At 41.6% G+C, this 57671-nt stretch carries 51 protein-coding genes (2 of these 51 running past the window's edge); 45 read left to right on the top strand and 6 right to left on the bottom strand.

Annotated elements, in window-relative coordinates; all coding sequences use genetic code 11:
• Nucleotides 1–32: the 5' portion of an SPFH domain-containing protein gene (locus ACFQ1M_RS13260; RefSeq protein WP_386408985.1), read on the bottom strand. The gene continues 895 nt to the left of window position 1, outside the view; only the first 32 of its 927 coding nucleotides appear in the window; it begins with the start codon at nt 30–32; its stop codon lies beyond the left edge, outside the window.
• A gap of 90 nt (nt 33–122) precedes the next feature.
• Between ACFQ1M_RS13260 and ACFQ1M_RS13255 the strand changes: the two genes are divergently transcribed.
• Nucleotides 123–797 carry an outer membrane beta-barrel protein gene (locus ACFQ1M_RS13255; RefSeq protein WP_386408983.1) on the top strand — a complete coding sequence of 225 codons (675 nt, stop codon included), beginning with the start codon at nt 123–125 and terminating at the stop codon, nt 795–797.
• A 54-nt stretch (nt 798–851) separates the two neighbouring features.
• Here ACFQ1M_RS13255 and gltX read toward each other — a convergent pair whose 3' ends face one another.
• Entirely contained in the window at nt 852–2363 is a 1512-nt protein-coding gene (gene gltX / locus ACFQ1M_RS13250; protein ID WP_386408981.1) for a glutamate--tRNA ligase, read from the bottom strand.
• A 55-nt stretch (nt 2364–2418) separates the two neighbouring features.
• Nucleotides 2419–3462 (bottom strand): alkane 1-monooxygenase, encoded by a 1044-nt coding sequence (locus ACFQ1M_RS13245; protein WP_386408979.1) that lies wholly within the window; start codon nt 3460–3462, stop codon nt 2419–2421.
• 92 nt (nt 3463–3554) lie between these two features.
• On the opposite strand from ACFQ1M_RS13245, the gene ACFQ1M_RS13240 reads away from it, so the two are divergent.
• The 6 genes from ACFQ1M_RS13240 to ACFQ1M_RS13215 all read left to right on the top strand — a co-directional run bounded on the left by ACFQ1M_RS13240 (nt 3555) and on the right by ACFQ1M_RS13215 (nt 11549).
• Nucleotides 3555–7001 (top strand): hypothetical protein, encoded by a 3447-nt coding sequence (locus tag ACFQ1M_RS13240; protein ID WP_386408977.1) that lies wholly within the window; start codon nt 3555–3557, stop codon nt 6999–7001.
• Nucleotides 6994–7413, top strand: a complete 420-nt coding sequence (gene ybeY / locus ACFQ1M_RS13235) for an rRNA maturation RNase YbeY (RefSeq protein WP_386408975.1) — start codon at nt 6994–6996, stop codon at nt 7411–7413. Before ACFQ1M_RS13240 ends, ybeY begins: the two co-directional genes overlap by 8 nt.
• 44 nt (nt 7414–7457) lie before the next feature.
• Nucleotides 7458–9329, top strand: coding sequence for a tRNA uridine-5-carboxymethylaminomethyl(34) synthesis enzyme MnmG (gene mnmG / locus ACFQ1M_RS13230; protein WP_386408973.1), 1872 nt, complete (start codon nt 7458–7460; stop codon nt 9327–9329).
• Between the two features lie 90 nt (nt 9330–9419).
• Nucleotides 9420–9944, top strand: coding sequence for a hypothetical protein (locus ACFQ1M_RS13225; RefSeq protein WP_386408971.1), 525 nt, complete (start codon nt 9420–9422; stop codon nt 9942–9944).
• Nucleotides 9938–10801: a class I SAM-dependent methyltransferase gene (locus ACFQ1M_RS13220; RefSeq protein ID WP_386408969.1), complete on the top strand. Its 864-nt coding sequence runs from the start codon at nt 9938–9940 to the stop codon at nt 10799–10801. Before ACFQ1M_RS13225 ends, ACFQ1M_RS13220 begins: the two co-directional genes overlap by 7 nt.
• 229 nt (nt 10802–11030) lie before the next feature.
• The gene (locus tag ACFQ1M_RS13215) at nt 11031–11549 is read left to right on the top strand and encodes an OmpH family outer membrane protein (protein WP_386408967.1); all 519 of its coding nucleotides are present in this window, start codon (nt 11031–11033) and stop codon (nt 11547–11549) included.
• A gap of 58 nt (nt 11550–11607) precedes the next feature.
• Here the strand turns inward: ACFQ1M_RS13215 and ACFQ1M_RS13210 are convergent, their stop codons facing one another.
• Nucleotides 11608–12006: a DoxX family protein gene (locus ACFQ1M_RS13210; RefSeq protein ID WP_386408965.1), complete on the bottom strand. Its 399-nt coding sequence runs from the start codon at nt 12004–12006 to the stop codon at nt 11608–11610.
• 153 nt (nt 12007–12159) lie between these two features.
• Nucleotides 12160–13296 (bottom strand): DNA polymerase III subunit, encoded by a 1137-nt coding sequence (locus tag ACFQ1M_RS13205; protein WP_386408963.1) that lies wholly within the window; start codon nt 13294–13296, stop codon nt 12160–12162.
• 200 nt (nt 13297–13496) lie between these two features.
• On the opposite strand from ACFQ1M_RS13205, the gene ACFQ1M_RS13200 reads away from it, so the two are divergent.
• From ACFQ1M_RS13200 to ACFQ1M_RS13185, 4 genes are all read left to right on the top strand, one after another.
• Nucleotides 13497–14687: a phosphoglycerate kinase gene (locus tag ACFQ1M_RS13200; protein WP_386408961.1), complete on the top strand. Its 1191-nt coding sequence runs from the start codon at nt 13497–13499 to the stop codon at nt 14685–14687.
• A 168-nt stretch (nt 14688–14855) separates the two neighbouring features.
• Complete coding sequence (locus ACFQ1M_RS13195; protein WP_386408959.1) at nt 14856–16457, top strand: lytic transglycosylase domain-containing protein; 1602 nt, start codon at nt 14856–14858, stop codon at nt 16455–16457.
• A gap of 24 nt (nt 16458–16481) precedes the next feature.
• Nucleotides 16482–17456 (top strand): DUF4837 family protein, encoded by a 975-nt coding sequence (locus tag ACFQ1M_RS13190; RefSeq protein WP_386408957.1) that lies wholly within the window; start codon nt 16482–16484, stop codon nt 17454–17456.
• A gap of 184 nt (nt 17457–17640) precedes the next feature.
• Nucleotides 17641–19767 (top strand): Tex family protein, encoded by a 2127-nt coding sequence (locus ACFQ1M_RS13185; RefSeq protein WP_386408955.1) that lies wholly within the window; start codon nt 17641–17643, stop codon nt 19765–19767.
• 57 nt (nt 19768–19824) lie between these two features.
• Here ACFQ1M_RS13185 and tatA read toward each other — a convergent pair whose 3' ends face one another.
• On the bottom strand, nt 19825–20016 hold the full coding sequence (gene tatA, locus ACFQ1M_RS13180) for a twin-arginine translocase TatA/TatE family subunit (RefSeq protein WP_386408953.1): 192 nt from the start codon (nt 20014–20016) through the stop codon (nt 19825–19827).
• Between the two features lie 316 nt (nt 20017–20332).
• Here tatA and ACFQ1M_RS13175 point away from each other — a divergent pair, with 316 nt between their 5' ends.
• The 34 genes from ACFQ1M_RS13175 to ACFQ1M_RS13010 form a co-directional block, all read left to right on the top strand.
• Entirely contained in the window at nt 20333–21202 is an 870-nt protein-coding gene (locus ACFQ1M_RS13175) for a M23 family metallopeptidase (RefSeq protein ID WP_386408951.1), read from the top strand.
• Between the two features lie 6 nt (nt 21203–21208).
• Nucleotides 21209–22699, top strand: a complete 1491-nt coding sequence (locus ACFQ1M_RS13170) for a GH3 auxin-responsive promoter family protein (RefSeq protein WP_386408949.1) — start codon at nt 21209–21211, stop codon at nt 22697–22699.
• A 47-nt stretch (nt 22700–22746) separates the two neighbouring features.
• Nucleotides 22747–24438: a DUF6909 family protein gene (locus ACFQ1M_RS13165; protein WP_386408947.1), complete on the top strand. Its 1692-nt coding sequence runs from the start codon at nt 22747–22749 to the stop codon at nt 24436–24438.
• A gap of 5 nt (nt 24439–24443) precedes the next feature.
• Nucleotides 24444–25535, top strand: coding sequence for a hypothetical protein (locus ACFQ1M_RS13160; RefSeq protein WP_386408945.1), 1092 nt, complete (start codon nt 24444–24446; stop codon nt 25533–25535).
• 14 nt (nt 25536–25549) lie between these two features.
• Nucleotides 25550–26818, top strand: coding sequence for a nucleotide sugar dehydrogenase (locus tag ACFQ1M_RS13155; RefSeq protein ID WP_386408943.1), 1269 nt, complete (start codon nt 25550–25552; stop codon nt 26816–26818).
• Complete coding sequence (locus ACFQ1M_RS13150; RefSeq protein ID WP_386408941.1) at nt 26815–27825, top strand: SDR family oxidoreductase; 1011 nt, start codon at nt 26815–26817, stop codon at nt 27823–27825. Before ACFQ1M_RS13155 ends, ACFQ1M_RS13150 begins: the two co-directional genes overlap by 4 nt.
• Nucleotides 27815–28828: a dTDP-glucose 4,6-dehydratase gene (gene rfbB / locus ACFQ1M_RS13145; RefSeq protein WP_386408939.1), complete on the top strand. Its 1014-nt coding sequence runs from the start codon at nt 27815–27817 to the stop codon at nt 28826–28828. The genes ACFQ1M_RS13150 and rfbB overlap by 11 nt, the downstream gene beginning before the upstream one ends.
• A gap of 26 nt (nt 28829–28854) precedes the next feature.
• Nucleotides 28855–29715 carry a glucose-1-phosphate thymidylyltransferase RfbA gene (gene rfbA, locus ACFQ1M_RS13140; protein ID WP_386408937.1) on the top strand — a complete coding sequence of 287 codons (861 nt, stop codon included), beginning with the start codon at nt 28855–28857 and terminating at the stop codon, nt 29713–29715.
• Nucleotides 29715–30260, top strand: a complete 546-nt coding sequence (rfbC, locus tag ACFQ1M_RS13135; protein WP_386408935.1) for a dTDP-4-dehydrorhamnose 3,5-epimerase — start codon at nt 29715–29717, stop codon at nt 30258–30260. Before rfbA ends, rfbC begins: the two co-directional genes overlap by 1 nt.
• Nucleotides 30257–31111: a dTDP-4-dehydrorhamnose reductase gene (gene rfbD, locus ACFQ1M_RS13130; RefSeq protein ID WP_386408933.1), complete on the top strand. Its 855-nt coding sequence runs from the start codon at nt 30257–30259 to the stop codon at nt 31109–31111. The genes rfbC and rfbD overlap by 4 nt, the downstream gene beginning before the upstream one ends.
• Before the next feature lie 226 nt (nt 31112–31337).
• Nucleotides 31338–32243 carry a sulfate adenylyltransferase subunit CysD gene (gene cysD / locus ACFQ1M_RS13125; protein ID WP_386408931.1) on the top strand — a complete coding sequence of 302 codons (906 nt, stop codon included), beginning with the start codon at nt 31338–31340 and terminating at the stop codon, nt 32241–32243.
• Between the two features lie 143 nt (nt 32244–32386).
• Nucleotides 32387–33643 (top strand): sulfate adenylyltransferase subunit CysN, encoded by a 1257-nt coding sequence (gene cysN / locus ACFQ1M_RS13120; protein ID WP_386408929.1) that lies wholly within the window; start codon nt 32387–32389, stop codon nt 33641–33643.
• A gap of 278 nt (nt 33644–33921) precedes the next feature.
• A complete protein-coding gene (gene pseB / locus ACFQ1M_RS13115; RefSeq protein ID WP_386408927.1) occupies nt 33922–34944 on the top strand; it encodes a UDP-N-acetylglucosamine 4,6-dehydratase (inverting) in 1023 nt (340 codons plus the stop codon).
• On the top strand, nt 34941–36113 hold the full coding sequence (gene pseC / locus ACFQ1M_RS13110) for a UDP-4-amino-4,6-dideoxy-N-acetyl-beta-L-altrosamine transaminase (RefSeq protein WP_386408925.1): 1173 nt from the start codon (nt 34941–34943) through the stop codon (nt 36111–36113). The genes pseB and pseC overlap by 4 nt, the downstream gene beginning before the upstream one ends.
• A complete protein-coding gene (gene pseF / locus ACFQ1M_RS13105) occupies nt 36106–36798 on the top strand; it encodes a pseudaminic acid cytidylyltransferase (protein WP_386408923.1) in 693 nt (230 codons plus the stop codon). Before pseC ends, pseF begins: the two co-directional genes overlap by 8 nt.
• Nucleotides 36795–37814, top strand: coding sequence for a UDP-2,4-diacetamido-2,4,6-trideoxy-beta-L-altropyranose hydrolase (pseG, locus tag ACFQ1M_RS13100; RefSeq protein ID WP_386408921.1), 1020 nt, complete (start codon nt 36795–36797; stop codon nt 37812–37814). Before pseF ends, pseG begins: the two co-directional genes overlap by 4 nt.
• On the top strand, nt 37802–38680 hold the full coding sequence (locus ACFQ1M_RS13095) for a methionyl-tRNA formyltransferase (RefSeq protein ID WP_386408919.1): 879 nt from the start codon (nt 37802–37804) through the stop codon (nt 38678–38680). The genes pseG and ACFQ1M_RS13095 overlap by 13 nt, the downstream gene beginning before the upstream one ends.
• A complete protein-coding gene (gene pseI / locus ACFQ1M_RS13090) occupies nt 38664–39704 on the top strand; it encodes a pseudaminic acid synthase (RefSeq protein WP_386408917.1) in 1041 nt (346 codons plus the stop codon). Before ACFQ1M_RS13095 ends, pseI begins: the two co-directional genes overlap by 17 nt.
• A 110-nt stretch (nt 39705–39814) precedes the next feature.
• The gene (locus ACFQ1M_RS13085; protein ID WP_386408915.1) at nt 39815–40396 is read left to right on the top strand and encodes an acyltransferase; all 582 of its coding nucleotides are present in this window, start codon (nt 39815–39817) and stop codon (nt 40394–40396) included.
• A 22-nt stretch (nt 40397–40418) separates the two neighbouring features.
• Nucleotides 40419–41393, top strand: a complete 975-nt coding sequence (locus ACFQ1M_RS13080; RefSeq protein WP_386408913.1) for a Gfo/Idh/MocA family protein — start codon at nt 40419–40421, stop codon at nt 41391–41393.
• 207 nt (nt 41394–41600) lie between these two features.
• Complete coding sequence (gene cysQ, locus ACFQ1M_RS13075; RefSeq protein WP_386408911.1) at nt 41601–42392, top strand: 3'(2'),5'-bisphosphate nucleotidase CysQ; 792 nt, start codon at nt 41601–41603, stop codon at nt 42390–42392.
• Nucleotides 42389–42640 (top strand): DUF2061 domain-containing protein, encoded by a 252-nt coding sequence (locus tag ACFQ1M_RS13070; protein WP_386408909.1) that lies wholly within the window; start codon nt 42389–42391, stop codon nt 42638–42640. The genes cysQ and ACFQ1M_RS13070 overlap by 4 nt, the downstream gene beginning before the upstream one ends.
• Complete coding sequence (gene cysC, locus ACFQ1M_RS13065; RefSeq protein WP_386408907.1) at nt 42637–43236, top strand: adenylyl-sulfate kinase; 600 nt, start codon at nt 42637–42639, stop codon at nt 43234–43236. Before ACFQ1M_RS13070 ends, cysC begins: the two co-directional genes overlap by 4 nt.
• A complete protein-coding gene (gene cysD / locus ACFQ1M_RS13060; protein ID WP_386408905.1) occupies nt 43233–44138 on the top strand; it encodes a sulfate adenylyltransferase subunit CysD in 906 nt (301 codons plus the stop codon). The genes cysC and cysD (ACFQ1M_RS13060) overlap by 4 nt, the downstream gene beginning before the upstream one ends.
• A 9-nt stretch (nt 44139–44147) precedes the next feature.
• Nucleotides 44148–45404, top strand: a complete 1257-nt coding sequence (locus ACFQ1M_RS13055) for a sulfate adenylyltransferase subunit 1 (protein ID WP_386408903.1) — start codon at nt 44148–44150, stop codon at nt 45402–45404.
• A gap of 299 nt (nt 45405–45703) precedes the next feature.
• Entirely contained in the window at nt 45704–46831 is a 1128-nt protein-coding gene (wecB, locus tag ACFQ1M_RS13050; RefSeq protein WP_386408901.1) for a non-hydrolyzing UDP-N-acetylglucosamine 2-epimerase, read from the top strand.
• A 2-nt stretch (nt 46832–46833) separates the two neighbouring features.
• A complete protein-coding gene (wecC, locus tag ACFQ1M_RS13045) occupies nt 46834–48042 on the top strand; it encodes a UDP-N-acetyl-D-mannosamine dehydrogenase (protein ID WP_386408899.1) in 1209 nt (402 codons plus the stop codon).
• A 7-nt stretch (nt 48043–48049) separates the two neighbouring features.
• Nucleotides 48050–48577 (top strand): hypothetical protein, encoded by a 528-nt coding sequence (locus ACFQ1M_RS13040; protein WP_386408897.1) that lies wholly within the window; start codon nt 48050–48052, stop codon nt 48575–48577.
• Nucleotides 48578–48590: 13 nt separating this feature from the next.
• Nucleotides 48591–50048, top strand: coding sequence for an MBOAT family O-acyltransferase (locus ACFQ1M_RS13035; RefSeq protein ID WP_386408895.1), 1458 nt, complete (start codon nt 48591–48593; stop codon nt 50046–50048).
• A 5-nt stretch (nt 50049–50053) separates the two neighbouring features.
• A complete protein-coding gene (locus ACFQ1M_RS13030; protein ID WP_386408893.1) occupies nt 50054–51709 on the top strand; it encodes a hypothetical protein in 1656 nt (551 codons plus the stop codon).
• Nucleotides 51709–53826 carry a bi-domain-containing oxidoreductase gene (locus ACFQ1M_RS13025; RefSeq protein WP_386408891.1) on the top strand — a complete coding sequence of 706 codons (2118 nt, stop codon included), beginning with the start codon at nt 51709–51711 and terminating at the stop codon, nt 53824–53826. Before ACFQ1M_RS13030 ends, ACFQ1M_RS13025 begins: the two co-directional genes overlap by 1 nt.
• A 17-nt stretch (nt 53827–53843) precedes the next feature.
• A complete protein-coding gene (locus tag ACFQ1M_RS13020; RefSeq protein ID WP_386408889.1) occupies nt 53844–55781 on the top strand; it encodes an alginate lyase family protein in 1938 nt (645 codons plus the stop codon).
• Complete coding sequence (locus ACFQ1M_RS13015; RefSeq protein ID WP_386408887.1) at nt 55778–57235, top strand: hypothetical protein; 1458 nt, start codon at nt 55778–55780, stop codon at nt 57233–57235. Before ACFQ1M_RS13020 ends, ACFQ1M_RS13015 begins: the two co-directional genes overlap by 4 nt.
• 18 nt (nt 57236–57253) lie before the next feature.
• Nucleotides 57254–57671, top strand: the 5' portion of a protein-coding gene (locus ACFQ1M_RS13010; RefSeq protein ID WP_386408885.1) for a glycosyltransferase. The gene runs 701 nt beyond the window's last position; 418 of the gene's 1119 nt are visible here — the first part of the coding sequence; the start codon lies at nt 57254–57256; its stop codon lies beyond the right edge, outside the window.

Here is a 57671-nt window from a genome sequence, read left to right as displayed (position 1 = left end):
AAAAAGATCAAGACATAAATAAAATAGCCCATAGTTGGTGTAATTTTTTAAGTGTTAGTGAATTAAATTGGAAGTTACAATAAAAAAGCTATTTTTGCCCATCTATTAGAACCCCAAGTAACATGAATTTTAAGCAATCTCTCCTATTAGTAGCACTCTCATGGTGTTTTGTTACAAATGTTTTTGCACAACGTCCCAGTTATCGTATCGAAAGCGGATATGGTATCACTGTTGGTGCGGCTAGTTACAACATTAATACCGATGCCTTCGAAACCACAACGGGTATTGGTGTCACAGGTGGCCTGCATGTAAAGGGGGGCATTGAACACCGATGGTATGATGTTAGTTTCGGTATTCAGTTTTATGATAACAATTTTAAGGTTACCGGAACAGATATTAGCGATAATAGCGAAACTGATATCGAGTACAAACTACAAGCTGTTCAATTCTTTTTCTTAGGGCATTATAAAATTGCAAGAGATCATCTTTATATAGATTTTGGGCCATCCATCCAGATCAACGATAAGTTAAAGCTTAAGAATAAAAGTCAGGAAGAAATTTTGGTCAATGGCCTTACCGATGTCACGGCCAATGAAATAAGGGAAGTTTCTGGATTCAATGTGAATTTATTACTTGGCTTCACTGCGGGCTCTAGGTCACTAAAATTTAGAGGCCAGTATCAATTCGGGGTGAACAACATTCTCGACAAGCTCAACGGAAAAGGGTTGGACCCAGATGAAGATAAATTCAAAGGAAGGCAAGGCATCCTTTCGGGATCGGTGATCTTCTACTTTTAGAACAACAAAACATTATTAAAAAAACCGAATCAGTAAGGATTCGGTTTTTCTATTTTATAGGGTGTCAATAGCCTTTTCAATTCGAAAGATCGTCTCCTGTTTACCCAACATCGAAGCGATCTCAAAGACATCGGGTCCAGATAGCGATCCGACCAAACTCAATCGAAGCGGCATCATCACTTTCCCAAATCCGATTTCCTTTGCACCGATCCAACTTTTCACAATTTCTTGTAGATTGGCAGTCGTAAAATCATCGATAGACTCTAAAAGACCTAAAAGTTCTTGCATCAAATGAGGGGTATCCTCTTTCCAGGCCTTTTTAGCAGCTTTGGCGTCATATTCCCGGGGAGCCACAAAGAAAAATTGGCCAAAGTCCCAAAGGTCGCTTACAAAGGTGGCTCTTTCCTTTATCATCGAAACAACCGATGTAACATCAAGTATCGTTGAGATATTCTTGGTGGTTAAGAGTTGAGAGAATAAGATGGCAATCTCTTTATCACTTTTCTGCTGAAGATATTGTTGGTTGTACCACTTGGTCTTGTCCGGATCAAATCTTGCACCTGCTTTATGTACTCTCGACAGATCAAAGGCGCTTACCAATTCGTTCAAACTGAATAGTTCTTGGTCGGTACCGGGATGCCATCCTAGGAATGCCAAGAAGTTAACAACAGCCTCTGGGAAATAGCCATCTTCCCGATAACCACGTGAAACATCACTAGTATGAGGATCTTTCCACGCCAGTGGAAATACCGGGAACCCTAGCTTGTCACCATCGCGTTTGCTCAACTTTCCTTTGCCAGTTGGCTTTAGAATCAATGGCAAATGTGCAAATTCTGGAGCGTTCCATCCAAAGGCACGATACAGCAATACATGCAATGCCAAAGAGGGCAGCCATTCCTCACCTCTGATCACATGTGTGATCTCCATCAAATGGTCGTCGACGATATTGGCCAAATGGTAAGTAGGCATGCCATCACTTTTAAAGAGAACCTTGTCGTCTAGGATATTGGTATCGATGGTAATTTCACCACGAATGATATCTTGTAATTTTAAAGTTTCGTTCTCTGGAGATTTGAAGCGAATGACATGATCGTCGCCGGCATCTAATTTTGCCTGAACCTCTTCGTTGGAAAGTGATAAAGAATTTTTCAACTTCAAGCGATTGTGCCAGTTATAGATAAAGGTCTTTCCTTTTTGTTCGTGTTCGCTACGATGATCGTTCAATTCTTCGGCAGTATCAAAGGCATAGTAGGCATGGCCATTTGAAATGAGTTGGTCGGCGTATTTTTTATACAAATTTTTTCGCTCACTTTGGCGATAGGGACCAAAATCACCATCTTTACCAGGTCCTTCGTCAAACGGAATTCCACACCAGTTCAAGGCATCGATAATATATTTCTCTGCACCATCGACAAATCTGTTTTGGTCGGTATCCTCTATTCTTAGAACAAATGTCCCTTGATGCTTTTTAGCAAATAGATAATTGAAGAGCGCAGTGCGCACACCTCCAATATGAAGGGGCCCTGTGGGGCTTGGCGCAAATCTTACACGGACGGTCTTTGACATTTTTCTCCTTTTATATGAGAGTGCAAAGATAGGAGTTATGTAAAGAAAAAAGAGGCTAAGCAGCCTCTTTCATTTCTTGCGGAACACGTTTGTTCATTACCCCAAACCATAAGGGAGGTATCAGCGACATCACCATGGATGTCGGATAACCGAAAGGCATTTGTGGGCTAATATCGTGATAATCCAAGATTTGATACTTTTTAGCGGCGCGATAATGATGATCGCTATGCCGGGTCAATTCGTATAGGACAACTCGGCCAATGACGTGATTGCTGTTCCAGGAGTGAATTTCTCTTACCCGCTCGTAACGGCCAGAGTTCATTTTTTTTCTAACCAAGCCATAATGTTCGATATAGTTGATGGTTTCTAACAATAGAAAACCGACGATACCAATGGCCAATGCAAAAAGGAGTCCTTTAAGATCAAAGAATTGATAAATGACAAAAAGATAGCTTAGTTGGAAAATGCTGTACCAAAGCATATCGTTCTTTATCGAAAAGAAAGATCGTTGATCGCGTTTAAGAAGTTGCTTTTGAATTTTCCAAGCGCTAAGATATTGTCTAAAGACCGAAGTGATCCAAAATGAATAGACCGTTTGATTATATTTTGCAGTAGCAGGGTCTTCTTTTGTGGCGGCCATTTGGTGATGACCAAAGTTATGTTCGATATAAAAATGCATATAGTGAGATGGAAGCAATAAAAGCTTACCTAGAAAACGCTCGAAGGCTTTTTTTCTATGCCCCAGTTCGTGGGCCACATTAATGGCATATCCGAGCACGATGCCAACGGAGAACACCATACCAACAATCTCATAAATGACCAAAGGAGAGGTAGTAAGGATGAACAAAGAGTAGATGATAATGCCAAACACCAATGGAACGTTCAAGTACAAGAGCCAGTCGAACAAAGGGTTGGAGAGTTTCTCTGTGCGTTCTTCTTCTGATAGGTTATCGGTATCCAAAGGGAGCAGTAATTCTAAAATTGGGATGATGCCAAACGCATAGATCGGTGTGGCAAAGCTCCAATATCCTTGGAGTGTTATTCCTAATAATCCAACAACAGGAATGGTATAGGCGCTGAGATATTTTAAGTCGTTCATAGATGTTTTGTTTTAACACAAGCTTATCAAAGTTAATGAAAGCGCGCTAAAAATAAAATTGTAAGTTTATAAGTTAATAGAAGGATAGTGTTGTGAATAGTTTTGAACATGTAGAGAATAAACTTGAAAGGTTTATAAAGAAGTACTATGCCAACCAACTGATAAGGGGAGCAATTTTATTTTTTGCGATAGGGTTGCTGTATTTCATAATCACGTTGTTCATAGAGTATTTTCTATGGCTAGAACCACTAGCACGTACGGTACTTTTCTGGTGTTTTGTATTGATAGAGCTGACGTTATTCGTTAGGTTCGTCGCTATTCCACTGGCGCATTTGTTCAAGCTCAAAAAGGGAATTGATAAAAAAATGGCCTCATCGATGATTGGTGCACACTTCCCCGAGGTCAATGACAAATTGCTCAATGTATTACAACTGTCCGACAGTAGGAAGCAGTCCGAGCTTTTGGTTGCAAGTATCGATCAGAAGTCTGCTGAGCTCACGCCCATACCGTTCAACATAGCTATTAACTTTAAGAAAAATCTTACCTATCTTAAATACGCTTTCTTGCCGTTGTTGATTATACTATTGGTCTATTTTTCTGGAAATATTAACTGGTTTACGGATAGCTATGAGCGGATTGTAAATCATACGACTGCGTACGAACCACCGGCTCCGTTTCGTTTCTTTGTGGTGAGCGATGAGTTGAGGGCCATTGAGAATACACCATTCTATGTTGAAGTGAAGGTCGTAGGCGAAGCACTACCTCAAAATGCTCAAATCATTGTAGATGGACAGCGACATTTTCTGAAGAATAGCGGATCAGGGAGTTTCTCCTACGTTTTCGAAAGGCCTAAAGAGGATATGGTATTTTCGCTATTTGCGAACGGTGTAAATTCTAAGGACTATACCATCGAGGTCGTAAAGATTCCATCCCTTGTATCGTTTGAGATGTTACTTGACTATCCGAGTTATACTGGAAAAAAGGATGAGGTGTATAATAGTACCGGCAATGCCCTTATACCGGAAGGAACAAGGGTCACCTGGAACTTGATAGGTCAAGAAACCACGGGCATAGATATGTTTATGGGGGATTCGATCTATTCGTTTAAAGCTGAGGAAAATGGGTTTAGTTATAGCCAAAGGATTTTCAATAGCAGTGAGTATGAATTAGCAACAAGTAATAATGAGTTGAAACATTACGAACGCTTAGGATTTAGTTTGGACGTGGTAAAGGATCAATATCCTCAAATCGAGGTAAAGGAGGCAAAGGATTCTATGCTGGTGGAAGAAAAGATGTTCTACGGTCAAGTTAGTGACGACTATGCCGTGGACAAACTAGTACTTGTCTATTATCCGACGATGAATGAGGAAAAGAAGGTGAGCATAGCCCTTGATATTGAAAAGCAGGCGATCGATCAATTTGTTTATGCTTTTCCTAATGGTTTGGAAATTGATGAGGGAATGAGTTATAGCTTATATTTTGAAGTAATTGATAACGATGTTTTCAGAAAGGGAAAAAAAACGAAGTCTCAAACATTCACGTATAGGAAACTCACGACAGAAGAAAAGGAGAATGAGTTGTTAGAGCAACAAAAGGAAACCATTGATTCTTTTGATGATACACTGAAGAAGCTTAAGGACCAGAAAACACAATTAAAGGAGATTTCCAAAACGCAGAAAGAACGCAACAATCTAAACTTTAATGATAGGAAGCAATTGGAGAATTTTTTGAAAAGGCAAGGAGAACAGGAAAGCATGATGAAGAAGTTCACCGAAGAATTGAAGGAAAATTTAGAGCAATTTCAGAAGGAAGAGACAAAGGAAGATGAATACAAAAAGCTGCTTAAAGAAAGATTAGAACGTCAGCAAAAGGAGCTGGAAAAGAATGAGGAGCTGATGAAAGAGCTTGAGAAATTGGCAGATAAGATGAACAAGGACGAGCTCTCTCAGAAATTAGAAGAACTGGCGAAGCAGCAACAGAATAATGAGCGAAGCCTAGAGCAGGTGTTGGAGCTTACAAAGAGATATTATGTAGCGCAAAAGGCGGAGAAGATGCAGCAGGAATTGGCCAAGCTAGCAGAAAAGCAAGATGAGCTTTCCAAAAAGGAGGGAAAGGAAAACACCAAGGAAAAACAAGATGCGCTCAACCAAGAGTTCAAAGACTTGCAAAAGCAGATGGAAGAGTTGAAGAAGGATAATGAAGACTTGAAGCGGCCAATGAAAATAGACATAGATAAAAAGAGCGAGCAAGAAGTAGAGAAAAATCAGCGTGAGGCCAGTGAGGAACTCGAAAAGATAGAGAAGGAAGAAAAGAATGAAAATACAAGCGAACAAGAAAAGCAGGAGTCTTTAGAGCAGCAGCAGAATGCTCAGAAACAGGCAAGGACCAATCAGAAGAGAGCTGCGCAAAAATTGAAAAAGATGAGCCAACAGATGAAACAGGGTTTGCCAAGTGGAGGTGGAGGTGATTCTCCTCAAGAAGATGCAGAGGCACTACGTCAGATATTGGACAATTTGGTGCTTTTTTCCTTTGATCAAGAGGCTTTGTTAGAGCAATTTCGACAAATGGATAATAGCAGCTCGGGTTTTGCGAGTAAGTTGAAAAAGCAATTTGAGCTAAGGGACTTATTCGAACATGTAGATGATAGTTTATTTTCATTATCATTACGTCAACCAAAGATCTCTGAGCAGGTGAATGAGAATATTACCAATGTCTATTTTAACATCGATAAATCGTTGGAACGATTGGCGGAGAATCAGATCTTTCAGGGTGTGGGTAATCAGCAATATGCCTTGACCTCGGCAAATGAGTTGGCTAGTTTTTTGAGTGATGTGTTGGATAATATGGAAGCGAGTATGGGTAGTGGTCAGGGTAGCGGAAGCAAGTCTAGGGGTTTTCAATTGCCAGACATCATACAGAGTCAAGATCAGCTTAACGAGCAAATGAAAAAAGGTATGAAACAAGGTAAAGATGGGAAGCCTCAGTCCTCTGGTCAAGGAAAGGAAGGTAAGAAAGACGGAGGTGAAAAGGAAGGCAAAAACGGTCAAAAGGGCGAAGGTGATAGTAAGGGCGGTCAAGAAGGAAAGAACCGAAATGATGGCCAGGGCAATGCGGAATCTGACTCTGAGATGTTATTCGAAATTTATAAGCAGCAGCAACAATTAAGACAGGCCTTGGAAAAGCAATTAGAAGACAGGGATGGGGAGAAAGTTTTGGGTAAGGATGGCCAGCGTTTAGTAAAGGAAATGGAGCAAATTGAGAATAAACTCTTAGAACAAGGGTTGACGAATCAGGTATTGCAGCAAATGATACAACTGAAACATCAGCTACTTAAGTTGGAAAATGCTGCTTTTGAGCAAGGACAGAAAGAGGAGCGCGAAAGCGAAACCAACACTAAAAGTTTCACACTACCACAAGTTCCACAGTCTCCATCGGAACTACAATATTTCAATCAAATAGAGATATTAAATAGACAAGTATTACCTTTGCGCCAAATTTATAAGCGTAAGGTACAGAGCTATTTTAAGGACAATGATTGAATTCCATTCAGAGGTAGATTTCAATATAGAGGACGAAGAGCGATACAGGGATTGGATGATGCGGGTAGCATCGACCGAAGGATATGAGATAGGAGATATCAATTATATCTTTTGTGATGATGAGTATCTTCACGAGTTAAACCTTAAGTATCTAGAACACGACACTTTTACTGACATTATTAGTTTTGATTATACGGTGGGAGATCTTTTACAAGGGGATATTTTTATTTCAGTTGAGCGGGTAAGGGATAACGCTAGTCGTTATGATGTAGAATTTGATGAGGAACTCAAACGCGTGATGGTCCATGGTATTTTACACTATTGCGGGTATAAAGACAAGTCGGAGAAAGAGGCTGGTATAATGAGGGCGAAAGAGGAGGAAAAACTTTTATTGTTCCACGTGGAACAATAATCATAATAGAATAAATTGTTTCACGTGGAACAATACTAAAAGTTATGTTTGATAAGGAATACGATGTAATAGTTGTTGGTGCTGGACACGCTGGGTCGGAAGCCGCAGCTGCCGCAGCCAATATGGGATGTAGCACACTATTGATCACCATGAATCTTCAGAACATTGCTCAAATGTCGTGCAACCCAGCAATGGGCGGCATTGCCAAAGGGCAGATCGTTAGAGAGATCGATGCACTTGGTGGATATAGCGGTATTGTCACCGACAAGAGTGCGATACAGTTTAAGATGCTCAATAAATCCAAAGGTCCTGCAATGTGGTCACCAAGGGCGCAAAGCGATAGGATGCGATTTGCAGAGCAGTGGCGGATAATGCTGGAGCAGACACCAAATTTGGACTTCTACCAAGAGATGGTTTCTGGACTGCTTGTCGAGAATGGAGAGATTAGAGGCGTACACACATCTTTAGGAATAACCGTCTACGCCAAGAGTGTTGTATTAACGAATGGAACATTTTTAAACGGGCTCATCCATATCGGTGAGAAACAATTCGGTGGTGGTAGAGCTGGAGAAAGAGCAGCAACCGGAATTACAGAAGAGCTCGTTGCGCTGGGTTTTGAATCTGGTCGAATGAAGACAGGGACGCCTCCAAGAGTTGATGGAAGATCGCTCGATTATTCTAAAATGAATGAAGAACCTGGTGATGAACAACCAGAGAAGTTCTCCTATGCCGATGTCACCAATCCTTTGACAGAACAACGTAGCTGTCACATGACCTATACAAGTGAGCGCGTTCACGATTTACTTCGAGAGGGATTTGATCGTTCGCCTATGTTCAATGGTCGAATAAAAAGTATAGGGCCCAGATATTGTCCTTCAATTGAGGACAAGATCAATCGATTCGCCGACAAGGATCGACATCAGATCTTTGTAGAACCTGAAGGATGGGATACCGTAGAGGTTTATGTAAATGGATTCTCCACTTCGTTACCCGAAGATGTGCAATTTAAAGCGCTACGTTCAGTCGCCGGATTTGAAAATGTAAAATTCTTTAGACCTGGGTATGCGATTGAGTATGACTATTTTCCTCCGACGCAATTAATGCATACGCTTGAGACGAAGTTGGTAAAAGGCCTATACTTTGCAGGACAGATCAATGGAACGACTGGCTACGAAGAGGCGGCTTCTCAAGGACTGATGGCGGGAGTGAATGCAGCATTGAAGGTAAAAGGGGAATCCCCTTTTGTGCTTAAACGAAATGAAGCATATATAGGGGTGTTGATCGATGATCTGATCACCAAAGGTACGGAAGAGCCATATAGGATGTTTACATCTCGAGCTGAATACCGAACCCTATTGCGACAAGATAATGCTGATTTTAGACTTACACCTATCGCTCATGAAATTGGTCTGGCGTCAGAAGAGCGTCTAAGAAAGATGGAAAAGAAGAAAAAGGATGCGGATGCTTTTATCAATTTTTTTAGAGAGACCAGCATCAAACCAGAAATAGCCAACCCGATGTTATCGTCCAAGAATTCTTCACTCATGAAGCAATCCGATAAGATGTTTAAGATCTTTTCGAGGCCAGGAATCACCATGCAAGATATGATGAGTTTTGAACCAGTGGCAGATTTTGTATTGAACAAGGAACTGGAGCAAGAAGTGCTACAGCAAACGGAAATTCAAATTAAATATGCGGGCTATATAGAAAAGGAAAAGAATAATGCCGATAAGCTTAATAAGTTAGAAGATATTAGAATTCCTGAAAAATTTGATTATTCAAAGTTGAAGTCGTTGTCATTTGAGGCGAAAGAGAAACTGGAGGAAATTAGACCCACTTCTTTGGCACAAGCATCTAGAATAAGTGGTGTTTCTCCAAGTGACATAAGTGTGATGTTGGTCTACATGGGTAGATAATTGTTCCACGTGAAACAATTATAGCGAAAAGCTAACTATTTTTTGGCCTAGTTTTTGATTAAAAGGAATATCAAACTAAATGACCAAAAGATGATAAGGAAAACCACATTCTACGCACTATTGATTTGTCTGAGCAGCTGCGTAACACTTCGAGTGAACAAACCACCAGAAGTTGAAAATTTCTACATTGCAAACAAAAAAGAGCTCAAAGGACTAAAGCTTGATAAGGATCGCAAAGCTTTCGTCTTTGAAAATCCTGGCACGGAAATAGACTTCAAACAATTTATAGCAAAAAAGCACGGGCTGGAAAATTTTAAGTTTTCTAAAACGTACACGATCACCGAGAATGGGGCAAATCTTAATATCAGCGTGGAAACACCAACCGTTAACGAACAAAGTCACACCTTAGATTTACTCACTCCAATCATTTCGAAGGCCGTCTCAAACGAAAATAGACGTGCTGAGTATAGCGAAGATGAAAAATCGTATAGCTTTATCGCCATTTCCGTTGCAGATGATTATGGAAACGATTGCCTATCCACAGATTCTCTTTTTAGAAACATCGCAGTAGATTATCTTCGTAGTCTAAAAGATGAATATCTCAATACATGGTAGACCATAGCAATGAAGAAATCTTTTTAAGCTGTAAAGACCACACGGTTTCTGGTGAAATTTTTCAATTGTTGAAAAACAAAGAGCTAGACATGCTCGTTACTTCTCCAAAACCAACAGCCGAAAAATTACCATCCTATTACCAGAGTGAAGATTATATTTCACACACAGATGCTAAAAGAAGCATATTTGAAAAAGTATATCACTTGGTTAAAAAATATGCCCTGGCCAAAAAGGTAAGGACCATCACTCGCTATCAAAAACAAAAAGGTCAACTTCTAGACATTGGTGCCGGCACCGGAGATTTTCTGCGCGAGGCTAAGAAAAGAGGATGGGACATCGCGGGAATTGAGCCCGATGAGCAAGCAAGGGCATTGGCAGGTAAAAAAGGAATTGAATTACAAAAGAACACGCAGCATTTAGATGATGAGTGTTTTGACGCAATTACCATGTGGCATGTCTTAGAACATGTGCCGGATCTAGAGAAACAAATTTTGGAGTTGAAAAGGCTCCTGAAAAAAGATGGGACCATTTTCATTGCAGTACCTAATTTTAATTCCTACGATGCAAATCATTATAAGGAGTTCTGGGCAGCATATGATGTTCCTAGACATTTATGGCATTTTTCGAAAAAATCGATCGCTATCTTATTTGAGAAGTATCAAATGCAGATCATACAAATATTACCGATGAAATTTGATGCTTACTACGTAAGCTTATTGTCTGAAAAGTATAAAACAGGTAAAATGAATACAATTAAGGCTTTTCTTACAGGCGTTAAGTCAAATCTTACAGCAACAAGTTCAGGAGAGTACTCCTCGCTGATCTATATCATAGAAAAGAAAGAATTGGGCAATTAGAGCCGATTTAAGCGTGTTTCGTCATCTTGGGCATATCTATTGCCGCTACGAATCAAAAAAGCAGTGTATAAACTTCAATACAAGCGATATGGTATTGATAAAACTTATAATTGATCTATAAACAATCATTTTTTATGATGATTCATATAAATTGAAATTTTTAGTCCACCAGAGCCAATTCGCAGATACTTTGTTACATTTGCGTTCCATTATATAAATTTAAGAGAGAATGAAGAAATTAATTTTTGGCGCAATAGCACTCATGGCATTTGTTTCTTGTGAAAAGCAAAAGATTGCTTTCGTCGATAATTCCGAATTGGTGAATGAATACCAAGAAAAGAAGGACATAGAAGAAAAGTTCAAGGTCCAAATAGAAGCTTTTCAGAAGAAGACAGATAGTCTTTCTAGAGCGTTTCAGGCCGAGGCACAAGAATTTCAGGACAAAGCGGCAAAAATGGCGCGCAAAAAGGCAGAGGAGCGCTATCAAGAATTAGGTCAGAAACAACAGATGCTCTCACAGCAACTTCAATATGAGGAACAACAAATACAAATGGCCAGCCAAAAAGAAATAGATTCTTTGGTAAAGAAAGTAAAGAATTTCGTCAAAGACTACGGAAAGACCAATGGATATACCTATATCTTAGGCGCCAATGAGGCTGGAAGTGTTTTGTACGGTACCGAGGCCAATGATATTACCTCATTGCTATTGGAAGAGCTCAATAAAAAGTACGAGACAGAAAAGCAATAAAAAGCGTTTTATATTATAAGCAAAAGGGGCTCCTCAACGGAGCCCCTTTTTATTGTGTTTATCGCGCTAGCAGGAAAACCGTAAAGATCGCCGGCGCAAAATAGATAGCGATGGTTCTGGCTCCATCATAATCCTTTGCAACCCTTTGGCCAAAGAGCAACATCAACAGCGCTATGCAACTCAGAATAGCTCCGTAAAGCGCTACGCTCTTTTCACCTTCCATAATTAGTTTGAAAATACCGATCAAACAAACTACGCCAGCAACAAGCTCAACGACAAGCACTTTAAAGAGCGCCAAAGGCACATAATTTTGAAAAAAAGTCTTGGAAAAATGACCTTTTAGCCAATCTACATTGCCTTTCCAATCGAAGATCTTATCCAATGCACTTTGCAGAAATGTTATGATCAAAAACAACAAAAGCAAAATTTCGGTAATATTCGATAAAGCTTTTTCCATGGAGTTAATATTAGTTAGTGATATGAAAGAAACGAAATTCCATCGTTAATTCGAAATTTTCTCGATTAGCACATGCTAAATCTGGATTAAAAAGAAGTGAAACACCCACATGTAAAGAGACATAAGAATTTTCAGCAATGAGTTGTTGTAAATTCAACTCGCCTTACTATGAAGCAGTCGAGTAAGTTTAATGGAAAGATCGGTCAAAATGATCTTCGAATTAGCGTTGCGTTCTATATGATAGATGGCATCCTGCAACTCTTCAGTAATTTCCACCACATTATTTTCATGCACAAAGGGCGCAAATTTTTTCAGCTCAAAATTCTCAACCGAAGGCTGCATAAACACCAATGATTCCGCCTTATAATGAAGCAACATGGCTTGTCTGAAAAGCTCTAAACAGAATTTCAAGAACTTTATTTGTGTTTCTCTCCCTGTTTTTGCGATTTCCTCGCCCCAAGCTATAAGGTCGTGAATGGCACCTTTATTTCCCTTCGCCTTGAAGGCACTTCGAACCCAACTCACAAACCATTGCTCAAACACCAGGTCCTCGCTATCTCTGTTGACCAGGTCGACCGCCTTGTTAAAATTACCATTTGATTGATGCGCAAGGCGCTGCGCCTCAATAGGGTTCACGTTGCGAGCGATCAAAGCCTCTTTGATGACAGCTTCTGGCAAACGAGCAAAATGTAAAACCTGACAACGAGACCTTATCGTGCTTATAAGCTGCTCCTCATCGATAGCAATAAGGATAAAGACGGTATCTTTTGGAGGTTCTTCAAGAAGCTTTAGCAGCTTGTTGGATGCAGCGCTATTGAGGCGCTCGGCCATCCAAATGATCATCACTTTGTGACCCCCTTCAAAAGATTTTAATGAGAGCTTTTTTACGATATCAGTAGCTTCATCTACTCCGATGTTGCCTTGCTTTTTTTCTATTCCCAAAAGCCTTAGCCAATCGAACAAGTTTCCATAAGGCTGCTCCTTTAAGAATTGCCGCCATTCACCCATGAAATGGTTGGAAACAGGATGTTTTTTTATACGATCGTTCGTATTTACCGGAAATGCGAAATGAAGATCGGGATGCGCGAGCTGATCAAACTTTAAGTGACAGTCCGTGCTACTACTATTCTTGTTACAAATCAGATACCGTGCATAGGCTATGGCCGCTACCAATGTGCCAGAACCCTCGGGACCAACAAAGAGCTGTGCATGCGGTATTCTGCCTTTATCAGCACTTTGAATGAGATGCTTTTTTAAATGTTCTTGTCCTAAAACCTCTTCGAATCGCATGTCACAAAGATAACAAAGTATCCACGCAGAAGTCACTTTTTAAGAAAGCCTTGGTCAGCACCTGCGATCATGGGAAAAAGCTATGAACATATATCGTTTTCGGAAGCATTGGACGTCTTATTTTTCCGATGATTTCAATTCTAAAGAGCCGCAGAAAATGTAAATTTGTGCTCCAATGACTAATCGAAACATAAAACTAAATGAAGACGATCAACGATTTTAACTTCGACGGAAAAAGAGCATTAGTACGTGTAGATTTTAATGTTCCACTCAACGAGGAATTTCAGGTGACCGATGCTACCAGGATCCATGCGGCTAAACCGACCATCATAAAAATATTAGAGGACGGTGGAAGCTGTATCCTAATGAGCCACATGGGAAGGCCTAAAGGACAGGTAAATGATAGCATGTCGCTTAGGCATATCATAGATGAGGTAGAAGATATCCTTGGTGTAGAAGTGAAGTTCGTTTCCGATTGTATCGGAGCTGAAGCTGAGAAAGAAGCAGCCGATCTAAGTCCTGGAGAAGTCCTGCTATTGGAAAACTTGCGTTTTCATTCGGAGGAAACAAGCGGGGACGTCTCCTTTGCTGAAAAGCTCTCTAAACTTGGAGATATCTATGTGAATGATGCTTTTGGTACGGCACATCGCGCGCATGCGTCTACGACTATCGTCGCACAATTTTTTGCTGATAGAAAATGTTTCGGCAGTTTATTGGCCAAAGAGATCGAAAGCATCAAAAAAGTAATGGAATCTGGTGAAAAACCTGTTCTAGCCATCTTGGGAGGGGCCAAAGTTTCCTCGAAGATCACCATTATTGAAAATATTTTGGATAAGGTAGACCATTTGATCATTGGTGGTGGAATGACCTATACGTTTGTAAAAGCTAAAGGAGGAAATATAGGTGATTCTATATGTGAGGACGACAAACAAGAATTGGCATTAGAAATTCTAAAGAAAGCAGCGGCAAAAAGCGTACAGGTACATCTTCCTGTGGATGTAAAGGTGGCAAATGCCTTTGCTAATGATGCCAAGACCAAAGTTGTAGCCGTAGACCAGATTCCAGAAGGCTGGCAAGGACTGGATGCAGGTCCACAATCCTTAGAAAATTTCAAAAAGGTGGTACTGGATTCGAAAACGATCTTATGGAATGGCCCATTGGGTGTCTTTGAGTTTGAGAATTTTGCTAAAGGAACTATAGCTCTCGGAAATCACATCGCCGAGGCCACAGAGAATGGTGCATTCTCCCTCGTTGGTGGCGGCGATAGCGTGGCGGCGGTAAAGCAATTCGGATTCGAAGATAAGGTGAGCTATGTTTCTACTGGTGGCGGAGCGATGCTAGAGAGCCTTGAGGGTAAGACCCTACCAGGTATTGCGGCAATCTTAGCTTAGTACCTTTCGAAAGGTCAGACCTGTTAAGTTTCTAAAAACCCGACAGCAGATATCATAGCGCACGTGGAAAAGAAGGTATCAACTCTCTAGAATCACCTTTTTTAACGCTTCATTAATTTGGATTTTAGCTAAAAAACACGATTTTAGCTTCAAACCCGTTTAAGTGTTATGTTGTTCCCAATAAAAAAGGGCCTTCTGGCCACTATTGCTTTATGTTGTTGTACCCTGTCTTATAGTCAAATAAAAGACTCGATCTTCGATCGAACCGATGAGAATGCTATTCTAGATGATACTTTTGTGAAAGACAGCAAGGTCTATGACACAATATTCGCAAAGGAGACAGGCAAGCGTTTTTTCCAATTCCCACAAAGAAACACGGAAGGAAATTTTAAGGACAACAAAGAGTTAGCCCATATAGATAGCTTATGGATCAAAGAACTCTACAACGCCTCACTCTTCGATTCGATTTATAGTGAAGTTTCAAATCTGGATTATGATACCATCATATATCCCGAACTTGATACCGAGACACTTAAAAAGCGACTCAAGTCATTGAATGCTCGCACACCCTTCAATGTCGAGTACAATCCTTCCTTAGAGAGCGTCATCAAAAGATTCTTAAAGAATCGGAGAAAATCGTTGACCCGACTAATGGAAGTGAGCCAGTTTTATTTTCCGATGTTCGAAGAGGCGCTGGACAAATATGATATCCCTTTAGAAATGAAGTATTTGGCCATTGTCGAATCTGCATTGAATCCGCGCGCACGAAGTAGAGTTGGTGCCACAGGGCTTTGGCAATTCATGTATGGGACAGGGAGACAATATAACCTAGAGGTCAGCAGTTACGTAGACGAGCGCAGCGACCCCTTAAAGGCCACCGAAGCTGCATGTCAATACCTTTCAAGGCTATACAAGATCTTTGGCGATTGGGACCTTGCCTTGGCCGCCTACAATTCTGGTCCAGGAAATGTCACCAAAGCGATAAGAAGGTCAGGCGGTTACGAGAATTATTGGAATTTGCGACCATTTCTTCCACGTGAAACAGCTGGTTATGTACCTTCATTTTTAGCCACCATGTATATTTTTGAATTTGCCACGGAGCATAACTTTGAGCCTAAACAATTTGACAGACCATTCTTTGTTTCGGACACGATAAGGGTAAAACAATTAATCACCTTCGACCAGATAGCAGAAAAGACGAACATGGAGGTGGAAGAACTTCAGTTTTATAACCCATCTTATAAGCTGGATATTATCCCCTATGTAGAAGGAAGGGATTATGCCCTGAGATTGCCCGTGGACAAGCTAGGGGTATTCGTCGCCAATGAAGACTCGATCTATTCTTTGGCAAAAGAAGAACTGGCCAAAAAAGAAAAGCCATTACCACAATTCTTCAAAATGGATAGCAAAATTCGCTATCGCGTGCGAAGCGGTGATTATCTAGGAAAGATTGCCAACAAATATGGCGTTCGAGTTTCACAGATCAAAAAATGGAATGGATTACGAAGTAACAATCTTAGTGTAGGGCAGCGGTTGACGATCTATCCAAAACGAATTCCTGCGATTGCATCCAAAACGAAAACCTCGATAAGCGCTACCAAGAAGAAAAAGACAGTCGTTGCAGGAAAGACCTATACAGTAAAAGCAGGTGATTCGCTGTGGAGTATTTCTCAAAAATTTCCTGGGATTTCAGTCGAAAATCTTAAAGATTGGAACGATATTAGTAGCAATAACCTAAAACCAGGTATGAAACTTGTTGTAGGCAAGTAGATACCTTCAAAAAAAAATGAAAATATGAGATCGATCTTCGTTATTCTTTTTACAGGCCTATTGGCCATTTCGTGTAATGATGGCAAAAAAGAAGCGGGAGCTTATTTGCCAAAGTCGTATGGAATGATCAATCATGTACTGGTGGTCACGGACAATGACAAATGGAATGGACAAGTTGGGGATGCTATCCGCGAGATCTTCGCGGCTGAATTTATAGGGGTATTGAATCCAGAGCCTATATACACCCTTCGACATTTGGAGCCAAAGGCATTTAGCGGGACGGTGACAAAACATCGAAATATCCTCATAGTCGAAAATGGGGAGAGCAACTTTGATATTAAGGATAATGTGTATGCCAAACATCAAAAACTCATCAAGGTTTCAGGTGGCACGGACGAAGAGATCATAGAGAATCTAAAGGAAAACGCCGAAAAGGGCATTACCAACTTGAAGGCAAATGAGATGAAAGAGAAGCAACAGATGATCTTGCTTTCTCCCAATCAACAAAAGGACCTGGAAGAGAAGTTTGGAATCACCCTTCAAATGCCATCGGTCTATAAAACAGTGAGAAACGAGGATAAATTTCTATGGATAGAGCGGCCAACATCCAACGGAACGATGAATCTTCTGGTCTATGAGCTACCAGCAGGATTTATAGCTAAAGACTCAACGATGGTAACAGAATTTGTAAAATTGCGAGATTCTATTGGAAAGAACTTCGTTCCAGGTCGTTTAAAGGATAGTTATATGATCACCGAAGCGGCTTTTGCTCCCTTTATCAACGACGACATCATCGACAATAAGCCAGCTACGGAAATTCGAGGCAGATGGGAGCTAGAAGGCAACTTCATGGCAGGACCCTTTGTCAACTATATCATCGAAGATAAAGAAAATGAGCGTCAAATTGTAGTTGAAGGGTTTGTCTTCGCTCCGCAAAAGGACAAGCGCGATCAGCTCTTTGAGCTAGAAGCGATCATCAGGTCATTAAACGTGAAATAGTTTTAGAAGAGATCATCAATATCCATAAAAGAGATGCCTAGGCTTGAAACCCTAGGCAATTTTATGAAGATAAAGCCCGACATCTCCAAAAATTCTTCTAGTTCGCATGTATATAATTAGATGAATTTGTTTACAGATTGATCGCAACTCTTCCCTAAATTTATATCCTTCAAATTACCAGAATATGCAAACGCTTAGCTATATCAAAGACCGACTTCCAATTGCAGAGCGAAGTATAAAAAATACACTTAAGCTTTTAGAGGAAGATGCCACGATTCCATTTATTTCCAGATATAGAAAGGAAATGACCGGAGGCTTGGATGAAGTACAAATAGGCGAAATTATAAAGCTCAAAACCTTTTTCGAAGACCTTCAGAAAAGGAAGCAAACCATTTTGAAGGCTATTGAAGAGCAGGGAGCACTCACTTCAGAGCTACAGCAGAAAATCGAAAAAGCGGATACGCTAACAATGCTCGAGGACCTTTATCTTCCATACAAAAAAAAGCGTAAGACCAAAGCCAGTGTCGCCAGGGAAAATGGACTCGAACCACTGTCCAAGATCATCATGAAACAGCAACATAGCGATGTGGGTCTCGCCGCCTCCAATTTTCTCAATGAGCGCATTCCAAATGAAGATCAGGCCTTAGAAGGTGCGCGCCATATCATTGCCGAATGGATCAACGAGGATACATTGGTACGTAAAAACCTTCGGCGTTTGTTTCAGCGAAAGGCAACCATCTCGTCAAAGGCGATAAAGGACAAAGAAAACACTGAGGAAGCGCAGAAATACAGACAGTATTTAGACTGGAGTGAATCCCTGAATCGATGCCCATCGCATAGGTTGTTGGCCATGTTGCGAGCGGAGAATGAAGGAATTGTTCGAATAAAGGTCGAGGTAGCCAAGGAAGAGGCCCTAGATATTATCGACGACATCATTATAAAGACAGATAACGAGTCGTGCACCGACCAAATATTTATAGCCATAGAAGACGCGTACAAACGTCTCTTGGCTCCCGCACTTTCCAACGAAGTATTATCAGAAGCCAAGCAGAAGGCTGACGACCGGGCAATTTCGGTATTTGCAGACAATTTGGAGCAATTGTTGCTCGCCCCACCTTTGGGACAAAAGAGGATCTTAGCGATCGATCCAGGGTTTAAATCGGGTTGCAAGGTGGTTTGTCTAGACCAGCAAGGGGCCCTACTGCACAACGAGAATATCTATCCTCATCCACCGCAAAGAGAAACGACACAGGCCATTAAAAAGATCCGTTCTTTGGCAAATGCATATAAGATCGAGGCCATCGCCATTGGTAATGGTACCGCTTCCCGTGAAACGGAAGCATTCATTAAGAAGATTGCCTTTGATCACCCTATTCAGGTTTTTGTTGTCAACGAAGCAGGAGCCTCGGTATATTCGGCTTCGAAGATAGCGCGAGCAGAATTTCCCAATTATGATGTAACAGTAAGAGGAGCCGTATCGATTGGACGCCGATTGGCAGATCCACTGGCCGAATTGGTGAAGATCGATGCTAAATCGATCGGTGTTGGGCAATACCAGCACGATGTCGATCAAACAAAGTTGAAAACTGAATTGGACACGGTAGTGATGAGCTGCGTTAACCGAATCGGAGTAAATGTAAATACGGCAAGTGCTCCTTTATTGAGTTATGTCTCCGGAATAGGAGAAAAGCTCGCCGAGAATATCGTTGCTTTTAGGAATGAAAACGGCGCATTGAAAAGTAGAAATGACCTCAAAAACGTTCCTAGATTAGGCGGAAAGGCCTTCGAACAGGCCGCAGCCTTCCTGAGAATTATTAACCCTACACATCCATTGGACAATTCTGCCGTGCACCCAGAGAGTTATAAGGTGGTAGAAAAAATGGCAAAAGACGCCAAGGTTGGACTTGGCGACCTTATTGGAAACAAGGAATTGATAGCGAAGATTCAACTTCAGAGCTATGTGAGTGAAAGAATAGGCCTTCCAACTTTGAAGGACATCATAAAAGAACTGGAGAAACCTGGCGTTGACCCGAGAAAGTCGGCCAAGATCTTCGAATTTGATCCCCACGTGAAAAAGATCGAGGACCTCAAAACAGGAATGAGGCTTCCGGGAATCGTTAACAATATTACCAACTTTGGCTGTTTCGTGGATATAGGGATCAAAGAAAGTGGATTGGTCCATATCTCAAAACTGGCCGATGAATTTATCAGTGATGTCAACAGTGTGGTAAAATTACATCAACACGTAATGGTCACAGTTATGGAGGTGGATCTGGCCCGAAAACGAATACAGCTTTCAATGATCGATTAAAACAAAAAACCCAGCTCAGAGGCTGGGTTTTCAATAGGATAAAAAAGTATCTATCATCTATTCTTTATCTTCAACTTTTGTAGGAGTGTCATCTTCTTTAGTCGCATCTTTGAACTCTTTGATGCCACTTCCAAGGCCTCGCATTAGTTCTGGAATCTTTCTACCTCCAAAAAGCAACAAAATGACAACTACGACCAAAACTATTTGCCACGGGCCTACGAGCCCTAAAAATATACCTAATGAAATCATGATTTTTTCTAATTAGTGCTACAAAGGTAACAAGTTTTGAGCAAACCAAACGTTATTAAGGTTAATTTTAGTATGTTGCCAACAAAGGCTTGCAGGTAATTTAAAGCTCGCAGATCGCAAAGACGAAACCATTCATACACTTCCTGAAATGGTTTCTGTCTCAATGGAGTAAAAACGATTTTTGGAAATGTGGGCTTAAATACCGGATATGATTTTAATAGGGACAAGGCTTTATTGGCTTATAGCCTGTTATACTAGCGTTAAGGTTGTTGGTATTAACATATTTCTTTAACTATATTTGCGCACAACCTGTACCATGGTAAAAGAAGAAACAAAACGCAAGAAGTTAAGAAGGAAACTCCTTCATAAGTATCGCTTGGTGATCCTTAATGAGGATACCTTTGAAGAAAGGGTTTCCTTTAAACTCACGCGTCTTAACGTATTTGTTTTTGGAAGCCTCTTCGCACTATTTCTAATTGCGGGCACTACTGTTTTGATTGCCTTTACTCCGCTACGAGAATATATTCCGGGTTATTCGTCAACAGCCTTAAAGCGGAAAGCGGCCGAACTGAAATATAAGACCGACTCACTCGAAGTGCAAATAGCACAAAACACCATACGATACGATGGTTTGGTAAAAGTGTTGATGGGTGACGTAAGTAGTGCAGACATTGCCGAAGATTCTATACAACAGGGCATCACCATAGACCCTTCAAGCTATGATTTTACACCAAATCGACAAGATTCGCTACTTAGAGAAGCCGTAGCACAAGAGGATAAGTATAATCTGTTCGAATCTGCCATTTCCAAAGCGAATTTTGTATTATTTCCGCCAGTCACAGGAACTATTACCCAAGGGTATAACCCAAATGAAAAGCACTATGCCGTAGATGTCGCCACCGCGGCAAATGCTCCGGTAAAGGCCGTAGCTGACGGCACCGTCATATTCTCCGAATGGACTACCGAAACGGGCTATGTGATCATCATCGAGCATAGCTACAGGATGATTTCGGTATATAAACATAATTCATCACTGATAAAACAACAGGGAGAATTGGTTAAAAGTGGTGAAGTGATCGCGGTGGTAGGTAATACAGGTGAATTTTCTACGGGCCCGCACCTTCACTTCGAGCTTTGGAGCGATGGTTATCATGTAGACCCGACCAATTTTATCGATTTTGAATAATATCGTATGTCAATAAAGTCTTTTGCGGCAAGGATCTTTGCAAAACGTATCCAAAAGAAAGTGGCTAAATGGGCCAACCACCCCATTGAAACACAAGAAAAGATCTTTAAGGAACTTATCGCTGGAGCAAAAGATACCATCTTTGGAGTTGATCACGATTTTAAAAATATACAGACGTATGAGGATTTCGCCCAAAGAATTCCTGTAAGAGACTATGAGGCCCTAAGGCCTTATGTTGATAAAGTGGTTGCTGGAGAGCCTGATGTTCTATGGAAAGGAAAGCCGCTATATTTTGCAAAGACCTCTGGCACTACATCGGGAGCAAAGTATATCCCCATCACCAAAGAATCCATGCCCAGCCATATTGAAGCAGCCAGAAATGCGATTCTGCTCTATATTGCAGAAACTGGAAACTCAAGCTTTGTCAACGGTAAGATGATCTTTCTTCAAGGAAGCCCAGAAATGCACGAGAAGAACGGCATTAAGCTAGGCCGCCTCTCCGGAATTGTCGCTCACTATGTGCCGAGCTATCTTCAAAGGAATCGATTGCCAAGTTGGGAGACCAATTGCATCGAAGATTGGGAACAAAAAGTCGATGCGATCGTCGAAGAGACGATCGATGAGGATATGACGGTCATCAGTGGCATCCCATCATGGGTGCAAATGTACTTTGAGAAACTTCAAGCAAGGACAGGAAAAAAAGTAGGGGACATCTTTAAAAATTTCAATCTCTTCATATATGGAGGAGTGAACTACGAGCCATATCGTGCCAAATTTGAAAACTTGATCGGCCGAAGCGTAGATAGTATAGAACTATATCCAGCTTCCGAAGGTTTTTTTGCCTTTCAGGATTCACAAAAGGAACAAGGAATGCTGCTTCAATTGGATGCAGGCATATTCTACGAGTTTATCGAAGCTGATACATTCTTTGACGAGCACCCCAAACGAATGACCATCAAGGATGTAAAGATAGGGGTGAATTACGTAATGATAGTAAGTACAAATGCTGGACTATGGGCATACAATGTTGGCGATACGGTACAATTTGTAGCTACTAGACCATATAGGGTCGTTGTCTCTGGCAGGATCAAGCATTTTATCTCTGCCTTCGGCGAACATGTCATCGGAAAAGAGGTAGAACAAGCGATGAAGGAGGCGACCGAAGGAACAGCGATTCGCATCAATGAGTTTACAGTTGCACCACAGATCAACCCCGAAGAGGGACTTCCATATCACGAATGGTTCATCGAGTTCGAAAATGAACCCTCTGACATGGAAGATTTTATCAATAGAATGGATGCATCAATGCAAGAGCAGAACAGTTACTATTTTGATCTAATTCAAGGAAAGATACTTCGAAAATTGGTGGTCACCAAGGTCAAGAAAGACGGGTTCAACAATTACATGAAAAACAAAGGGAAGTTAGGAGGGCAGAATAAGATCCCAAGGCTTTCTAACGATAGAAATATAGCCGATGAGCTTCAACCGTTTATATAAGATTGGGTTAACAAAATCATTGTATCTTTGTCAACTTATAAAAATCTATGAGTAGCATAAAGTCACAGAGCAGAACGAGAGCACAAGAATCCTCTAACGCCATTGAGCGAATGTACATAACTATGAGACATTTGTTCAATAGAGGTTTTTACAAGCCGATGGGGGTTTCGGGAGAAACGCTCCGTAATGCACTGTTACAATTGCGCCCCGAGATATATGGTTCCATCGCCGAGGAAAAGGCAGAATTGAATGGATTGATGTATGTGCTGGACCGACTGCCCATGGGCATAGAACAATGTCGCTTTATCAATCTCACTTCAGATGAAGGATATTCTAAGTCACATTTTGAAACGATCATCCCGCCCAAAAGACGACGAAACTGTTATCGAATTGACGATGAACAGATGAATATTGAGATCACCAGGGGGCGTTCTGATATTTATGATATTCTCACACACCTAACATTCTTGTTTGTCGAATCTCACAAGCTTGCTAATCGCGTGTTGATCAATGAAGATGGTGAAACTACCAGAGATTGGGTGAAGCTAAAGGTCGCAGCAACGAAAGGCCAAAAATTAACATTGGCAGAACGAGAGGTTGCCATTACACATACGGCCAACATTATGGGTCGCACCTTCGAAGAGATTCTTGGGGTTTACAACACCTTCTCTACCAAAAAGAACCCTGAACGATTCTTGAAGGTCATTTATTGGTTAAGCAAATTGGCCTTAGATGAAATAGTAAAAGGACAAAAGAGAACGATCACGTTTAGCCCAGTCCTTCGAGAACGAATTGGTCACCATCTTCATGGAGAGATATGGGCGAATAATATCAAACGTGTTCTGAAGGAAAAACAGTTGTTGGGACGACCGATACACATTATAAGTGCCAACATGCATAGTGTCATGAATTCATTATTTGCTGCCAAGGAATTGGGAAAAGAGCTGAAAGAGTCTAAGGGAATGGAAGTTTTCGAGACCCTTAGCAAAGAAGAAAATGGCAAGTTACGAGATAAGGTTGAAAAAGTTGCCTTAGCCCAAGGGATGACCTACATAAAGGATAGTTCTGGCACGAATATCAATGTCCAAATATTTGATACGGCCAAGATCAAAGAAGCGGCAACCACCTACGATTTGAAAAATGTCAAAAAAGGAGAGGAGCCAGTACTATTTGTGATGGATTACGCGTTCGGGGAGCAAGCTTATGAAACGATAGATGAGTTTTTGAAACCCTATAAACAAGATCTGGAATCTCCACTTTTCTTAGAGGTGGCTTCCATCTCCATAATGGGAAAAGCGGGAATTTTAGAGGGAGGAAAAGGAGATATTATGATTCCATCGGCTCATATTTTTGAGGGCACAGCAGATAATTATCCCTTTGAGAACGAATTGTGCAAAGCAGATTTTAAAGGACATGGCCCTAAGGTATATGAAGGTTCAATGATAACGGTATTGGGAACATCCCTTCAAAATAGGGATATTTTGAAATTCTTCTACGAATCAACATGGAATGTAGTAGGTTTGGAGATGGAAGGAGCTCATTATCAAAAGGCCATACAATCGGCATCGAAGATCAGACGAAGTATCAGTAAAGATGTAAAGGTGCGATATGCCTATTACGCATCGGATAATCCCTTAGAAACCGGGAGCACCCTAGCATCTGGAGGTTTAGGGACAACGGGGGTCGTCCCAACTTATTTGATCACGGAAAAAATTTTAGAGCAAATATTTAATTCATAATTGTAATGAGTGAACAACAAAAGAACCTACCACAAAAGCAAAGTGAGGAGATAGACCTCGTTCAGCTTTTCGCAATGATTGGAAACGGTTTTGAAAAGCTTTTCAAGGCTATTGGAAAAGTGCTTGAATGGATACTTGATGTGTTTTTGAGGTTTTTATTGGTTATTAGAAGGCATTTCCTAAAATTTGTGATTGTCGGAATCATATTTGCCGCGATTGGATATTATTTAGATACAAGAGAAAGAATATTTACCTCCTCGGCATTCGTCGCTCCTAATTATAGCAGTACCGTTCAGCTTTTTTCTAATGTCGAAACGCTCGACCGTATGGTACAACAAGGTGATGTAGAAGGGCTCAAAAATCTATTGAAATTGGACTCCACCCAAGCAGCAAACCTCAAAAGCTTCGAAATAGAGAAAGGACCCGCAACGGAGAATGATAATTTAATGGCCTATGATCGTTTCATAAAGGAAGCGGATTCTATAACGATCGGCCTGGTTTCATTTGAGCAGTATATCGATCAAATGAATAAGTACAGCGCTAGTCAATTTGAAATCAGGGTTCGCTCTAAAGACCCAAATCTCTTTTCGCAAATACAAGGACCTTTACTGGACATCATTGGCAAAAATCCATTCATCCTTAAAAAACAACAGGTCGAATTGGACAACATCGATGAGAAGATAAAGGATGTTGAGGTAGCACTTGATAAATTGGATAGCCTAAGAGCTGTTTATTTGGATGTCCTCAGTGCGGAAGCGAAGCGGGCTGCGAATGCTGCTCCAGGCGCTGGGACCAATATTTCCTTTGCAGAAAAGTCTGTAAAGACCAACGAACTTCAACTGTTCAATTTGGAGAAAGAGTATAGAGATCAATTGAAAGAGCTGAATACTGAAAGAATTGAAAAAGAAAATATCGTTGAGCTGGTATCTGGATTCCAAACAATAGGAGAATCTAGAATCCCGCTCCATAAAAGAAACATGATCCTGTTGCCTCTCATTGCCGAAGGATTACTTATCATGATCTTGTTGAGTTTTTCACTCAACAGATTTTTGGTGCGATACGAAGAAAATATTAAAAGAACCGAGCCTACGATCTAAAATACCAATGCGGCATGAAAAGACCCCAAAATCATAAAATAGCAGTCATCGGCCTAGGTTATGTAGGCTTACCATTGGCTGTAGAGTTTGCGGCCAACGGTTTTGAGGTCATCGGTTTTGACATCAATGAAACCAGAGTTTCGGAACTACGCAAAAGAGAAGATAATACCGGAGAGATCAGTGTGGAAGAATTTGATAAAGCAAGTTCACTTACGTTCACAGCAGCACTTAATGAGATATCGGAAGCAAACATCTATATCGTTACGGTTCCCACTCCTATAGACAATGCCAACAATCCTGATCTGACACCGTTAAGAAAGGCCTGCTCGGCTGTTGCAAAAGTTCTAACCAAAGATAATATTGTCATCTTCGAATCAACCGTTTATCCCGGATGCACCGAAGAGGTATGTGTCCCAATCTTGGAACGTGAAAGTACGCTAGAATACAACAAAGATTTCTTTTGCGGTTACTCCCCAGAAAGAATCAATCCTGGCGACAAGGTTCACAGGGTGTCCGACATTGTCAAGGTGACCTCAGGGAGCACACCAGAGATCGCCACCATAGTGAACGATCTGTACGCATCGATCATCAAAGCTGGGACACACAAGGCATCTTCGATTAAAGTGGCGGAAGCGGCAAAAGTGATCGAAAATGCACAGCGAGACGTAAACATTGCTTTCGTAAACGAATTGGCGGTCATCTTCGAGAAGCTTGGCATCGACACCCACGAAGTGTTGGCAGCTGCTGGGACCAAATGGAACTTTTTAAAATTTACGCCAGGCCTGGTTGGTGGACATTGCATTGGCGTAGACCCTTACTATTTGACGCACAAAGCAGAAAGTGTTGGATATCATCCCGAGGTCATTCTCGCCGGAAGACGCATCAACGACAATATGGGTGCGCACATTGCGCAGCGGGTCATAAAAATGATGGTGAAAAACGATATTCCAATCAAAGGGACCACGGTCTCCGTTCTTGGCATCACCTTTAAGGAAAATTGCCCAGATATTCGAAATTCAAAAGTGATAGATGTCATCGATGAACTGAGAACATTTGGTGTTGAGGTCGAGGTTATCGATCCTAACGCTAGTGATGAAGAGGTGCTTGAGGTATATAAATTAGAATTAAAGAAATCCATATCCGACAAGAGCAAGGCCATTGTTTTGGCTGTCGCACACAAGCAATTTAAGACCATCGATTGGAAAGAACATTCCTCGAATGGAAGGGCGATATTTGATGTTAAGAACTTTCTGAATAAAGAGTTAGTCACAGAGCGATTATGATCGATAACGAACGAATCATCACCAATGCTAAAGTACTCGTTACTGGAGGTGCTGGATTTATTGGTTCTAATCTGATTGAAAGGCTACTTCAACAGCAAAACACCGTTGTTTGTCTAGACAATTTCTCCACAGGAAAAAGAATCAATATTCAACGATTTGTTCATAATGAAAAGTTTCATCTGATCGAAGGAGATATTGCCGACATGGATACTTGTAGGAAGGCAGTGGCAGGTGTCGACTATGTGTTGCATCAGGCAGCTTTAGGGTCAGTTCCGAGATCTATAAACGATCCGGTCACTTCCAATGAAGCAAATGTCACAGGCTTTTTAAATATGTTGGTCGCCGCCAAAGATGAGCCGGTGAAACGATTTGTATATGCCGCCAGTTCTTCAACGTACGGAGACCATCCAGGATTGCCCAAGCTTGAGGATACCATAGGTGCCCCTCTTTCACCTTATGCGGTGACAAAGTATGTAAACGAATTGTATGCGAAAGTGTTTTCTAAAGTCTACGGAATAGAAACCATAGGACTTCGCTACTTCAATGTTTTTGGGCGACGACAAGATCCAGACGGAGCCTATGCGGCCGTTATCCCAAGATTTATCGGCAAATTGCTGAAGCACGAATCGCCCATCATCAATGGCGATGGCTCACATTCTAGAGATTTTACCCATGTCGATAACGTGATACAGATCAATCAACTTGCGGTGATGACCAAAAATCCAGAAGCCATCAATACCGTTTACAATGTAGCTTGTGGAGAGAATACGAGTTTGAATGAGTTGGCTGCTCTTACAAAAGAATACCTCTCTACATATGACCAAAAAATAGAAAGTATTCTATTTGAAAACGGGCCAGAACGGGAAGGGGATGTTAGGCATTCATTGGCTGATATCTCTAAGGCAAAAGAATTGCTAGGTTATCGTCCGGAAGTTTTTTTTGAAGAGGGGCTAAAGCGAACCGTCGCTTGGTTCGTAGAAAACAGGGAGGTAAAAAATGAAGAATAAAAAACTATTAATAACAGGAGGTGCTGGGTTTATTGGTTCGAATTATATCATACATCAATTAAAGAACGATTCTAGTACAACGATCGTCAATTTGGACCTTCTTACCTATGCAGGAGACCTTTCCAACCTTAAATCGATTCAAAATGAACCCAACTATCATTTTGTTCAAGGGGATATTTGTGATAAGGCATTGCTTAACTCACTGTTCGAAAAATATAATTTTGATGGAGTCATTCATTTTGCCGCAGAATCGCATGTAGACAATTCGATCGAAACCCCTGGCATCTTTGTCCAGACCAATGTTGTAGGAACCTTCAACCTCCTTCATGCCGCATACATGCATTGGATGGATGGGCCAAATATGGTCAAAGCGCCTTATGAAAATGCGCGCTTCCTTCATATTTCTACAGACGAGGTCTATGGGACACTCGGAAAAACGGGGCTTTTTACCGAAGAGACACCGTATGCTCCCAATAGCCCCTACAGCGCCTCTAAAGCATCTTCAGATATGTTGGTAAGAAGCTATTTTCATACCTACGGAATGAATGTGGTTACCACCAATTGTAGCAATAACTACGGCCCTCGCCAACATAAGGAAAAGTTAATACCCACCATCATTAGAAAAGCATTGTCCAATGAGCCCATTCCAATATATGGAGACGGTCAAAACGTGCGAGATTGGCTATACGTCGAAGATCATTGTAAAGGAATTCAGCTAGCATTTGAGAAGGGAACAAGTGGTGAAACTTATAATATTGGTGGTAGAAATGAACGTAATAATTTGTATATCGCCAATACAATTTGTGATATCTTGGACCGATTACGACCTCCTCACCTTTTGGGAAGCTACAAAGAGCTGATCACGTTTGTAAAGGATAGGCCAGGACATGATTTTAGATATGCGATCGACGCATCTAAGATCGAGAACGAATTGGGATGGGAAGCGGCGGAGAACTTTGAATCTGGAATCGAAAAAACCGTATCTTGGTATCTGAGTAAATAAGAACTGGCCCTTCAAATATTTTCAAAATGAAAGGAATCATTTTAGCAGGAGGCTCTGGCACACGCTTGCACCCACTTACCTTGGCGGTGAGCAAGCAGTTGATGCCGATCTACGACAAACCAATGATATATTATCCGCTGGCGACCTTAATGATGGCTGGCATCAAAGAGATCTTGATCATTACCACGCCTCATGATGCATCACTGTTTCAAAAGCTACTAGGTGATGGAAAGCAATTGGGATGCGATTTTCAATACGCTGTGCAAGAACATCCTAACGGACTCGCCGAAGCATTCATCATTGGAGAAACCTTTATCAAGGATGACAAGGTAGCATTGATCCTTGGAGATAATATTTTCTATGGGTCGGGCTTGGACAAGCTTCTACAGAGCAATAATGATCCCGATGGGGGTATCATTTATGCATATCACGTACAGGACCCTGAACGTTATGGGGTGGTAGAATTTGATAAGGAGATGAAAGCTATTTCAATCGAAGAAAAACCGCAAGATCCAAAATCAAATTACGCAGTTCCTGGCATCTATTTTTATGACAATAGTGTGGTGGAGATCGCAAAGAATATCAAGCCGAGCCCACGAGGAGAATTAGAAATAACAGACATTAACAAAACGTATTTAGAACGAGGGGCGCTCAGCGTTAGTGTTCTAGATAAAGGGACAGCATGGTTGGATACAGGAACTTTCAATTCGCTGATGCAGGCCTCACAGTTTGTACAGGTCATCGAGGAGCGGCAGGGACTTAAGATCGGATCTATTGAAGAAGCTGCCTATCAAATGGGATATATCAATGCTGAGCAGCTTGAGAGAATAGCTCAACCATTGATAAAAAGCGGCTATGGAAACTATTTACTGCAATTGATCTCATAATGTTAGACATCGTGCATACACAACTTGAAGGATGTTTCGTATTAACGACGAAAGTATTCAAAGATAATCGTGGATGGTTCTCAGAATCGTATCATCAGAATCGCTTTGAGAAGGCGACAGGATATAAGGTCGATTTTGTTCAGGACAATGAATCCTATTCTACCGAAGGAGTGCTGCGCGGACTTCATTTTCAAAAAGGCGAGTATGCACAGGCAAAGTTGGTAAGGGCGGTCTATGGAAAGGTTTTGGACGTTGTCGTTGATTGTAGAAAGAACTCCCCAACTTTTGGGCAGTACTTTTCAGAAATATTGACCTCAGAAAACCGTAAACAGTTATTTGTACCCAAAGGATTTGCTCATGGATTTTATACGCTTTCAAAGGAAGCGATCGTTCAATACAAATGTGACAATTACTATCATAAAGAAGCTGAATCGGGCATCATCTACAATGACCCAGAGCTGGCCATCGACTGGCAATTAAACGGCCGGCCAGTACTTTCCGAAAAGGACCTACAACTTCCCCGTTTCAAAGACATTGAAATATGAAGTCGGTATTGATCACTGGGGCCAAAGGACAATTAGGGCAAAGCATCAAAAAAATAAGGTCCGAGTTTACCGATGTTGCGCTTCATTTTTTCGATAGCAACTCATTGGACATTACGCAGCAGGAAGATGTCACAAATATTTTTGATGAAATAAGACCAGATTATTGCATCAACTGTGCGGCGTTTACTGCAGTGGATCTTGCCGAGACCAAAAAAGAACAGGCACGTGCCATAAATGAGACCGGCGTAAAAAACCTTGCCGAAGCTTGTAAGGATAATGGCTCGACTTTAATTCATATTTCCACCGATTATGTATTCGATGGAAGCAAAGACACGCCATATATAGAAGAAGATAAGGTTTCTGCGGTCAACTTTTATGGGAAGACCAAGCTCGAAGGAGAGCGTATCGTAAAAGAGACCTTGGAGAAATATTTTATCATTCGAACCTCTTGGCTCTACAGTGAGTTTGGACACAACTTTGTGAAGACGATGCTGAGGCTTGGAAAGGAACGCGAATCGCTAAAGGTCGTGAACGACCAACATGGCTCACCGACCTACGCACCAGACTTGGCCAAGGCGATAGCCAAGATGATCAATTCAGGTTCTGATTCTTATGGCATCTTTCATTTTTGTAACAAGGGAGTAACCACGTGGTATCATTTTGCAGTGGAGATCTTTCGACTAAAAAAGATGGATGTGAAGGTTTCTCCGATTTCTTCAGAGTTGTTTCCAACCGCGGCTAAGCGCTCTAATTATTCGGCATTGGACAGTTCCAAATTTGAAAGCACCTTTGAGTTTAAAATACCCAAATGGACTGAAAGCCTTGCCAAAATGTTGCCCTTATTGTCCTAAATAACATTTCTATCGCAGGTATCTACAGCGAAGAATAGATGCTAAAGCCATGGGTTAGAGTAGAGAAATAACCACTACCGTATCATTTCCTTAAAGGAATCCCAGGTGTTTTTATAATCCCATAAAAATTTTAAAAAAAATCACCGCGAGAACCAATAATCTATAAAATCTACTAACTTTGTAGAATATTAAAAATTACCGCATGACGGTTAAATGTTAGGAAGTGATGAGCAAGAACAACTTCAATTATTTGGATGAGCTAGAATCGGAAGCGATCTATGTATTGCGCGAAGTCCATGCGCAGTTTCAGAATCCGGTGATATTGTTTTCAGGAGGAAAAGATTCCATTGTTGTGACACACTTGGCCAGAAAGGCATTCTTTCCTGCTAAAATACCTTTTGCCTTAATGCATGTGGATACTGGGCATAATTTTCCAGAGACCATCTTGTTTAGAGATCGATTGATTCATGAGCTAGGGGCTCGTTTGATCGTAGGCTCGGTGCAAGAGTCCATTGATCAAGGACGAGTAGCCGAAGAAAGAGGGAAGAACGCAACAAGGAACACGCTTCAAATTACGACCCTGTTAGATGCCATTGAACAGAACAAGATCGATTGTGCTATTGGTGGTGGACGAAGAGATGAGGAAAAGGCACGAGCCAAGGAGCGTTTCTTTAGTCATCGCGACGACTTTGGGCAATGGGACCCTAAAAACCAGCGTCCGGAGCTATGGAACCTTTTTAATGGGAGACATTTTGAAGGAGAGCACTTTCGTGCCTTCCCAATAAGTAACTGGACCGAGATGGACGTTTGGAATTATATCGCCAGAGAGGACATTGCGATCCCTTCACTCTATTTTGCTCACGAACGCGAGGTGATCTGGCGAAATAACAGCTGGATACCCAATTCTGAGTTCTTGATCAAAGACGAGCGCGATAAGGTGGTGAAAAAGAAAGTACGGTTTAGAACATTGGGAGATATAACCATTACCGGCGGTATAGAATCGGAGGCAGATACGTTGGACAAGATCGTCATCGAAGTCGCTGCCATGCGCAATACAGAAAGGGGAAATAGAGCAGATGACAAACGCTCAGAAACGGCCATGGAAGACCGCAAACGTCAAGGATATTTCTAAAGGTTCAACCATTATCGTCATTCCTGTGTCCGTATGTTGGAGAAGCTTTAGCGGAGGCAAGGCAGGAATCCAAATATTTCAAAAACAATACGCAAAAACCAGAATTTGATTCTGAAATTATTTTCTCCTTAAATTGAAAAAGTATGTCACTAGATAATAGCCAAATATTAAGATTTACAACAGCCGGAAGTGTGGATGATGGAAAGAGCACACTTATTGGCCGCCTGCTTTACGATAGCAAATCCATTTTCGAGGATCAGTTAGACGCCATAGAGAAGACCAGTGCCAAAAAAGGACACGATGGGGTGGATCTGGCCCTATTTACAGATGGTCTTAGAGACGAGCGCGAACAAGGAATTACCATCGATGTTGCATATCGTTACTTTACCACCCCCAAACGCAAGTTTATCATTGCCGATACGCCGGGCCACATTCAATATACCCGGAATATGGTCACCGGAGCATCAACAGCCAATGCTGCGTTGATACTTATCGATGCCCGAAACGGCGTGATCGAACAGACCAAACGACATGCCTATATCGCCTCTTTGTTGCAAATCCCTCATCTCATCGTTTGTGTGAACAAAATGGACCTGATCGAGTTTGACAAAGCGGTCTTCAATAGCATCAAAGCAGATTTTTTATCCTTTGTGAAGACACTAAACACTAAGGATGTGAACTTCATTCCAATAAGTGCGCTTCTAGGAGACAATGTCGTCAATGTTTCAGAAAATATGCCGTGGTATGAAGGAGAGACACTGCTATCTACCTTAGAAACCTTAAAAATTGACGACGACTTGAACAATGAAAATTTTAGATTTCCAGTTCAGACCGTAATACGACCGCAGACGGCATCATTTAGAGACTATCGAGGCTACGCAGGAAGGATTGCAAGCGGAAGTATCAAAGTAGGAGACCAGGTCACACTTTTGCCGTCTGGTTTATCTAGCAAAGTGAAAAGTATCGATACGCTGGATCGAAGTTTCAATCAAGCATTCGCACCACAGTCGGTATGCCTAACTTTAGAGGACGATATCGACCTAAGTCGTGGTGATATGATCGTTAAAAGTGATGATACTCCCAGCGCGAAGCAAGAGATCGATCTTATGTTGTGTTGGTTGCATGATCAACCAGCAAGACCAAGAGCCAAGTATACCATTTGCCATACGTCCAACGAGCAAACAGCGATGATAAAGGAAATAATCTACAAGGTAAATATCAATACACTAGAAGAAGATGGCATTGACAAGCAGCTTGCTATGAATGATATTGCAAGAGCTACGATCAAGACCACCAAACCTTTGATGTGTGATGCGTATGGTGAAAATCGAAATACTGGAAGTGTGATTTTGATCGATGATACCACCAACGAAACGGTAGCGGCGGGAATGCTGTTATAGAACATCACTCGATATAATTTGAACAAGCGATCCTTTCTAAAACAAAGGGTCGTTTTTTTATGTCCCAGATCAAACACGTTTCCCAGAGGTGGTATTCGGTTACTTTTGTCTTGATATTTAAAAAAAATTGCGAGCTAAACAGTATCTTGTAATCTCTGATACAAGTTTAAAAAAGGATGTCCATTTTGTTTTTGGTTGGACGTAAAGAGTTGATATCTTTGGCAAAAATTAATGAATGGGACTTTTCAAGAGGTGAAAAGTTCAAATAAAAGGAATCGATGGGAGTGTTAGATTTAAACGGAAAATCAATTTTGATCACAGGAGGAACAGGTTCGTTTGGAAAGATGTTCACCAAATTGATCTTTGAGCGATTTCCCCAAGTGAAAAGATTGGTCATTTACTCTAGAGACGAACAGAAGCATTTTCAGATGTCTCAAGAGTATCCTGCATCCGAATTCCCGGCGATTCGATTCTTTGTGGGCGATGTTAGGGATAGAAAACGACTTTTTAGGGCTTTTGAGGGAATAGATATCGTTATCCATGCTGCTGCTATGAAGCATGTTCACATTGCCGAATACAATCCGATGGAATGTGTGAAGACCAATATTCTGGGCGCAGAGAATGTCATCGATGCGGCCTTGGCATCAAACGTGAAATCGGTAGTGGCGCTCTCAACAGATAAAGCAGCCGCTCCTATCAACTTATATGGCGCCACCAAGTTGGCTTCAGACAAGCTATTTGTGGCGGCCAACAACATCAAAGGAAAAAGAGAAATACGTTTCTCCGTAGTGAGATATGGTAATGTCATGGGATCGAATGGTTCGGTGATGCCATTCTTTTTGAAAAAGAAAGAAGAAGGAGTGCTCCCGATAACAGATACTCGTATGACCCGCTTTAACATAAGCCTTGAAGACGGGGTAGAAATGGTATTCAACGCCATTGCAAATGCATGGGGAGGCGAGATCTTTGTACCAAAGATCCCCTCGTACAAGATCACCGATGTTGCCATGGCAATTGCTCCAGAAGCCAAACAGGAGATCGTAGGAATCAGGCCAGGCGAGAAACTTCACGAAGAGATGATCACTGTCTCGGATTCCTTCAATACCTGGGATTTGGGAAAATACTATGCGATCTTACCAACACAGCCGGTTTTCGATGTGGAGAAATATGTCGCAGCATTCAACGCTACGAAAGCGCCGGAAGGATTTAGCTATAATTCAGGCGATAATACCGATTGGGAAACGGTAGAGAGCTTGCGTAGCTTGATCAAAGAACATGTAGATGCTAATTTTGAAGTATGATGGACGCGATACCCTATGGGAGACAACATATTACGCAGGAAGATATAGACACGGTAGTAGAAGCCTTGCAAGCAGACTTCCTTACCCAAGGACCTAGGATCAAAGAATTCGAGGAGAATTTTGCAGACTATGTAGGATCTAAATATGCAGTGGCCGTATCTAACGGGACTGCGGCTTTGCATCTATCGGTCATGGCGCTGGGATTGCAACCTGGCGATCGTGTAATTACGACTCCGATCACCTTTGCTGCTTCTTCAAATTGCGTTCGATATTGCCAAGGAGAACTCTACTACGCGGATATCGACCCAGAAACCTATACAATCTCGCTGGAGAGTGTTAAAGCATTGCTGGATGCACATCCTAAAGGATATTTTAAAGGAATCGTTCCTGTAGATTTTGCCGGATATCCTGTAGATCTTGAAGCATTGAGGATAATGGCCGATCAACACGACCTTTGGATATTGGAAGACTCCTGTCATGCCCCTGGAGGTTATTTTGTGGATTCCAACAATATCAAACAATATTGCGGAGGAAATGATTATATGGACGCGGCGATATTTTCTTTCCATCCTGTAAAACACATCGCTGCCGGTGAAGGAGGGATGATCACTACCAATAGCGAAGAGATCTATCAGAAGCTTTTGATTCTTAGAACTCATGGCATCACAAAAGAGGAGCTGCACTATGACATCCCATTTCCCGAGGAACAAGGTTCGTGGTACTACGAAATGAAAGAACTCGGTTATAATTATAGGATCACCGACTTTCAGGCCGCACTCGGAAACAGCCAGTTAAAAAGAGCAGATCAAGGAATCACAAGGAGACAAGAAATAGCGAACCGCTACTATGAGGCGTTCGCTGGTGATAAAGGCATAAGGTGTCAGAAAAGGAAGGACCAAGCCTTTAACGCGCACCACCTATTTGTCATTGAGGTCGAAGACAGAAAAGGACTGTATGATTTTTTAAGAGCCCATCACATCTTTTCTCAGGTGCATTACATCCCTGTTTATTTGCTACCCTATTATAAAAGGATCGGATATGAACCTGGGCTTTGCCCAAATGCTGAAAAGTATTATCGTCACTGTCTAAGCCTGCCGATGTATCCTACACTTACCCAACAGGAGCAAGAGCATGTCATTTCTTGCGTTAAAGAATTTATCAATGGCTAGGCTAGCAATGATACCAGCTAGAGGTGGAAGCAAACGAATTCTACGCAAGAACATCAAGGATTTCTTAGGAAAACCCATTATTGCCTATTCTATAGAAGCTGCTTTAGCATCGAATCTTTTCGATGAGGTTATGGTCTCTACCGATGATCCTGAAATTGTGGAGATCTCTAAATCGTATGGTGCGGTAGTTCCCTTCTTTAGAAGCGAGACCAATGCAGACGACCATGCGACCTTGTCAGATGTCATAGAAGAAGTTCTCGATGCATATAAGAAAAAGGGAAAGGAATTTGACAGCTGCTGTTGTATTCTGCCTACTGCACCCTTCGTTTCTAAAGAAAAATTATTGGTCTCCTATGATAAATTGGCAACTCAAAAATTAGACGCTGTGTTCCCTGTGATCGAATTCTCATATCCCATTCAGCGAAGTTTGAAAATCGAAGGAAGTAATGTTTCGATGGTATGGGAAGAGTATCTGAATACGAGATCGCAAGACCTTCCCTCTAGATATCACGACGCTGGACAGTTTTATTGGATCAATAATGAACGCTTTATGAAAGAAAAGAAGCTCTTCATGAAGAATTCGGGCGCTATTGTCATCTCTGCTTTGGAGGCACAGGATATTGACACAAAAGAGGATTGGAAGCTAGCCGAGTTGAAATATAAAATGATGCATTCTGATCGATGAACAAGAAGATCATATTTAGAGCCGATGGAAATGCCAATACTGGCCTAGGGCATATGTATCGACTTTTTGCCATCATCGAGATGATCAAGGACACCTATGACTACATCTTCCTCACGAGAGAAATGTCCAATATCGAAATAATTCCAGAAGCTTATCATCGATCGATCATACCCAAAGAGATTAACATAAAGGAGGAGCCAGCATGGTTGGCATCCAAATTTTCACCTTCCGAGCATGTTTTGTTTGCAGATGGCTATCAGTTCGATACGTCGTATCAAAAAGAGATCAAGAATGCCGGATACAAAATGATCTATGTCGATGACCTGACTTCAGAATATATGTACGCCGACGCAGTCATCAATCATTCTCCGCTTTTAACGACCTCCAATTTTAAAGGAGAACGATATACCAACTACTATCTCGGTACGGACTACGCTATATTACGGCCTTCTTTTTTAGAGGCAACCAAAAGAAAGCGAAATATCACTTCCTTTGACAAGGCGTTTATTTGTTTTGGAGGAGCGGACACCTATGATTTTAGCACTAAAGCGGCTGAGGCCTTAATTACGTTTGCTGTGATCAAAGAGATCCATATCGTTCAAGGTGCGGCAAATAGGCACGACTCTTTAGAAGGACTTGCAAACAACCATCAAGATCATGTATTCTTGCACAAGAACCTGAACGAAACACAATTCGTCGACCTTATTTCTAATTGTAATATTGCGATAGCACCAGCAAGCACGGTCTTATATGAGCTCTGCTGTATTCAGGTCCCGGTATTGAGCGGGTTTTTTATTGACAACCAAGAACTGATATACAACGGTTTTAAAAACAATAAAGCCATCTATCCCATGGGGGATCTCAAAGGTTTTACGAGTGCTACTTTCAAGTCTTACTTGAGAGCATTTTTTGAGCAAGATGATTTTGAAGAGATGTTAACAGCCCAACATCAATTGTTCGATATTAACATAAAGAAACGACATTTGAAAATAATCGAATCATTATGCCAACCGTAGGAGTCTTATGCAGCGGAAAATTGGGTCTTACCACCCTTCGGTCCATATATGGGAAGCACCTAGTAAAATTTGTGCTTACCGATGGCCGGTCCGAAGAGATCATTACATTTTGTAAGGAAAATGGCATTCCAATCTTTGTTGGAAATCCCAGAAACGGAGAAGGATATAGCTTTATCAAGCAACTAGAAGTCGATGTCATCGCCTCGGTCAACTATCTCTTTTTGATCGAAAAAGACATTATCGAGCATCCAAAAAAACTCTGTTTTAACGTTCATGGTTCTTTATTGCCGCGATACCGGGGAAGGACACCTCACGTGTGGGCGATCATCAACAACGAAAAGGAGACAGGCATTACCGCTCATGTGATTGAAGAAGGTTGTGATACAGGAGATATTTTAAAGCAAATAAGAATACCGATTGAAGCAGCAGACACTGGCGCGACCATCTTGGACAAATTTGCCACTCACTATCCCGAATTGGTCAATGATATCATTGTAGCGTCCATACATGACCTATCCAAAACCCCACAAGATAAATCCAAAGCGACCTATTTTGGCAAACGAGTGCCCGAGGATGGACTGATCGATTGGAATTGGTCCAGAGAAAGAATATACAATTGGGTAAGGGCGATGGCTTTTCCTTATCCTGGAGCCTACACCTACTATGAAGGCAAAAAGATCATCATCGATAGCGTCTCTTTTTCTGAAGACGGGTTCCATTTCAAAGACCCCAATGGAAAATTGCTTTCAACACATCCCCAACCGGTTGTAAAAACACCCAATGGAGCTTTATCGCTCGATCTTGTGCGCACGGAAAATTGTATTTTTGAAAAAGAGAAAATCTTTCAAAATGAAAATAGGCCATAAAGAGGTAGGAGGAGATCATCCGTGTTTTATCATTGCAGAACTTTCTGCCAACCACAATGGAAACTTGGAGATCGCCATTGAAACGATAAGAGCTGCGAAAAGGGCGGGTGCGGACGCCATAAAATTGCAGACATATACTCCAGACACCTTGACGATCGATTGCGACAATCAACATTTCAAGATAGAAGAAGGCACGCTTTGGGATGGTAAGACACTTTATGAGTTGTATGCCGAAGCCTATACGCCTTGGGAGTGGCATCAGACACTTTTTGATACGGCCAAAGAAGAAGGACTCATCTGTTTTTCTTCTCCCTTCGATGATACTGCGGTCGATTTCTTGGAAGACCTGGATGTTCCTGCATATAAGATCGCCTCTTTCGAAATTCAGGACATCCCGTTGATATCATATGCCGCTTCCAAAGGAAAACCTATCATCATGTCCACAGGAATCGCTTCTGAAGAGGACATTGCATTGGCCATATCTACCTGTAAAAAAGCGGGGAATGAAGAAATAATAATTCTAAAATGTACTTCGGCCTATCCCGCTCCTTTGGAGTTGGCCAATCTTCGAACGATTGAAGACATGAAGTCCAGATTTAATGTTGAGATAGGTTTTTCTGACCATACCTATGGATATCTTGCTCCTGCCATCGCCACCACGCTTGGCGCCAAGGTGATAGAGAAGCATTTCATTTTGGATAGATCGGTCGGAGGGCCAGACGCGGATTTTTCGCTGGATGAGAAAGACTTTACTGCGATGGTCCATGCGATTCGAGATACAGAGAAACTACTCGGAAGGGCTTCTTATGAGTTATCGGAAAGAGTAGAAAAGAATCGAAAATTCGCAAGATCCCTTTTTATCGTTGAAGATGTTAAAAAAGGAGAAACGTTGACGAATAAAAATGTGAGATCGATCCGCCCAGGTTATGGTATGCATCCGAAGCATTATGATGAAATAATGGGAAAGCGATTCGATCAAGATTTTGACAGGGGAACGCCCCTTGAAGAATCGATGTTTTCTTGAAAAAAGGATCATTAATTCGGTATAAATTTCAAGAGCAGTTGAAATGATGCTGAAATGCCTAATTTTATGGCTGCAGCAAAATGATGATACCCTAATATGATTGAACCAACATGCCAGAATCAGATTTTTTCGCACACGAAACAGCAGTAATAGATAAGGGAAGCACTATAGGAAGTGGCACTAAGATCTGGCATTTCTCTCATATCATGCCCGATTGTGTCATCGGCAAGAAATGCAATATTGGACAAAATGTGGTCATTGCTCCTGAAGTGGTTTTGGGAAACAATGTGAAGATTCAGAACAATGTCTCCGTGTACACCGGAGTTACTTGCGAGGACGATGTGTTTCTTGGACCATCCATGGTCTTTACCAATGTGATCAACCCCAGAAGTGCTATCAACAGAAGGGGGCAATATACCAAGACCAAAGTAAAGAAGGGCGCCTCCATTGGCGCTAATGCTACCATTGTCTGTGGCAATGATATTGGTGAGTACGCCTTTGTAGGTGCTGGAGCGGTCGTCACTAAAGAAGTACCTGCCTACGCCTTGATCGTTGGCAACCCCGCCATACAGATAGGATGGGTTGGCGAGTACGGGCATCGATTGAATTTTAATAAAGAAGGAATGGCAAAATGTCCTGAAAGCGGACAAGAATATAAGCTAGAAAACAACAGTGTTACAAGAATAAGCTAGCAAGTACTATTAAATTTTAAGAATGAAGAATTTCGCACTAATTGGTGTAGCAGGATACATAGCGCCTCGTCACTTGATGGCAATCAAGGAGACTGGTAACAACCTGATAGCCGCGCTCGATAAATTTGATAGTGTTGGCATCATGGATAGCTATTTTCCCAATGCCGATTTTTTTGTAGAGTACGAGCGCTTCGATCGCCACTTGGAAAAACTCAGGTATGAGAAAAATGTAAATTTGGATTATTTGAGTATATGCACGCCCAACTATTTACATGATTCACACATACGTCTGGGATTGCGAAGAGGAGCGCACGCTATCTGTGAAAAACCCTTAGTGCTTAATCCATGGAATATTGATGCCTTGGAAGCCTTGGAGAAAGAATCAGGGAAAAGAATTTTCAACATTTTACAATTAAGGGTGCATCCAACGATCATCGCGCTAAAGAAGAAGATCGACGAGGGTCCAGAAGATAAAATATATGATATCGACCTTACCTATTTAACATCAAGGGGACACTGGTATTATACCTCTTGGAAGGGAGATATTGCGAAATCAGGTGGCATCGCGACCAATATCGGAGTGCATTTCTATGATATGCTTGCATGGATCTTTGGCACTGTGAAGGAAAATGTTGTTCATCTCCACACCCATGACAGGGCAGCTGGCTATTTGGTGTTTGAAAAGGCACGCGTTCGTTGGTTTCTTTCCATCAATTATGAGTTGCTGCCAGACCACATTAAAGAAAAAGGACAACGCACCTATCGCTCTATTCTTATAGAAGGAGAGGAATTGGAGTTTAGTGGAGGATTTACGGAGCTCCATAACGAATCGTATAGAAGAATTTTAGCTGGTGAAGGTTATGGAATTAAAGATGCCAGGACCGCTATCGAGGTGGTACATGACATCCGGCATGCGCAACCAAGAGGACTGAAGGGAGATTACCATCCCTTTGCAAGAAAGAAACTGTCCAAGCATCCTTTCCGTAAAAAATCCTAAAGCATATTTTTCTAAAAGTGCGAAACAGAATGAGAAACGCGGTGAGGTAACGACGCAAACTTCTTATTCTGGCTGCGATATAAGAACCTCAATGTACAACGCAGCTTTGTTTGGTTTAAGTATATTTGTGCTCATAATGAAAATGGCATCTGAAACTCAATGTTGCTCCGGAAGCTTGGAGATAAAGATGCTAGAAGAAAGCTGTACATGGATACAAACTTGGACATAGCCATTAAGGCATCTATTGCTGCGGGAGAAGCCATCATGGAAATTTATCAAAAAGCATTCAATGTTGAGTTGAAAGCCGATAATTCACCACTTACTGAAGCGGATAAGAAAGCAAATGATATCATCAATGATCTTCTGCTAAAGACAGATATTCCGATCATTAGCGAGGAGAACAGGGAAGTGGCATTCTCAACTAGAAAAAAATGGACTTTATGTTGGATGGTTGACCCTCTGGATGGCACCAAGGAATTCATCAAGAGAAATGGAGAATTCACCGTGAACATCGCCTTGATCGAAGGGGGAACACCTATTTTAGGAGTGATCTATGTTCCAGAAAAGAGAATATTGTACTATGCGAAAGTTGAGGAGGGCCAAGCTTTTAAAGTAAAGATTGAAGAGACAAGGGTTTCTTGCGAAGAACTATATGAGGCATCGGAGCAAATTACGCCGGAAAAGGGGAACGAGGAAAAGATCAAAGTGGTTGGAAGCAGGTCTCACATGAACGAGGAGACGAAAAGATATATCGCATCCTTAAAATCAGAGAACAAAGAAATTGAAATCGTTTCAAGAGGAAGCTCGCTGAAATTCTGTTTGGTGGCCGAAGGCTTGGCTACGGTATATCCCAGATATGCGCCCACAATGGAATGGGATACAGCAGCAGGACAAGCCATTTGCAACGCAGTTGGTGTAGATGTGATATCTTTGGAGACACAAGAGCCATTGATATATAATAAAGAGAATTTACTGAACTCTTGGTTTATTTGTAAATGATGAAGGACATATCAAGAAAAAGGCATATAGCCAAGACGATCACATGGAGAATTATCGCTTCTCTCACGACATTTTTGTTGGCACTGATCTTTTTTAAGGAAGATCCCAATGCCATGCAAAAGGCTTCGGGAGTGGCCATTGCCGAATCAGTCATAAAAATGATTTTATATTATTACCACGAAAGACTGTGGTATAAATCCGATTTTGGATTGCTTTTTAGAAGAAATAAGAAGAAGCAGAACGAATGAGCATTAACACCTACAAACATACCTTTAAAGTAGATAGAAAGGAAAGAAACGCCCTAAATAAGCACAATTCGATGCTTCTTTGGTTTACTGGGCTATCGGGCTCTGGGAAATCAACCATAGCCAATAAGGTAGAACAAGAGCTTCACGCCCTGGGGATAAGAACATATACGCTAGATGGGGATAATGTTAGAAAAGGCATGAATAAGGACCTGAGTTTCTCACCAGAAGATCGCTCAGAGAATATTCGAAGAATAGGCGAGATGTCAAAACTGTTTATCGATGCAGGCATCGTTGTTCTGGCCTCCTTTGTGTCCCCCTACAAAAAAGACCGGGAGATGGTCAAGGCCACGGTCAAAGATGCTAACTTTATAGAGGTCTATGTCAACACCAGCGTCGAAGAATGTGAACGAAGAGACATTAAAGGACTCTATAAAAAGGCGCGCGAAGGGAAAATAAAGAACCTTACCGGTATCTCAGCGCCCTATGAAGCACCTGAAAACCCAGATATCGAAATTGTTACCGAGAGAGAAACCATAGATCAGGCGACAAGAAAAGTGATCGCATTTATAGAACCCAGATTAGGACTTCAAAAATGAGCAAGTATTACCTAAATTACCTAGATGAGCTAGAGTCAGAAGCCATATACATCCTTAGAGAGGTAAAGGCACAATTTGAAAACCCGGTGATCTTATTTTCTGGGGGAAAAGACTCTATCGTGGTAACACATTTAGCACAAAAGGCTTTTTATCCGGCAAAAATTCCTTTTGCATTGATGCATGTGGATACTGGGCACAATTTTCCTGAGACCATCAAATTTAGAGATGACCTTATTGAAAATCTAGGGGTCAAACTCATTGTAGGATCAGTACAAGAATCGATAGATCAAGGCAGAGTAGCCGAAGAAAAGGGGAAGAGCGCCACGAGAAACGCATTACAGATCACCACCTTGTTAGATGCCATCGAGCAGCACAAAATAGACTGTGCGATCGGTGGCGGAAGAAGAGACGAGGAAAAGGCGCGTGCAAAAGAGCGTTTCTTCTCCCACAGGGATGATTTTGGGCAATGGGACCCAAAGAATCAACGTCCAGAACTATGGAATCTCTTCAATGGAAGGCACTTCGAGGGAGAACACTTCAGGGCATTCCCAATAAGCAATTGGACAGAGATGGATGTGTGGAACTACATCCAACGAGAGAATATTTCTATACCATCACTCTATTTTGCTCATGAAAGAAAAGTGGTCTGGAGAAACAATTCATGGATACCGATGTCCGAATTTCTCATCCTTGATGACAATGAAGAGGTGATCACTAAGAAGGTTCGATTTCGAACGCTAGGAGATATCACCATAACAGGAGGGATAGAATCCGAGGCGGATACTTTAGAGAAAATAGTGGATGAGGTCTCTACCATGCGACATACCGAACGAGGAAATCGAAGCGACGACAAAAGATCGGAGACCGCGATGGAAGATAGGAAACGACAAGGATATTTTTAAAAAGAGAAGATGCAGATAGAGAAGAATCAATTATTGCGATTTACAACAGCGGGGAGCGTCGATGATGGTAAGAGCACACTTATCGGAAGATTGCTATATGACTCAAAATCCATATTTGAAGATCAGCTTGAAGCCATAGAACATACCAGCAAAAAGAAGGGTCACGATGGCGTTGATCTGGCCTTGTTCACAGACGGTTTACGAGATGAACGAGAACAAGGGATCACGATAGATGTTGCTTATAGATACTTTACGACACCCAAAAGAAAGTTCATCATCGCAGATACTCCAGGTCATATTCAATACACACGCAATATGGTCACTGGAGCTTCCACAGCCAATGCTGCGATCGTTCTTGTAGATGCCAGGCATGGAGTTACCGAGCAGACACGAAGACATTCCTTTATCGCTTCTTTGTTGCAAATTCCGCACGTCATTGTTTGTATCAATAAAATGGATTTGGTTGATTTCTCGGAAAAGGTCTATGATGAGATTGTTTCCCAGTTTGAAGAATTCTCCTCTAAATTATTGGTCAAGGATATACATTTCATTCCAATAAGCGCCTTGCAAGGAGATAATGTGGTCAATAGGTCCTCCAATATGGCATGGTATCAAGGAGCGCCATTGTTGCATACCTTAGAAACCACACATATAAGCAGTGACATCAATAAGGTAGATGCCCGTTTCCCTGTGCAAACGGTACTAAGACCTCAAAGTGAGGAACATCGCGATTATAGAGGTTATGCGGGTAGGGTCTCCAGCGGAATATTCAGAGTGGGTGATGAGGTAACCGTACTTCCATCCGGATTTACCTCTAAGATCAAGAGCATGAATATGGGAGAAGTACAGGTCGAGGAAGCCTACGGGCCCATGTCCATCTCAATGACGCTGGAAGATGACATAGACGTCAGTAGAGGAGATATGATCGTACGATCGAAGAATAAGCCAAGGGTCGAGCAAGATATCGATATCATGTTGTGTTGGTTGAATGATCAGCCGGCCCGACCAAGAGCCAAATATTTTATCAGGCATACGTCGAATGAGCAAAAGGCCATGATCAAAGAGGTAGTATATAAGATCAATATCAATACTTTTGAAAGAGACCTTGTAAATAAAGAGCTCACCATGAACGACATCGCGAGGATCAATATTAGAACGACCAAACCCCTCTTGATCGATTCCTACAGACAAAATAGAAATACAGGCAGCATCATTCTGGTAGATGAAACCACGAATGAGACAGTGGCCGCAGGAATGATCATATGATGTCGTCTTAGATCGTCGGTAAGAGGAGGCTTCTCCATTATTGCTTTTCTCTATTTTCGCCCATGACCCTTCATGCTCATAAAAGCCATTTGAAGCAGCTGTTTTCCGAGTCGAAATGCAGCTGATTTATTTGATTGGAAAACGTATGGATATGAAGTATGTAGAAGCCCGAAAACACCGAGTATTTCCTAATAACAACATAACATTTGTCGCATATCAATATTCTCAATAAATACATTACCTTTGCCCACGATTTGAACAAGTAAGACCTAGTCGTCGCATAAAAGTTTTAGGTGGTAATGAAGAAAAAGAATCTTATTGTTTTTGGCACGAGACCCGAGGCCATAAAAATGGCTCCGCTGGTCAAAGCATTTCAAAAACAACACGAACACTTCGAAACCAAGGTTTGTATCACAGCACAGCATCGTGAAATGTTAGACCAGGTACTTTCTTTTTTTGAGATCACACCAGACTACGATCTTGACCTCATGAAGCCAAATCAAAATTTGTATGGCCTTACTGCCGATATCATTACAGGTCTCAAACCTGTTCTAGAAGACTTCCATCCAGATTATGTGTATGTTCATGGCGATACCACCACAACGATGGCGACCAGCTTGGCGGCGTTTTATGCGGGCGCTAAAGTTTGTCATGTAGAAGCGGGTCTGCGCACCCACAACATGAAATCACCTTTTCCCGAGGAAATGAATCGGTGTGTGACCGGGGTCGTTTCAGAGATTCATTTTGCGCCTACAACCACATCCAGAGATAATCTTGTTGCAGAAAATAAGTCACAAGAGAGTATTTTGGTCACTGGCAATACCGTTATTGACGCATTAGAGTTCAGTGTGAATAAGGTGAAATCTGAGAGCTACAAGGACCACGAGGTAGAAAAACTGAAGGAGCTATTGGATACCAGTCGAAGATTGGTTCTGGTAACAGGGCATCGCAGAGAGAATCACGGACAAGGATTTATCAATATTTGTAAGGCCCTTAGGCAATTGGCAGAAGATAATGCCGATATCGAAATCGTGTACCCCGTTCATTTGAACCCAAATGTTCAAAAACCGGTCTATGATCTATTGGGTGATATACCAAATATTAAACTCATTGCTCCGCTTTCCTATCCTGCTTTCGTTTGGCTTATGGATCAATCATATCTCATAATAACCGATAGTGGGGGTGTACAGGAAGAAGCGCCAAGTTTGGGCAAACCAGTTTTGGTGATGCGCGATACCACCGAACGACCCGAAGCCGTCGATGCTGGGACCGTAAAATTGGTAGGAACGGATGCGACCCTCATCGTTTCTGAAGCAAATAAATTACTTGCCGATGAACGCGCATACAAAGAAATGAGCAAGCTTCACAATCCTTATGGCGACGGAAAAGCTTGCATTAGAATAGTAGATCATATATCAAAAAATTAAGCATGGATAGCAAACCTAGTGTAGTAATGGTTGGTTTGGGGTACATTGGCTTGCCCACTGCCGCGTTGATAGCTAGCAAGGGACTTCAAGTTACTGGAGTAGACATACACCAGAATGTTGTAGATACGATCAATAGAGGAGAAATACATATTGTTGAACCGGACCTGGACGGTCTGGTGCATCATGTAGTGAAAGAGAAATATCTCAAAGCCACCACCTCGCCTGTAGCCGCAGATGTATATTTGATTGCGGTTCCAACACCTTTTAAAGGCGATCACGAACCAGACATCACGTATGTAGAATCGGCTACGAGAGCAATTTTACCAACACTTAATGAGGGATGCTTGGTGATCATCGAGTCGACTAGCCCGGTTGGGACGACCGAGAAGATGCAAAAGGTCATCTTTGACGAACGACCTGAATTAATGGGAAAGATAAGTATGGCCTATTGTCCAGAAAGAGTACTCCCAGGAAACGTCATACACGAATTAGAGCATAACGATCGAGCCATCGGCGGCATCGACGAGGCATCTACCGAAAAAGCTATTTGGTTCTACAGGCACTTTGTGAAAGGCGCGCTGCATAAGACCAATGCAAAAACAGCAGAGATGTGTAAATTGGTGGAGAACTCCTCGAGGGATGTGCAGATCGCCTTCGCCAATGAGCTTTCGATGATATGTGACAAAGCCGGAATCAATGTTTGGGAGCTGATCGATTTGGCAAACAAACACCCACGAGTCAATATTCTTCAACCTGGAACTGGTGTTGGCGGTCACTGTATCGCCGTAGATCCGTGGTTTATCGTATCTGAGTTCCCAGAAGAGTCAAAGATCATCCGTGCTGCCAGAGAAATTAATAACTTTAAAACCGAATGGGTCATCGAAAAAGTGAAGAATGCCGCATTGCAATTTAAGCTCGACAACGGGCGCGAAGCGAAAATTTCATGCATGGGATTGGCATTCAAACCCAATATTGATGATCTTAGAGAATCTCCAGCACTATATGTAGCTGAAAGCCTTGTTCACCATGGCCATGAGGTCATAGCTGTAGAGCCTAATATTGAAGGGCACAATTCGTTCGATATGAGAAGTATTGAAAACGGAAAAGAAGAAGGAGATATCATAGTCTTTTTGGTGGCACATAGCGAATTTAAAAATACCGAAATACCAACCGATAAAATAGTCATGGACTTTTGTAATGTAATAAACTAAAACAAAGATGAAAAGGATAGTTTTTACCGCAGTAGCTTTAACAATTTCCCTCGCATCCTGTAAAACAGAAAAGAGTGATAAAGAGAATCAGGTCGTAGAACCTGTGGTTGTCGAAAAGAAGATCGAAGATTCAAAGTTTCCAAAGATCGAGAACAGCTTCGCCAATATGAAGACGATCTTCTCTGATAGCTTCGAATTCATTGAGGGCATCGGCCTTACCGAGATCGGGGTGGTAGCGAATGAAGGAGGAAAATACCAGCTGATCTATTTCCTGGAGGACAAGTCGGATTTTGACAGGATCCAAGAACTGAACGTCGCCTTTAGAGTATATCCGAAAAGCCAAGATGGCAAAGATGCCAATGCCTCTACGATTGCTTCAAAGTGTGAGGTTCAGCAGTTAGAAAATACATTTGTTACGATTTCTAACGAATTTACCGTTGATCAAAAAGAGTTTGAGAAGGTAAAGGTCTATTTTTATCACCCAAAAGATGGTGTACAGGGTAGGATGATGACCATATTGGATGTGAAGTTCTAATTAAAGAAATGAAATGATATTTTCAACTTCGCTATTCTTAGTATTTTTTACCGTTGTCTTTATCATTTATTGGTTTGTGCTTGGTGCCATCAAGGATGAAGACAAGAAGCTAAAAGCAAGGATCATCTTTTTGCTTTTAGCTTCTTATTATTTCTATATGTCATGGAATCCAGTGTTCATTCTTCTTATTCTGTTTTCCACCGTGGTAGACTATTTTGCTGGAAAGAAGATACACACCAGCAACTCTCAAAGTAAAAAACGATTTTATTTGATCCTTAGTTTGGTAACGAACTTGGGATTTTTGGCTTATTTCAAATATGCCAATTTCTTCTTGGATACGGTGAACCAGATCTCTGGGCTCGTTTCGGAAAATGGCGGATCTAACTTTTTTGTCAACGTGGTACTACCTGTTGGGATCTCCTTCTACACCTTCCAGTCGATGTGTTATACGATAGACATCTATTACGGTAAGATGAAGCCATCGAAGGACTTTATGGAGTTTTCACTCTACGTTACCTTCTTCCCACAATTGGTAGCAGGCCCCATCGTAAGAGCCAAGGATTTTATCCCGCAATTAAAGGAGAACAGATTCTTCAGAAATATCAATTTTCAACTTGCTGCAAACTATTTTATTCTTGGATTGGTGAAAAAGGTCTTGATCGCAGACAATATTGCTCAAATATCCGACCCGCTGTTTGCCAATCCCGATCAATACGGAACCCTAGCCACTTGGGTAGGCGTTATGTCGTATAGCATTCAAATATATTGCGATTTCTCTGGGTATTCCGATATGGCGATTGGGGTAGCGGCATTGCTTGGATTCAAACTCATGGAGAACTTTAATATGCCATACAACGCGACAAACATTACCGAATTTTGGCGCAAGTGGCATATTAGCCTGTCTACGTGGCTTCGAGACTATCTCTTTATCCCATTAGGAGGAAGTAGAGGTTCGAAGCCGATGTATTACAGAAACTTAATGATCACCATGCTTCTTGGAGGATTGTGGCATGGCGCTAGCTGGAATTTTGTCGTGTGGGGCGGGTTACACGGTCTGGCACTGATCATTCACAAACGCTACAAGACCAATGTTTCGGACAAGTTCAATTTTTCGGTACTCACAAACACGCTTTATAAAGTACTATCTTGGGCAGTGACCATGGTATTTGTTATGGTCACCTGGGTCTTTTTTAGAGCTCAGACCTTTGCCGATTCTGGGGAGATCCTAAAGAATATGTTCCTATCCAAAGCATCGGTCAACTATCAGATACCCATGGCCTTTATACTGCTATTATTGATTACTACTGTTGGTCACTTCTTTGGTACGAGGTACTTTGCCACGATAGAAGAAGAGCAACAACACATCTTGAAGAAACCCTATTTACAAGGAGCACTCTTTGGGTTGGCAATATTTTTAGTGCTTCTCTTTGGAAGTGATGAGAACCAAGCATTTATCTATTTTCAATTTTGACGATTATGAGAAAGAATCATCGTTTATTTTTTCTACAAATTGGAATTGCGATCCTCGTTTTCCTGGTCTTGTCATATTTGATCCGATTTTTTTTCTACAAAGACCCCAAAGTGGAATCCTATTTGACTTTTAACAAGGGTATCAAAACGATGGCCACTTCTACGAGTGCAATGCTCGACTCCTTGATCATCAAAGATGAGGTGACATTCGATCCAACGAGTGGAAAGGAAATAGATAAGGTTTTTCAGAATCTGAAGGAGACCGAGAAGCCTAAATTTCTGATGATTGGTTCTTCGCAATTGAGAGTGGTTCAGGGCAAGAATATCACAGAAACATATGATCAATTGGTGTCACAAAGACTTCAAGATCATTCCGATGCTGCCTTTCAGATCTACAATCTTTCTTTGGGAGGAATGACGATCAAGGAAAAATTGATCGTTGCGCAAAAGGCCTCCGAACTGTTAGACCCAGACAAGGTTTTGATAGCTGTGACGCCGTGGGACTGTATTTCTGATAATATACGACCCACAGTGAAAGAACTTGCGGACAAAAATTACACAAAAAAAGAGAATAAAGAGCGCAAGGGCGTGCTGACCGAGGATCATGGGTTTAGTTTTCCCTCGACCATCAACGACAAAGTAAGCGACTATACAGAAGAGGTCGTTGAAGATAATGTAGAAATATATGCCAAGCGTACCGCCATAAAGAAATGGCTAAAAGATGAGACCATCACGGTTTTAAAGGAAGGCGAGCATGAATTAACCGAGAGCTCACCAAAGGCAATAGGGCTCAACATTCCGAGATATTGGCTTACGGTAAATCAGTCTTTGGACAATAAAACCGGATGGGATACTACCGTATTCAGGAGTGGAACACGATCGGTAAAGATCTCCAATGATGAAGTCAAAAATTCGAAATGGTTTGGAGATGAGATCACGCTAGAAAAGCCGACTGCTACGTTCGAATTTCGAGGATGGAGCAAAACCGAAGATGTCGCACGCACCACAAAGTTATTATGCCTGGATTTTCAGGTGTTCTTTGAAGATGGCAGCTATGAATGGTATTTCAAGAACTTGAAATTTTCTAAGGGCACACACGATTGGGAAGAAGTTGCCACCAAGGTCACATTCGATAAAAAAGTGGTCGCTGTAAAGCCACATATGCTTTTTTATGGCGGCACCGGTCATGTCTGGTTCGATGATATAAGCATACACCCCATATACGAAGGTACGGCTGCAGAAAATATAGCGCCTAACCCTAGTTTTGAGGAAGAAGCAACAGAACGTATACATGTATCTTATTCTTATAAGGACGACGAATGGCAGCAAATCTATTTAAATATGGCTTCTGTTGTTGATTTTCTTTCCGAAACGAGAAATAAAGGAGCCAGTATGCCTATTTTGCTGATGACGCCGTTTTGGCATCATAAAGACAAGACGGCCTACCCTCAAAAGGATAAATATGAAGAAACGGCAAAGAGAATCAAAGAGTATTGTGAAGAGAAAGAAGTACTCTTTGTAGATGCTTCATACATTTTATCCAAAGACAATTTTGGTGTATATACACAAGGAAGTGTAAGGGACAAGATAGATGTATTGCACTTTGACGCAAAAGGACATCTCACATTAGCAACATTCATTATTAAAGAATTAGATCTGTAATGTTACAAGCAATCATAAAGAAAGGAAAAGTCGTGGCCGAAGAGGTGCCATCGCCGATATTATCGGTAGGAGAAGTGTTGATCAGTGTTTCGTACAGTTGTATTTCGGCCGGAACCGAGTTGAAAAGTGTTGGTAACAGTGGAGAGAACCTCCTGGTGAGAGCACTTAAGCAACCCGAAAATCTAAAAAAGGTTATCGACCTTGCAAAGTCTCAAGGAATATCAAGGGCCTTCTCCAAAGTACAGCAAAAAGTAAAATACGGAACGCCCACAGGGTACTCCAATGCCGGAATTGTCATTGCAGTGGGCGAAGGAGTCACCAATATTCAGGTTGGGGATAAAGTGGCAGCTGCTGGAGCAGGGATAGCCAATCACGCTGAATATGTAGTGGTGCCACAAAACCTAGTGATGAAAGTCCCCGAAGGACTGGACCTGAAGTTGGCGTCGACCGTTACTCTTGGAGGAATTGCAATGCAGGGAGTGCGCCGGGCAGACCTTCGATTGGGTGAGTATTGTGTGGTGATAGGTGCAGGAATCTTAGGATTGCTCACCGTGCAGTTTCTCAGAAATTCGGGGGTGAGGACCATCGTAAGTGATATCAATCCAGACCGACTTCAAATTGCCAAAGAATTGGGTGCCGATATTGTCATCGACCCCACAAAGGACGACCTCGTAAAGACCGTTACCGACCACACAGGAGGTCACGGGACAGATGCTGTGATCTTTACGGCGGCTACCGCAAGTAGTGAACCCTTATCCCAAGCATTTAAAGCTTGTAAGAAAAAAGGGCGAGTGATCTTGGTAGGGGTATCTGGTATGGAGATCAAACGAGAGGATATCTACAAAAAGGAACTCGATTTTAAGATATCTACCTCCTACGGACCTGGCCGATACGATAGGGAATATGAAGATAAGGGGAATGATTATCCCTACGCCTATGTGCGATGGACCGAGAATCGCAATATGACGGAGTACCTGCATATGCTCAATGAAGGAAAAGTGTCCTTAGATCTATTGATCAATAAGGTGTACCCCATCGATCAGGTCGAAGAAGCCTATGCCTCCTTGCAGGGACCAGAAAAGCCGATCATCGTGTTGCTCGCATATGACAATAAGATCGACGCCAAGCCAAGCTCCAAAGTTGTGGTGAATGAGAACTACTCAAGAAAAGGCGCGCTCAATGTGGCACTTGTAGGTGCGGGAAGCTTTGCTACTGCCATGCATCTTCCAAATATGGAAAAGATGAAGGACAAGTACGCGCTCTATGCAGTTGTTAACAGAACTGGACATAAGGGAAAATCGGTCGCCACTCATTTCGATGCAAAGTATACTACTTCAGAGATAGCCGATGTGTTAACGGATCCAGAAGTAGACCTGGTTTTTATTACCACTCAGCATAAGGACCATGCATCACTCGTGCTCAAATCACTGATGGCAGGAAAACATACCTTCGTAGAAAAACCTTTGGCGACCAACCAGGAAGACTTGGACAAGATCATCGCCTTTTACAATGACGAGACCATAAAGAATAAACCCTTATTGCTAACGGGTTTCAATAGAAGATTCAGCAAGTATGCCAGAGAGATCAAACAGCATACGGACAAACGAGTCAATCCTTTATATGTAAGCTACCGCATTAACGCCGGACATCGACCTTCCGATGACGCCATCCACGAGCATGGCGGACGTGTCGTTGGCGAGGTGTGCCACTTTATCGACCTGATCTCATATTTCACAGACGCTTCAATAGTGTCTGTTAGTGTAGAAAAGCTCAGTCCAAAGAACGATCAGATTCGAGGTGATGATAACGTATCTATCGTCCTAAAGTATACGGATGGTTCCGTTGGAAGCTTGCAATACTTTGCAGTGGGGAACAAAGGCTATCAGAAAGAGAACTTGGAAGTGCATTTCGATAGCAAGACCATTATCATGGACGATTTTACCAAACTTACTGGCTATGGCGTAAAAGTGAAGGAACTTAGCTCAAAAACTTCCGAAAAAGGACAGTATGAAGAGTTGCTATATATGCACGATTCCATCACAAAAAATGAGTGGGCCATCGATTTTGAGAGTATGGTGGAAACGACCAAAGCGACTTTTTTGATTCAGAATGATTAAAAAGGCAATAGGCGCTAATGAACATCAAAACTGTATTATCGAAACCCATTCCCGTAGTTTGGTATCGCTTTAAGCAACTCGTAAAGCTTAAATATTACCATCGGACGAAGTTTTGGGATACAGTTGAAAATCTGATCTCTGACAAGATTGAAAAAGAGGGAACACACAAATCAAAAAGTGGACTTTTTCACGCTGATTTTAGTGGTTATGACCAGCGCTCTTCAGAACTCAACCAAACGATACTTGCAGACGCCTCTCGTATATTGGCAGGTTCGATTGCTATTTTTGATACCGAATACACGTTTGAATTTCCGATACGATGGAATTCGGATTGGAGATCAGGTCATACTTGGAAAAATAAGTATTACAAAGGATATTCCTTTTACAAGCCAAATAAAGAAAAGGAATATGATGTAAAGTTTCCTTGGGAATTGTCGAGGCTTAGCTTTTTGATCGCAGTCGCTAGGTCATATCTGCTAACGAAAGACGAGAAATATCTAACATTCGTTCGTTCCACTTTAGAGCACTGGAAGACCAAAAATCCCATCGCGCATTCTGTGAACTGGTATCCCATGGAGGTTGCGATTCGAACCATCAATCTTGTACAACTACGGGAATTGCTGCTACGAGACGACAAAGCAGATAAGACCATCGACTTGTTAAATGAAATTCTGCTGCTTCATGGAATTTTTTTATGGAGAAATGTCGAATACACCGACCTGAGAGGGAATCATTACGCTGCCAATTTAACAGCGTTGTTGTTGCTGGGAAAAATATTCAAGGACTTCTTTAAAGAAGCTCGAAATTGGTATCGATATGCCATTCAAAAAACGGAGAATGAATTTCACCTGCAATTTTTAAAAGATGGTGTGAACTTCGAAAAATCGATCCCATATCATCGCTTGGTGGTGGAGCTTTTCTTTGTATCATTTTTAGCAATGAAAAGAAGCGGCATTCAACTCAGGTCTGAAACGCTGACACTCTTAAGAAATGCCAATCGCTTTATGAAGGCGGTTACCAAGCCAAATTCGGAGACACCTATCATTGGAGATAATGATAGCGCGTCGATCTTTCAGAATGATGCGGTTTCTTTAAATGACCATTCCAATATCTTACAGCTGATAAGCCTATTTTTAGAAGATGATGGTTTGAATATTGCGAAGGAAGCATACCTTTCTTCGAGGGAACTTTTTGGCATAGAAGAGACGAAGGCTGCTCGTAGAAAAGAGGGATTCCAGCTCGATTATTTTGAAGAAGGCGGTTTTGTCATCGCTAAAACGTCCAAAGACTATTTTATCGCTGATTATGGTGAAGTGGGCATGCATGGCAGAGGAGGTCATGGCCATAACGATCTTTTCAGTTTTGAATTGATGTTAGATGGTAAAGATATCATCGTAGACCCCGGATGCTACACTTATACGGGCGATCTGGCCTTGAAAAGTAAAATGAAGTCCTCGGCCTATCACAATGGTCTAATGGTTGATGGGCAGGAAATTGCACCGCAGATCGGACAATGGGGCATCAGTGATATAGCAAATCCTCTCAACGTGAGGGTCTTGGACAATGCTAATAGCATCGAGATTTCTGGCGAACATAAGGGATATGATAGATTGAGCCACCCCGTTGGACATCGAAGGGTATTTAAGCTGACAAAGAATAATTTTAAACTAACTTGCAACGACCATGTGAATTGCGAATCGAAACACGAAATAACACGGCATTTGCACTTTTCGAAAGAGGTTGATGTGTCCATTGAAAATACGAGTATCACCGTGATGACGGGAGAGTCAAAGTTCAAAATACAGTTCGATGAACAGTCGACCGCTTCTGTAGGAGAGTACTATTTTAGCTCGCACTACGGATCTAAGTCGAGAACTTCTAAAGTGACACTTAAAACCTTCATAGCTCAATCTACGAATCTGTTTTTCACTATTGAAAAAGTAAGTAACCAATGAACAAATTAAGTAGAGACCTTTTTTTTAGCACAGGATTCTCTGTTTTGAATGTATTGTTCAACTTTTGGTTGATCCAACAAGCCGAGTACCTATTATCGGCTGTTGCACTTGGGGTCTTTATGCTAATGAGGCGGGTGGTGCCCACCTTTACCAATCTTAGTCAGCTAGGAACCTCACAGGCCATTATCAGATATGCCAGCATCTATAAAAATGAAAAGCAAAAGATAAAGACCTATTTCTTTCTTTCCTTTTCAGGATGGATAGTCAGTACGATCGTGCTGGGATTGATATATCTGGCTCTCGGCCAACAATTGGGGGACCTTACCTATGATGGCACCGCAAACAGCAAGCAATATTTTCTATATACGGTTTGGTATATTTCTATCATCCATTTGAGTTATTTGGTACAGCCTTATTTTTTAACACTTCGGAAAGTACTGGCATATAATTTTATCAACCTGCTCAATGCTAGTTTGATATTGATCGTCGTTTTCAAATATTTGTCGTCTTCGGTCACCTTAGAGCTGCTTTTGAGTTACTCGCTTACGGCGATGTCGGTATTGCAATTGGTGTTACTTCTCTATATAGTTTTAAGGCTAGAGATCTACCGATTTCCTTCGGTTGAAATGATAAAGACCTATGGCAAAGAGTTCTATGCTTATGGAATACCACGGTCGATCATCACCTTTTCGGATATGTTTTTATTGACCATTGGGTCATTGCTGGTCGGGAGCGAACAAAAACAGATCGCTTCTTTTCTTATCGCCTTGGCATTGACCAGAATTGTTTTGATCATTTTGCAGCCGGTATCTAAACTCTCATCAGTGATCGTTGGTAATAACAATTCTCCAGAGCGACAAAAGGCAGCGGTAAATCTAATGTCTGGTACGATACTTTATGCAACAACACTCTTGGTCATCATCTTATACAATTGGTTGGACGTATTGCTCGAGTATTGGCTTTCCAAACCCGAAACTATAAAAGATGTACTTTATGCATTTAAGATCATGGCCATTGGGTTGGTCCCATATTCGATATTTCACGGATTGAAAGGAATCATCGAAATAAAATTCTTTAAGCCGTACAATTTATATACCTTGATTGCAGCCATTGTTTCCCACGTGGCACTATTCTATATTTTGGAGCAATTCTATGATACGCTGTACGCACTTTCTTTTTCACTGATGATCGCTTTTGTGATCCTGGGTATTGCAACTGCTTTTTGGTGCCGGAAGGACTTTTTAGGCAATCGCTATTATAGATTTGACATGCTATTGATTGTCGGCGGTGGCCTCTTTGCACTCAACTATTACGTGAATGGGACCTTTCAGAACATATATGCCTGCCTAATTTGCGTTTTGGTAAGCACTACGATCTATTTGTTCATATTGTATATTACCAAGGCAGGTTTTGTCTTTGACACCTTAGAAACGCTTTTGAAAAAGAAAAATTAAAGGCCATATAGCATCCCAATGAATATTCTATTTTTTATATCACACCAACCGAATCCAAGATTCGTAAAACAGATCAACTTTTTGTCCGCGAACAATAAGGTTTCTTTGCTCTGTTTTCATCGAAGCACCTTAGCGGACATTGACGATTCTATCGATGCCTCGGTAACACGGTATAACTTGGGGTCTTTACCCAATGCATCGCAGCCTTTCAAAAGAATATGGACCTATTTTAAGACGATCAAAAAGATAAGGAAGCTGATCAAGGAATCCTCCTACGATACGGTCTTGATCAATAATATCGATGTGCTTCTGCTATACGTATTCGCAAGGATCGGTAAAAAAAAGGGATCAAAAGCCCCCAAAGTTGCAATCGAAATATCCGATCTGCGGGAGTTCGTTTTCAGCAACAGTATCCTTGGTAAAGGAATGCGCAGAC

Source organism: Sungkyunkwania multivorans (assembly GCF_042675645.1).
Classification (GTDB): Bacteria; Bacteroidota; Bacteroidia; order Flavobacteriales; family Flavobacteriaceae; genus Sungkyunkwania; species Sungkyunkwania multivorans.
Note: the sequence above shows the minus strand (reverse complement) of the source record. Positions and strands in the feature narration are given on the sequence as shown.

Excerpts from the sequence above, each read along its gene's own strand:
- cysN (WP_386408929.1), top strand. The coding sequence starts at position 32,387 with ATGTCACTAGATAATAGCCAAATATTAAGATTTACAACAGCCGGAAGT.
- pseC (WP_386408925.1), top strand. The coding sequence starts at position 34,941 with ATGATGGACGCGATACCCTATGGGAGACAACATATTACGCAGGAAGAT.
- ACFQ1M_RS13150 (WP_386408941.1), top strand. The coding sequence starts at position 26,815 with ATGATCGATAACGAACGAATCATCACCAATGCTAAAGTACTCGTTACT.
- pseF (WP_386408923.1), top strand. The coding sequence starts at position 36,106 with ATGGCTAGGCTAGCAATGATACCAGCTAGAGGTGGAAGCAAACGAATT.
- ACFQ1M_RS13015 (WP_386408887.1), top strand. The coding sequence starts at position 55,778 with ATGAACAAATTAAGTAGAGACCTTTTTTTTAGCACAGGATTCTCTGTT.
- ACFQ1M_RS13245 (WP_386408979.1), bottom strand. The coding sequence starts at position 3,462 with ATGAACGACTTAAAATATCTCAGCGCCTATACCATTCCTGTTGTTGGA.
- ACFQ1M_RS13070 (WP_386408909.1), top strand. The coding sequence starts at position 42,389 with ATGATGAAGGACATATCAAGAAAAAGGCATATAGCCAAGACGATCACA.
- ACFQ1M_RS13185 (WP_386408955.1), top strand. The coding sequence starts at position 17,641 with ATGCAAACGCTTAGCTATATCAAAGACCGACTTCCAATTGCAGAGCGA.
- gltX (WP_386408981.1), bottom strand. The coding sequence starts at position 2,363 with ATGTCAAAGACCGTCCGTGTAAGATTTGCGCCAAGCCCCACAGGGCCC.
- cysQ (WP_386408911.1), top strand. The coding sequence starts at position 41,601 with ATGGATACAAACTTGGACATAGCCATTAAGGCATCTATTGCTGCGGGA.
- ACFQ1M_RS13095 (WP_386408919.1), top strand. The coding sequence starts at position 37,802 with ATGCCAACCGTAGGAGTCTTATGCAGCGGAAAATTGGGTCTTACCACC.
- ACFQ1M_RS13055 (WP_386408903.1), top strand. The coding sequence starts at position 44,148 with ATGCAGATAGAGAAGAATCAATTATTGCGATTTACAACAGCGGGGAGC.
- pseI (WP_386408917.1), top strand. The coding sequence starts at position 38,664 with ATGAAAATAGGCCATAAAGAGGTAGGAGGAGATCATCCGTGTTTTATC.
- ACFQ1M_RS13170 (WP_386408949.1), top strand. The coding sequence starts at position 21,209 with ATGTCAATAAAGTCTTTTGCGGCAAGGATCTTTGCAAAACGTATCCAA.
- rfbD (WP_386408933.1), top strand. The coding sequence starts at position 30,257 with ATGAAGTCGGTATTGATCACTGGGGCCAAAGGACAATTAGGGCAAAGC.
- cysD (WP_386408931.1), top strand. The coding sequence starts at position 31,338 with ATGAGCAAGAACAACTTCAATTATTTGGATGAGCTAGAATCGGAAGCG.
- ACFQ1M_RS13195 (WP_386408959.1), top strand. The coding sequence starts at position 14,856 with ATGTTGTTCCCAATAAAAAAGGGCCTTCTGGCCACTATTGCTTTATGT.
- ACFQ1M_RS13085 (WP_386408915.1), top strand. The coding sequence starts at position 39,815 with ATGCCAGAATCAGATTTTTTCGCACACGAAACAGCAGTAATAGATAAG.
- rfbC (WP_386408935.1), top strand. The coding sequence starts at position 29,715 with ATGTTAGACATCGTGCATACACAACTTGAAGGATGTTTCGTATTAACG.
- ACFQ1M_RS13030 (WP_386408893.1), top strand. The coding sequence starts at position 50,054 with ATGAGAAAGAATCATCGTTTATTTTTTCTACAAATTGGAATTGCGATC.
- rfbA (WP_386408937.1), top strand. The coding sequence starts at position 28,855 with ATGAAAGGAATCATTTTAGCAGGAGGCTCTGGCACACGCTTGCACCCA.
- ACFQ1M_RS13215 (WP_386408967.1), top strand. The coding sequence starts at position 11,031 with ATGAAGAAATTAATTTTTGGCGCAATAGCACTCATGGCATTTGTTTCT.
- ACFQ1M_RS13165 (WP_386408947.1), top strand. The coding sequence starts at position 22,747 with ATGAGTAGCATAAAGTCACAGAGCAGAACGAGAGCACAAGAATCCTCT.
- rfbB (WP_386408939.1), top strand. The coding sequence starts at position 27,815 with ATGAAGAATAAAAAACTATTAATAACAGGAGGTGCTGGGTTTATTGGT.
- ACFQ1M_RS13040 (WP_386408897.1), top strand. The coding sequence starts at position 48,050 with ATGAAAAGGATAGTTTTTACCGCAGTAGCTTTAACAATTTCCCTCGCA.
- ACFQ1M_RS13220 (WP_386408969.1), top strand. The coding sequence starts at position 9,938 with ATGGTAGACCATAGCAATGAAGAAATCTTTTTAAGCTGTAAAGACCAC.
- ACFQ1M_RS13160 (WP_386408945.1), top strand. The coding sequence starts at position 24,444 with ATGAGTGAACAACAAAAGAACCTACCACAAAAGCAAAGTGAGGAGATA.
- ACFQ1M_RS13025 (WP_386408891.1), top strand. The coding sequence starts at position 51,709 with ATGTTACAAGCAATCATAAAGAAAGGAAAAGTCGTGGCCGAAGAGGTG.
- pseG (WP_386408921.1), top strand. The coding sequence starts at position 36,795 with ATGAACAAGAAGATCATATTTAGAGCCGATGGAAATGCCAATACTGGC.
- ACFQ1M_RS13190 (WP_386408957.1), top strand. The coding sequence starts at position 16,482 with ATGAGATCGATCTTCGTTATTCTTTTTACAGGCCTATTGGCCATTTCG.
- ACFQ1M_RS13035 (WP_386408895.1), top strand. The coding sequence starts at position 48,591 with ATGATATTTTCAACTTCGCTATTCTTAGTATTTTTTACCGTTGTCTTT.
- ACFQ1M_RS13080 (WP_386408913.1), top strand. The coding sequence starts at position 40,419 with ATGAAGAATTTCGCACTAATTGGTGTAGCAGGATACATAGCGCCTCGT.
- ACFQ1M_RS13020 (WP_386408889.1), top strand. The coding sequence starts at position 53,844 with ATGAACATCAAAACTGTATTATCGAAACCCATTCCCGTAGTTTGGTAT.
- wecC (WP_386408899.1), top strand. The coding sequence starts at position 46,834 with ATGGATAGCAAACCTAGTGTAGTAATGGTTGGTTTGGGGTACATTGGC.
- ACFQ1M_RS13175 (WP_386408951.1), top strand. The coding sequence starts at position 20,333 with ATGGTAAAAGAAGAAACAAAACGCAAGAAGTTAAGAAGGAAACTCCTT.
- ACFQ1M_RS13225 (WP_386408971.1), top strand. The coding sequence starts at position 9,420 with ATGATAAGGAAAACCACATTCTACGCACTATTGATTTGTCTGAGCAGC.
- cysD (WP_386408905.1), top strand. The coding sequence starts at position 43,233 with ATGAGCAAGTATTACCTAAATTACCTAGATGAGCTAGAGTCAGAAGCC.
- ACFQ1M_RS13205 (WP_386408963.1), bottom strand. The coding sequence starts at position 13,296 with ATGCGATTCGAAGAGGTTTTAGGACAAGAACATTTAAAAAAGCATCTC.
- ACFQ1M_RS13210 (WP_386408965.1), bottom strand. The coding sequence starts at position 12,006 with ATGGAAAAAGCTTTATCGAATATTACCGAAATTTTGCTTTTGTTGTTT.
- tatA (WP_386408953.1), bottom strand. The coding sequence starts at position 20,016 with ATGATTTCATTAGGTATATTTTTAGGGCTCGTAGGCCCGTGGCAAATA.
- cysC (WP_386408907.1), top strand. The coding sequence starts at position 42,637 with ATGAGCATTAACACCTACAAACATACCTTTAAAGTAGATAGAAAGGAA.
- ACFQ1M_RS13155 (WP_386408943.1), top strand. The coding sequence starts at position 25,550 with ATGAAAAGACCCCAAAATCATAAAATAGCAGTCATCGGCCTAGGTTAT.
- ACFQ1M_RS13200 (WP_386408961.1), top strand. The coding sequence starts at position 13,497 with ATGAAGACGATCAACGATTTTAACTTCGACGGAAAAAGAGCATTAGTA.
- pseB (WP_386408927.1), top strand. The coding sequence starts at position 33,922 with ATGGGAGTGTTAGATTTAAACGGAAAATCAATTTTGATCACAGGAGGA.
- ybeY (WP_386408975.1), top strand. The coding sequence starts at position 6,994 with ATGATTGAATTCCATTCAGAGGTAGATTTCAATATAGAGGACGAAGAG.
- wecB (WP_386408901.1), top strand. The coding sequence starts at position 45,704 with ATGAAGAAAAAGAATCTTATTGTTTTTGGCACGAGACCCGAGGCCATA.
- ACFQ1M_RS13255 (WP_386408983.1), top strand. The coding sequence starts at position 123 with ATGAATTTTAAGCAATCTCTCCTATTAGTAGCACTCTCATGGTGTTTT.
- mnmG (WP_386408973.1), top strand. The coding sequence starts at position 7,458 with ATGTTTGATAAGGAATACGATGTAATAGTTGTTGGTGCTGGACACGCT.